This window comes from Sphingomonas montana (genome assembly GCF_001956315.1).
GTDB lineage: Bacteria > Pseudomonadota > Alphaproteobacteria > Sphingomonadales > Sphingomonadaceae > Sphingomonas_R > Sphingomonas_R montana.
This window is the reverse complement of record NZ_KV887141.1, coordinates 1-54,150: the sequence shown is the minus strand read 5'-3', so window position 1 is coordinate 54,150 and position 54,150 is coordinate 1. Positions and strand designations below refer to the sequence as shown.

General features: G+C 66.3%; 60 protein-coding genes (1 of these 60 only partly in view). 28 read left to right on the top strand and 32 right to left on the bottom strand.

From position 1 onward, the window contains the following. From mltG to fabD, 5 genes are all read right to left on the bottom strand, one after another. On the bottom strand, window positions 1–954 hold the 5' portion of the coding sequence (mltG, locus tag BKY59_RS02345; RefSeq protein WP_076068554.1) for an endolytic transglycosylase MltG. Its footprint begins 45 nt before the window's first position; 954 of the gene's 999 nt are visible here — the first part of the coding sequence; its start codon is at window positions 952–954; its stop codon lies off the left edge, out of view. Window positions 955–980: 26 nt separating this feature from the next. Next, complete coding sequence (fabF, locus tag BKY59_RS02340; protein ID WP_076068496.1) at window positions 981–2,246, bottom strand: beta-ketoacyl-ACP synthase II; 1,266 nt, start codon at window positions 2,244–2,246, stop codon at window positions 981–983. A 119-nt stretch (window positions 2,247–2,365) separates the two neighbouring features. Continuing rightward, window positions 2,366–2,602, bottom strand: a complete 237-nt coding sequence (locus tag BKY59_RS02335; RefSeq protein ID WP_076068495.1) for an acyl carrier protein — start codon at window positions 2,600–2,602, stop codon at window positions 2,366–2,368. A 79-nt stretch (window positions 2,603–2,681) separates the two neighbouring features. Continuing rightward, entirely contained in the window at window positions 2,682–3,425 is a 744-nt protein-coding gene (gene fabG / locus BKY59_RS02330; RefSeq protein WP_076068494.1) for a 3-oxoacyl-[acyl-carrier-protein] reductase, read from the bottom strand. Between the two features lie 174 nt (window positions 3,426–3,599). After that, entirely contained in the window at window positions 3,600–4,535 is a 936-nt protein-coding gene (gene fabD / locus BKY59_RS02325) for an ACP S-malonyltransferase (protein ID WP_076068493.1), read from the bottom strand. A gap of 210 nt (window positions 4,536–4,745) precedes the next feature. On the opposite strand from fabD, the gene rpsF reads away from it, so the two are divergent. Genes rpsF through rplI form a run of 3 tightly spaced genes read left to right on the top strand, consistent with a single transcriptional unit; the run spans window position 4,746 to window position 6,058 of the window. Next, the gene (gene rpsF, locus BKY59_RS02320) at window positions 4,746–5,207 is read left to right on the top strand and encodes a 30S ribosomal protein S6 (RefSeq protein WP_076068492.1); all 462 of its coding nucleotides are present in this window, start codon (window positions 4,746–4,748) and stop codon (window positions 5,205–5,207) included. 14 nt (window positions 5,208–5,221) lie between these two features. Then, window positions 5,222–5,446: a 30S ribosomal protein S18 gene (gene rpsR / locus BKY59_RS02315; protein WP_025292255.1), complete on the top strand. Its 225-nt coding sequence runs from the start codon at window positions 5,222–5,224 to the stop codon at window positions 5,444–5,446. 12 nt (window positions 5,447–5,458) lie between these two features. After that, the gene (gene rplI, locus BKY59_RS02310) at window positions 5,459–6,058 is read left to right on the top strand and encodes a 50S ribosomal protein L9 (protein WP_076068491.1); all 600 of its coding nucleotides are present in this window, start codon (window positions 5,459–5,461) and stop codon (window positions 6,056–6,058) included. A 145-nt stretch (window positions 6,059–6,203) separates the two neighbouring features. Here the strand turns inward: rplI and BKY59_RS02305 are convergent, their stop codons facing one another. The 3 genes from BKY59_RS02305 to BKY59_RS02295 form a co-directional block, all read right to left on the bottom strand. Beyond that, on the bottom strand, window positions 6,204–7,334 hold the full coding sequence (locus BKY59_RS02305; protein ID WP_076068490.1) for a tetratricopeptide repeat protein: 1,131 nt from the start codon (window positions 7,332–7,334) through the stop codon (window positions 6,204–6,206). A 26-nt stretch (window positions 7,335–7,360) separates the two neighbouring features. Then, on the bottom strand, window positions 7,361–7,972 hold the full coding sequence (gene folE / locus BKY59_RS02300; RefSeq protein WP_076068489.1) for a GTP cyclohydrolase I FolE: 612 nt from the start codon (window positions 7,970–7,972) through the stop codon (window positions 7,361–7,363). Window positions 7,973–8,069: 97 nt separating this feature from the next. Continuing rightward, window positions 8,070–9,311, bottom strand: coding sequence for a tetratricopeptide repeat protein (locus tag BKY59_RS02295; protein WP_076068553.1), 1,242 nt, complete (start codon window positions 9,309–9,311; stop codon window positions 8,070–8,072). A 149-nt stretch (window positions 9,312–9,460) separates the two neighbouring features. Here BKY59_RS02295 and yaaA point away from each other — a divergent pair, with 149 nt between their 5' ends. From yaaA to gyrA, 3 genes are all read left to right on the top strand, one after another. After that, complete coding sequence (gene yaaA / locus BKY59_RS02290) at window positions 9,461–10,222, top strand: peroxide stress protein YaaA (RefSeq protein WP_076068488.1); 762 nt, start codon at window positions 9,461–9,463, stop codon at window positions 10,220–10,222. Further along, window positions 10,219–10,920: an SDR family oxidoreductase gene (locus BKY59_RS02285; RefSeq protein ID WP_076068487.1), complete on the top strand. Its 702-nt coding sequence runs from the start codon at window positions 10,219–10,221 to the stop codon at window positions 10,918–10,920. Before yaaA ends, BKY59_RS02285 begins: the two co-directional genes overlap by 4 nt. Window positions 10,921–11,052: 132 nt before the next feature. Continuing rightward, window positions 11,053–13,797: a DNA gyrase subunit A gene (gyrA, locus tag BKY59_RS02280; protein ID WP_076068486.1), complete on the top strand. Its 2,745-nt coding sequence runs from the start codon at window positions 11,053–11,055 to the stop codon at window positions 13,795–13,797. Between the two features lie 448 nt (window positions 13,798–14,245). On the opposite strand, the gene BKY59_RS02275 is transcribed toward gyrA, so the two are convergent. Continuing rightward, window positions 14,246–14,599: a DUF952 domain-containing protein gene (locus tag BKY59_RS02275; protein ID WP_076068485.1), complete on the bottom strand. Its 354-nt coding sequence runs from the start codon at window positions 14,597–14,599 to the stop codon at window positions 14,246–14,248. Between the two features lie 78 nt (window positions 14,600–14,677). Between BKY59_RS02275 and trmFO the strand changes: the two genes are divergently transcribed. Then, window positions 14,678–15,988, top strand: a complete 1,311-nt coding sequence (trmFO, locus tag BKY59_RS02270) for a methylenetetrahydrofolate--tRNA-(uracil(54)-C(5))-methyltransferase (FADH(2)-oxidizing) TrmFO (RefSeq protein ID WP_076068484.1) — start codon at window positions 14,678–14,680, stop codon at window positions 15,986–15,988. Window positions 15,989–16,213: 225 nt separating this feature from the next. Here trmFO and BKY59_RS02265 read toward each other — a convergent pair whose 3' ends face one another. Next, entirely contained in the window at window positions 16,214–16,690 is a 477-nt protein-coding gene (locus BKY59_RS02265) for an EF-hand domain-containing protein (RefSeq protein WP_076068483.1), read from the bottom strand. Between the two features lie 51 nt (window positions 16,691–16,741). Next, window positions 16,742–17,422 (bottom strand): squalene/phytoene synthase family protein, encoded by a 681-nt coding sequence (locus tag BKY59_RS02260; protein WP_076068482.1) that lies wholly within the window; start codon window positions 17,420–17,422, stop codon window positions 16,742–16,744. A gap of 139 nt (window positions 17,423–17,561) precedes the next feature. On the opposite strand from BKY59_RS02260, the gene BKY59_RS02255 reads away from it, so the two are divergent. From BKY59_RS02255 to BKY59_RS02245, 3 genes are read left to right on the top strand one after another with little or no spacing between them, the layout of a single operon-like run. Continuing rightward, a complete protein-coding gene (locus BKY59_RS02255) occupies window positions 17,562–19,493 on the top strand; it encodes a TadE/TadG family type IV pilus assembly protein (RefSeq protein WP_076068481.1) in 1,932 nt (643 codons plus the stop codon). Continuing rightward, window positions 19,490–20,098 (top strand): TadE/TadG family type IV pilus assembly protein, encoded by a 609-nt coding sequence (locus tag BKY59_RS02250; RefSeq protein ID WP_076068480.1) that lies wholly within the window; start codon window positions 19,490–19,492, stop codon window positions 20,096–20,098. The genes BKY59_RS02255 and BKY59_RS02250 overlap by 4 nt, the downstream gene beginning before the upstream one ends. Next, a complete protein-coding gene (locus BKY59_RS02245) occupies window positions 20,095–20,799 on the top strand; it encodes a TadE/TadG family type IV pilus assembly protein (RefSeq protein WP_076068479.1) in 705 nt (234 codons plus the stop codon). Before BKY59_RS02250 ends, BKY59_RS02245 begins: the two co-directional genes overlap by 4 nt. A gap of 43 nt (window positions 20,800–20,842) precedes the next feature. Here BKY59_RS02245 and BKY59_RS02240 read toward each other — a convergent pair whose 3' ends face one another. The 4 genes from BKY59_RS02240 to eno form a co-directional block, all read right to left on the bottom strand. Next, complete coding sequence (locus BKY59_RS02240) at window positions 20,843–22,291, bottom strand: pyruvate dehydrogenase complex E1 component subunit beta (RefSeq protein ID WP_076068478.1); 1,449 nt, start codon at window positions 22,289–22,291, stop codon at window positions 20,843–20,845. Continuing rightward, window positions 22,291–23,349 carry a pyruvate dehydrogenase (acetyl-transferring) E1 component subunit alpha gene (gene pdhA / locus BKY59_RS02235; RefSeq protein WP_083671829.1) on the bottom strand — a complete coding sequence of 353 codons (1,059 nt, stop codon included), beginning with the start codon at window positions 23,347–23,349 and terminating at the stop codon, window positions 22,291–22,293. The genes BKY59_RS02240 and pdhA overlap by 1 nt, the downstream gene beginning before the upstream one ends. Before the next feature lie 80 nt (window positions 23,350–23,429). Further along, entirely contained in the window at window positions 23,430–23,759 is a 330-nt protein-coding gene (locus BKY59_RS02230; RefSeq protein WP_076068552.1) for an FtsB family cell division protein, read from the bottom strand. Window positions 23,760–23,784: 25 nt separating this feature from the next. After that, window positions 23,785–25,068 carry a phosphopyruvate hydratase gene (eno, locus tag BKY59_RS02225; protein ID WP_076068476.1) on the bottom strand — a complete coding sequence of 428 codons (1,284 nt, stop codon included), beginning with the start codon at window positions 25,066–25,068 and terminating at the stop codon, window positions 23,785–23,787. A gap of 150 nt (window positions 25,069–25,218) precedes the next feature. Here eno and BKY59_RS02220 point away from each other — a divergent pair, with 150 nt between their 5' ends. The 6 genes from BKY59_RS02220 (at window position 25,219) to BKY59_RS02195 (ending at window position 28,219) form a co-directional block, all read left to right on the top strand. Further along, window positions 25,219–25,869: a hypothetical protein gene (locus BKY59_RS02220; protein WP_076068475.1), complete on the top strand. Its 651-nt coding sequence runs from the start codon at window positions 25,219–25,221 to the stop codon at window positions 25,867–25,869. An 86-nt stretch (window positions 25,870–25,955) separates the two neighbouring features. After that, window positions 25,956–26,219, top strand: a complete 264-nt coding sequence (locus BKY59_RS02215) for a hypothetical protein (protein ID WP_240499922.1) — start codon at window positions 25,956–25,958, stop codon at window positions 26,217–26,219. Then, the gene (locus tag BKY59_RS02210) at window positions 26,216–26,626 is read left to right on the top strand and encodes a DUF3618 domain-containing protein (protein ID WP_076068473.1); all 411 of its coding nucleotides are present in this window, start codon (window positions 26,216–26,218) and stop codon (window positions 26,624–26,626) included. Before BKY59_RS02215 ends, BKY59_RS02210 begins: the two co-directional genes overlap by 4 nt. Then, a complete protein-coding gene (locus tag BKY59_RS02205; protein ID WP_083671828.1) occupies window positions 26,623–27,186 on the top strand; it encodes a hypothetical protein in 564 nt (187 codons plus the stop codon). The genes BKY59_RS02210 and BKY59_RS02205 overlap by 4 nt, the downstream gene beginning before the upstream one ends. Window positions 27,187–27,286: 100 nt before the next feature. After that, window positions 27,287–27,892 (top strand): MlaC/ttg2D family ABC transporter substrate-binding protein, encoded by a 606-nt coding sequence (locus BKY59_RS02200; protein ID WP_076068472.1) that lies wholly within the window; start codon window positions 27,287–27,289, stop codon window positions 27,890–27,892. An 84-nt stretch (window positions 27,893–27,976) separates the two neighbouring features. Then, window positions 27,977–28,219 (top strand): DUF4170 domain-containing protein, encoded by a 243-nt coding sequence (locus BKY59_RS02195; RefSeq protein WP_076068471.1) that lies wholly within the window; start codon window positions 27,977–27,979, stop codon window positions 28,217–28,219. 234 nt (window positions 28,220–28,453) lie between these two features. Here BKY59_RS02195 and glyS read toward each other — a convergent pair whose 3' ends face one another. After that, complete coding sequence (gene glyS / locus BKY59_RS02190; RefSeq protein WP_076068470.1) at window positions 28,454–30,862, bottom strand: glycine--tRNA ligase subunit beta; 2,409 nt, start codon at window positions 30,860–30,862, stop codon at window positions 28,454–28,456. Beyond that, window positions 30,862–31,788, bottom strand: coding sequence for a glycine--tRNA ligase subunit alpha (locus BKY59_RS02185; RefSeq protein WP_076068469.1), 927 nt, complete (start codon window positions 31,786–31,788; stop codon window positions 30,862–30,864). The genes glyS and BKY59_RS02185 overlap by 1 nt, the downstream gene beginning before the upstream one ends. Before the next feature lie 274 nt (window positions 31,789–32,062). Between BKY59_RS02185 and BKY59_RS02180 the strand changes: the two genes are divergently transcribed. After that, window positions 32,063–32,725, top strand: coding sequence for a 50S ribosomal protein L25/general stress protein Ctc (locus BKY59_RS02180; protein ID WP_076068468.1), 663 nt, complete (start codon window positions 32,063–32,065; stop codon window positions 32,723–32,725). 158 nt (window positions 32,726–32,883) lie between these two features. Further along, window positions 32,884–33,450: an aminoacyl-tRNA hydrolase gene (gene pth / locus BKY59_RS02175; protein ID WP_076068467.1), complete on the top strand. Its 567-nt coding sequence runs from the start codon at window positions 32,884–32,886 to the stop codon at window positions 33,448–33,450. Window positions 33,451–33,455: 5 nt separating this feature from the next. On the opposite strand, the gene BKY59_RS02170 is transcribed toward pth, so the two are convergent. Further along, the gene (locus tag BKY59_RS02170) at window positions 33,456–34,253 is read right to left on the bottom strand and encodes a hypothetical protein (protein WP_076068466.1); all 798 of its coding nucleotides are present in this window, start codon (window positions 34,251–34,253) and stop codon (window positions 33,456–33,458) included. 244 nt (window positions 34,254–34,497) lie between these two features. After that, window positions 34,498–35,049, bottom strand: a complete 552-nt coding sequence (locus BKY59_RS02165) for a DUF4142 domain-containing protein (protein ID WP_165374783.1) — start codon at window positions 35,047–35,049, stop codon at window positions 34,498–34,500. Between the two features lie 159 nt (window positions 35,050–35,208). Here BKY59_RS02165 and ychF point away from each other — a divergent pair, with 159 nt between their 5' ends. Then, entirely contained in the window at window positions 35,209–36,309 is a 1,101-nt protein-coding gene (gene ychF / locus BKY59_RS02160; protein ID WP_076068465.1) for a redox-regulated ATPase YchF, read from the top strand. A gap of 114 nt (window positions 36,310–36,423) precedes the next feature. Here ychF and BKY59_RS02155 read toward each other — a convergent pair whose 3' ends face one another. Then, window positions 36,424–36,930 carry a methylated-DNA--[protein]-cysteine S-methyltransferase gene (locus tag BKY59_RS02155; protein ID WP_076068464.1) on the bottom strand — a complete coding sequence of 169 codons (507 nt, stop codon included), beginning with the start codon at window positions 36,928–36,930 and terminating at the stop codon, window positions 36,424–36,426. A 114-nt stretch (window positions 36,931–37,044) separates the two neighbouring features. On the opposite strand from BKY59_RS02155, the gene BKY59_RS02150 reads away from it, so the two are divergent. Together BKY59_RS02150 and BKY59_RS02145 are read left to right on the top strand one after the other, a co-directional pair. Then, on the top strand, window positions 37,045–37,515 hold the full coding sequence (locus BKY59_RS02150; protein ID WP_076068463.1) for a MaoC family dehydratase: 471 nt from the start codon (window positions 37,045–37,047) through the stop codon (window positions 37,513–37,515). Between the two features lie 495 nt (window positions 37,516–38,010). Continuing rightward, window positions 38,011–38,460, top strand: a complete 450-nt coding sequence (locus tag BKY59_RS02145; protein WP_076068462.1) for a hypothetical protein — start codon at window positions 38,011–38,013, stop codon at window positions 38,458–38,460. A gap of 59 nt (window positions 38,461–38,519) precedes the next feature. Here BKY59_RS02145 and BKY59_RS02140 read toward each other — a convergent pair whose 3' ends face one another. Genes BKY59_RS02140 through petA form a run of 3 tightly spaced genes read right to left on the bottom strand, consistent with a single transcriptional unit; the run spans window position 38,520 to window position 41,289 of the window. After that, window positions 38,520–39,356, bottom strand: coding sequence for a cytochrome c1 (locus BKY59_RS02140; protein WP_076068461.1), 837 nt, complete (start codon window positions 39,354–39,356; stop codon window positions 38,520–38,522). A gap of 21 nt (window positions 39,357–39,377) precedes the next feature. Further along, a complete protein-coding gene (locus BKY59_RS02135) occupies window positions 39,378–40,703 on the bottom strand; it encodes a cytochrome b (protein WP_076068460.1) in 1,326 nt (441 codons plus the stop codon). 10 nt (window positions 40,704–40,713) lie between these two features. Further along, on the bottom strand, window positions 40,714–41,289 hold the full coding sequence (gene petA / locus BKY59_RS02130) for a ubiquinol-cytochrome c reductase iron-sulfur subunit (RefSeq protein WP_076068459.1): 576 nt from the start codon (window positions 41,287–41,289) through the stop codon (window positions 40,714–40,716). Between the two features lie 190 nt (window positions 41,290–41,479). Here petA and BKY59_RS02125 point away from each other — a divergent pair, with 190 nt between their 5' ends. The 3 genes from BKY59_RS02125 to BKY59_RS02115 are packed head-to-tail and all read left to right on the top strand — an operon-like array spanning window position 41,480 to window position 43,458. Further along, complete coding sequence (locus BKY59_RS02125) at window positions 41,480–41,971, top strand: tRNA (cytidine(34)-2'-O)-methyltransferase (protein ID WP_076068458.1); 492 nt, start codon at window positions 41,480–41,482, stop codon at window positions 41,969–41,971. A 1-nt stretch (window position 41,972) separates the two neighbouring features. Then, entirely contained in the window at window positions 41,973–42,806 is an 834-nt protein-coding gene (gene hemF, locus BKY59_RS02120) for an oxygen-dependent coproporphyrinogen oxidase (RefSeq protein ID WP_076068457.1), read from the top strand. Between the two features lie 52 nt (window positions 42,807–42,858). Continuing rightward, window positions 42,859–43,458 carry a GNAT family N-acetyltransferase gene (locus BKY59_RS02115; protein WP_076068456.1) on the top strand — a complete coding sequence of 200 codons (600 nt, stop codon included), beginning with the start codon at window positions 42,859–42,861 and terminating at the stop codon, window positions 43,456–43,458. On the opposite strand, the gene BKY59_RS02110 is transcribed toward BKY59_RS02115, so the two are convergent. Further along, window positions 43,422–44,243 (bottom strand): hypothetical protein, encoded by an 822-nt coding sequence (locus BKY59_RS02110; protein WP_076068455.1) that lies wholly within the window; start codon window positions 44,241–44,243, stop codon window positions 43,422–43,424. The two genes, BKY59_RS02115 and BKY59_RS02110, sit on opposite strands and share 37 nt — an antisense overlap. A 141-nt stretch (window positions 44,244–44,384) precedes the next feature. Here BKY59_RS02110 and lipB point away from each other — a divergent pair, with 141 nt between their 5' ends. The 3 genes from lipB to BKY59_RS02095 all read left to right on the top strand — a co-directional run bounded on the left by lipB (window position 44,385) and on the right by BKY59_RS02095 (window position 46,456). Continuing rightward, on the top strand, window positions 44,385–45,086 hold the full coding sequence (gene lipB, locus BKY59_RS02105; protein WP_076068454.1) for a lipoyl(octanoyl) transferase LipB: 702 nt from the start codon (window positions 44,385–44,387) through the stop codon (window positions 45,084–45,086). Window positions 45,087–45,175: 89 nt separating this feature from the next. Further along, a complete protein-coding gene (locus BKY59_RS02100; protein ID WP_076068453.1) occupies window positions 45,176–45,472 on the top strand; it encodes a hypothetical protein in 297 nt (98 codons plus the stop codon). A 240-nt stretch (window positions 45,473–45,712) separates the two neighbouring features. Continuing rightward, a complete protein-coding gene (locus BKY59_RS02095) occupies window positions 45,713–46,456 on the top strand; it encodes a hypothetical protein (protein ID WP_076068452.1) in 744 nt (247 codons plus the stop codon). Between the two features lie 257 nt (window positions 46,457–46,713). On the opposite strand, the gene queE is transcribed toward BKY59_RS02095, so the two are convergent. The 8 genes from queE to BKY59_RS02055 form a co-directional block, all read right to left on the bottom strand. Then, window positions 46,714–47,361, bottom strand: coding sequence for a 7-carboxy-7-deazaguanine synthase (queE, locus tag BKY59_RS02090; protein WP_076068451.1), 648 nt, complete (start codon window positions 47,359–47,361; stop codon window positions 46,714–46,716). Further along, entirely contained in the window at window positions 47,358–48,047 is a 690-nt protein-coding gene (gene queC / locus BKY59_RS02085) for a 7-cyano-7-deazaguanine synthase QueC (RefSeq protein ID WP_129586161.1), read from the bottom strand. Before queC ends, queE begins: the two co-directional genes overlap by 4 nt. Before the next feature lie 293 nt (window positions 48,048–48,340). Next, entirely contained in the window at window positions 48,341–49,294 is a 954-nt protein-coding gene (gene hslO / locus BKY59_RS02080; protein ID WP_076068449.1) for an Hsp33 family molecular chaperone HslO, read from the bottom strand. A gap of 255 nt (window positions 49,295–49,549) precedes the next feature. Further along, window positions 49,550–50,479 (bottom strand): ornithine carbamoyltransferase, encoded by a 930-nt coding sequence (gene argF / locus BKY59_RS02075; protein ID WP_076068448.1) that lies wholly within the window; start codon window positions 50,477–50,479, stop codon window positions 49,550–49,552. Between the two features lie 108 nt (window positions 50,480–50,587). Beyond that, window positions 50,588–51,778: an aspartate aminotransferase family protein gene (locus BKY59_RS02070; RefSeq protein WP_076068447.1), complete on the bottom strand. Its 1,191-nt coding sequence runs from the start codon at window positions 51,776–51,778 to the stop codon at window positions 50,588–50,590. A gap of 165 nt (window positions 51,779–51,943) precedes the next feature. Further along, entirely contained in the window at window positions 51,944–52,306 is a 363-nt protein-coding gene (locus tag BKY59_RS02065; protein ID WP_129586160.1) for a hypothetical protein, read from the bottom strand. Between the two features lie 50 nt (window positions 52,307–52,356). After that, window positions 52,357–53,022 (bottom strand): hypothetical protein, encoded by a 666-nt coding sequence (locus BKY59_RS02060; protein ID WP_076068445.1) that lies wholly within the window; start codon window positions 53,020–53,022, stop codon window positions 52,357–52,359. Next, window positions 53,004–53,840: an ABC transporter permease gene (locus BKY59_RS02055; protein ID WP_076068444.1), complete on the bottom strand. Its 837-nt coding sequence runs from the start codon at window positions 53,838–53,840 to the stop codon at window positions 53,004–53,006. The genes BKY59_RS02060 and BKY59_RS02055 overlap by 19 nt, the downstream gene beginning before the upstream one ends. Before the next feature lie 50 nt (window positions 53,841–53,890). Here BKY59_RS02055 and BKY59_RS02050 point away from each other — a divergent pair. After that, window positions 53,891–54,150, top strand: a 260-nt coding sequence (locus tag BKY59_RS02050; RefSeq protein WP_240499921.1) for a GcrA family cell cycle regulator, incomplete at its 3' end; no start/stop codon positions are given.

Below are 54,150 nucleotides of genomic sequence, written 5' to 3'. Positions count from 1 at the left end.
ATTGGCGTTGTGCTCGGCCAGCGTCCGGGCGAACACATGCCCGCCCTTGCCGCTAGCGACGAAATACACGGCGTCGGACTCCGCCGGGTTCAGGACCGCCGCGATTGCGCCCTTGCCGGGGTTCGCGATCGGCCCAGCCGGCAGCCCCGCCATCGCATAGGTGTTGTACGCGTTGACCGCGGCCAGTTCGGACTTCCGGATCCGCCGCCCCAGCGCGCGGCCGCGCGTGATCGGGTAGATGACGGTCGGATCCGCCTGCAAACGCATCCCCGTCCGCAGCCGGTTGGAATAGACGGCGGCGACCGTGCGCCGCTCGCTGGCCAGCGCGGTTTCCTTCTCCACGATCGACGCCAGCGTCACCGCGTCCTGCTTCGTCGTCACCACCGTTCCCGGCTTCCGCGTTCGCCACAACTGGTCGACCGTCCGGGTCATCGCGTCCTGCATCCGTTTCAACACGGCGGCGCGGCTTTCCCCCCGTTCGAAACTGTAACTGTCGGGCAGGACCGATCCCTCCGCCGGCACCGGCACGTCGCCGGTCAGCAGGTCGCGTGCCATCAGCCGGTCGCGCACCAGCACCGACGGCATGCCTTCCGGAATGGTGATCAGCCGCTGCAACGTCTTGCCCGATTGCAGCATCGCCAGGATGTCGGCCGCGCTGGCCCCCGCCTCGATACCATATTCGCCTGCCTTGATCGGCGCGTCGTCACCGAACAGCCGCACCTTGCGCAGGAACCCGGTGGTCGATTCGATCGCCCCGGCCTTCTCCAGCACACGCGCCGCCGCGGCCAGCGTCGCCCCTTCCGGGATCGTCACATCCGTTGCGACAGCAAGCGGCCCGGCGGCGCGCCATTCGCGCGTCGTCCACAGCCACCCGCCGCCGACTACCAGCAACCCGGCGACGACCAGGATCAGCAGCAGCCTGCCGACCGGGAACGTCTTGCGCGCACGTGCCATGCCGTTCCCCCCGCCGCCGCCGCCGATCAATCGCGGACCGGCACCATCACCAGCGACGCGTTCGTGCCGCCGAACCCAAACGAATTGTTCAGCACCGCACGCACTTCGCGCTTCTTGGCGACATGCGGAACGAGATCGACCCCCATCACGCCGTCGGACGGATTGTCCAGGTTCAGCGTCGGCGGCACGATCTGGTCGCGCATCGCCAGGATGCAGAAGATCGCCTCGACAGCACCTGCCCCGCCCAGCAGATGCCCGATCGCCGACTTTGTCGACGACATCGACACATTCTCGATCGCGTCGCCGAACAGCCGGCGGACCGCACCCAGCTCCAGCTCGTCGCCCATCGGCGTCGATGTGCCGTGCGCGTTGATATAGTCGATGTCCTCGGGCTTCAGCCCGGCCTTCTTCAGCGCCATCTCCATCGCGCGATACGCGCCCGACCCTTCCGGATGCGGTGCCGTGACGTGATAGGCGTCGCCCGACAGGCCGTATCCGATCACTTCGGCATAGATCTTGGCACCGCGCGCCCTGGCATGCTCATATTCCTCGAGCACCACCACGCCCGCGCCCTCGCCCATCACGAAGCCGTCGCGGTCCTTGTCATAGGGGCGCGACCCCTTCTCGGGCGTATCGTTGAAATGCGTCGACAGCGCCTTGGCCTGCGAAAAGCCGGCGATGCCGAGCGGGCAGATCGCGCCCTCGGCACCGCCCGCCAGCATCACGTCGGCATCGTCCATCGCGATCATCCGCGCGGCATCGCCGATCGCATGCGCGCCGGTCGAACAGGCCGTCACCACCGCATGGTTCGGCCCGCGCAGCCCGTATTTGATCGACACCTGGCCCGAGATCAGGTTGATAAGACGGCCGTGCACGAAGTGCGGCGACACGCGGCGCGGCCCCTTGGCGGCGAGCACCAGCGACTCGCTCTCGATGCCGGGCAGCCCGCCGATGCCCGATCCGATCGACAGGCCCGCGCGGTAGCTCTGCTCTTCGGTCATTTCGGTCAGGCCGGCGTCTTCCAGCGCCTGCCCGGCGGCATCGATGCCGTAGATGATGAACGGATCGACCTGGCGCTGCACCTTGTGGTCCACGCGCTTGTTCGGATCGAACCCATATTCGTGATCCGCGGGCTTCACCTCGCACGCGATCTGGCAGACATAGTCCGTCGCGTCGAACCGCGTGATCCGCGCAGCGCCGGACTTGCCGGCCAGGATGTTGGCCCAGACGAGTTCGACCTCGGCACCCAGCGGCGTCACGAGGCCCAATCCGGTTACGACGACGCGACGCATGCCTTGTTCTCCAAACCCATTATCTTTTTGCCAAACGCAAAACGGCCCCCCGGCCCATAGTCACCCGGGGCGGGAGGCCGTTCGGCATCATCTTGCCGGGCCATGAAGCCCGCGCAGGATCAGGCCTTGTTGCTGTCGATATACGTGATCGCATCCTTGACGGTGCCGATCTTCTCAGCCGCATCGTCGGGGATCTCGACGCCGAATTCCTCTTCGAACGCCATCACCAGCTCGACGATGTCGAGGCTGTCCGCGCCCAGATCGTCGATGAAGCTGGCTTCCTCGGTCACCTTCTCGGCTTCCACGCCCAGATGCTCGACGACAATCTTCTTCACGCGTTCGGCGGTGTCGCTCATGATCTTATACCTTCCTTACGAACTCGGGATTTGCACTCGCCCTAACCGCGCCGTGATACGCTTGCAAGCGTCCGGTGGGTCAGATCATCGCCATGCCGCCATTCACGTGCAACGTCTGCCCGGTGACATAGCCGGCCTCCCGACTGGCCAGATAGACGACGGCCGCGCCGATGTCGTCCCCCGCACCCAGCTTGCCCGCCGGGATACGGCCGGTCAGCGCCGCCTTCTGCGCGTCGGGCAACGCATCCGTCATCGCGCTGGCGATGAACCCCGGTGCCACGCAGTTCACGGTGATGTTGCGGCTCGCCAGCTCCTGCGCCAACGCCTTGGACATGCCGGTCAGCCCGGCCTTGGACGCGGCATAGTTCGCCTGCCCCGGGTTGCCCGTCGTGCCGACGATCGACGTGATCGACACGACCCGCCCGAACCGCTGCTTCATCATCGGCTTCGCCGCCGCGCGGATCAGCCGGAACGCCGCCTCCAGGTTCACCGACAGGACGGTGCTCCACTCCTCGTCCTTCATCCGCATCGCCAGGTTGTCGCGCGTCACGCCGGCATTGTTGACCAGGATGTCGAGCCGCCCGCCCAGCGCCTCCAGCGCGCGCGGCACCAGCGCATCGACCGCGGCGGCATCGGACAGGTCGCACGCGACCGCCACATGACCCTCGCCCGGCAATCCGGCCAGGAACGCGTCCAGCTTCGCGACATTGGACCCCGACACCGCCAGCCGCGCGCCCTGCCCGGCCAGCGCGGTCGTGATCGCCGACCCGATCCCCCCGGATGCGCCGGTGACGAGTGCAGTCATTCCGGTCAGATCGAACATGTCTTCTTCCTTCTAACAATTTGGCTTGGGGCAACGGGCCGCGGACGCACTCCCCTCGATCCGTCATTCCTGCGGACGCCGGAATCCATTATCACTGCGCCTCGGGCAGCCAAGACCGTAGTGATAATGGAACCCAGCTTTCGCCGGGATGGCGGCCGGGGGGTCCGGTTACTTCTACAATGTCCCCGCCAGCGCCTCGATATCGGCCATCGTCACGACGCTCGTCGCCTTCGCTTCCGGCGCAATCCGCTTGACCATCGGGGTCAGCACCTTGCCGCCGAACTCCACGAACTCGGTCACCCCGGCCGCGAACATGGCCGCCACGCTCTCCCGCCAGCGCACCGTGCCCGTCACCTGCTCCACCAGCAGCCGCCGGATCGTGTCGGCATCCGCCACCGGCGCGGCCGTCACATTGGCATAGACCGGAACCAGCGGCGCGCGCAGCGGTGCCGTCGCCAGCGCCGCCTCCATCGCCTCGGCCGCCGGCGCCATCAACGCGCAGTGGAACGGCGCGGACACCGGCAGCAGCAGCGCCCGCTTGGCCCCACGCGTCTTGGCGATCTCCATCGCGCGCTCCACCGCGGCGACATGGCCGGACACGACCACCTGCCCGCCGCCATTATCGTTCGCCGCCTCGCACACTTCACCCTGCGCGGCCTCCGCCACGATCGCCTGCGCCGTCTCGAAGTCGATGCCCAGCAACGCCGCCATGGCGCCGACGCCCACCGGCACGGCGGCTTGCATCGCGCGGCCCCGCAGCTTCAGCAGGCGCGCCGTCGTCGCCAGGTCAAAGCCTTCGGCCGCACACAGCGCGCTATATTCGCCCAGCGAGTGCCCGGCGACATAGTCGACCTTGTCCGCCAGCCGCACGCCGCCCTCGCGCTCCAGTACGCGCAACGTTGCGATCGCATTCGCCATGATCGCCGGCTGGGCATTCTCGGTCAGCGTCAGGTCGCGCTCCGGCCCCTCGGCCATCAGCTTGGATAGCCGCTGCTCCAGCGCATCGTCCATCTCCTGCAACGTCTCGCGCGCCGCGGTGCTGGCGGCGGCCAGCGCGGCGCCCATGCCGACTGCCTGGCTGCCCTGTCCGGGGAATAGGAATGCACGCACGGGCTCTCTCCACCAAATCCGTCTGGGCAGCGCGTTATGGCCGCACGACCGTCAGTGCAACCCGCTTGCTTTCCGCCGCCCTTTCCGCCATTGCCCCCGCTTCGTCAGGCGACGGGCCCGTCCCGCCGCCCCATCGATATTTGAAGAAAGCCGGAGGGGCGTTCGCATGGGGCGGCGTCAGCGATCGGCCAAATGTAAGGACGTGAAGACATGGCTCTCTATGAGCACGTGTTCCTCGCGCGTCAGGATCTGGCACAAGCCCAGGTCGACGTGCTTGCGGAAACCGCTACGAAGATCGTCGAAGAAGGCAAGGGCCGGGTCGTAAAGACCGAGAGCTGGGGCCTTCGCGGTCTCGCCTATCGCATCCAGAAGAACCGCAAGGCGCATTACGTCATGCTCGAAATCGACGCGCCGACCGGCGTGATCGCCGAGCTGGAGCGCCAGACCGGGATCAACGAGGACATCGTCCGCTACATGACCGTCCGTGTCGACGCGCATGAAGCCGGCCCGTCCGCGATGATGCGCCGCAACGAGCGCAGCGAGCGCGACCGTGGTGGCCGTGGCGGCGACCGTGGTGACCGCGGCGATCGTGGTCCCCGTCAGGATCGTGGCGACCGCCCGGATCGTGGCCCCCGCGAAGATCGTCCCCGCGACGACCGCGACGCAGGCTGAGGAGCTAGAAACAGATGGCACGCCCATTTTTCCGTCGTCGCAAGAGCTGCCCCTTCTCCGCGAAGGACGCGCCCCGGATCGACTATAAGGACGTCCGGTTGCTGCAGGGCTTCGTGTCCGAACGCGGCAAGATCGTCCCCAGCCGCATCACCGCGGTTTCCGCAAAGAAGCAGCGCGAACTCGCCCAGGCGATCAAGCGTGCCCGTCACATCGGGCTGCTTCCGTACATCGTCAAGTAAGGAGCTGCCGACATGGATGTGATCCTGCTCGAACGTGTTGAAAAGCTGGGCCAGATCGGTGACGTCGTCACCGTGAAGAACGGTTTCGCGCGTAACTTCCTCCTGCCCCGCAAGAAGGCGCTCCGCGCCAACTCGGCGAACAAGAAGGTCTTCGAGGCCAACCGCGCCAACATCGAAGCCGAAAACGCCAAGCGTCGTGACGTCGCCACCGAAGATGCCAAGGGCATCGACGGCAAGACCATCACGCTGATCCGCCAGGCGTCCAACACCGGTCAGCTCTACGGTTCGGTTTCGACCCGCGATCTGGTCGAAGCGTTGGAAACCGACGGCGACAAGGTGACGAAGAACCAGATCGTCCTGAACAAGCCGATCAAGACGATCGGCCTGTCCACGGTCCGCATCGCGCTCCATCCGGAAGTGTCGATCACGATCAAGGTCAACGTCGCCCGTTCGCCGGAAGAGGCCGAACTCCAGGCGCAGGGCGTCGACGTCATGTCGTCGATGTTCGAGCGTGACGAAGCCGGCTTCACCGAGGACTATGATCCGAACGCGGAACCCGGCGAGATCGCCGTGGAAGAAGCGCCGGAAGGCGAGACCCCGACCGAAGGCTGAGGCTTTCGATCAGTGGCCGCAGAACAGGCCGTCCGGAGCGATCCGGGCGGCCTTTTCATGTGCCGGCAAGGCAGGAGGCCCGACTTGCAGCCGGCAGGCCTGGGGCGCCCGCCGATCCGAGTAGCGCGCCGCACGGCGCCTGATCTCAGACCAGTATCCGCGCCAGTCGGAACCAGGCCCGCCAATAGACCCCGTTCGTCGGATCACCGGACAATGCGGACCTGAGACAGGTCGTGGCGGCCGTCGTTTGACGCAGGGCAAGATGCGCGCGGAAGCAGAGATAATGATAGTCGGCCCGCTCCGGCGCGCCCTCGACGAGTTCGCGGCCCACGGCGAGCGCCTCGCCTGCTCGTCCGGCCTCCAGTAGGATCGTGGCAGCCATGAAGAGATAGGCGGGCGACCGGTCGAGTGCCAGAACGTCGCGATAGACCCTGACAGCCTCCTCGCTGCGGCCGGCCGCGCGCAGTTGCATCGCCAGGAAATGGAGACCGGCCGGATTGCCGGGCGCGATCGCCACGGCCCGCTGCGCGAGCGCGAGCGCGGTCCGTGGTCGCGCCGCCGGCTGCGCATCGGCCAGCGCGCACAGATAGTTCATCGAACCGCTGCGGGCCGCGCGGCAGGCGGCATGGAGCGTATCGTGGTCGACCGATCCGTCGATAGCATCGATCACCAGCGGGGCCAGGCAGCCGATCTCCGACAGGAACGATCCGACCGGATGGCCGCCATGCCGCACGGCGACGGCACGGACCGCCGTTTCCGCCATGATGCGCCGCGTATGGGCTTGGTCCGGCCCGCAGGGATCATGGACGAGCACAACGTCTGCCGAACAGCGGATCGGACCGTTCAATGCCGGGATGAAACGCAGCCTGCTTGCCTGCCTGCTCCAGCGCCGTTCGCCCCGCATCACGCGCGGATCGATCGAATATTGCGGCGACAGGGCAAGCACCCGCGTGGCACCCACGGCGTCTGCAAAACGGATCGCCGCATAGCCACCCATGCTGGAACCATAGGCCAGGATGTCCGTCGCCCCGGACGTGGTCCTGCGCACCGCCGACCACGCCCTGTCCAGTCCGCGATACTGATACCAGGCGCTGGTCCGCGTCAACACGTGGGTGGCACTGATCCCGCGGTCCGCCAGGAACGCTTCGGCAAAGGCCAGACGGTCGAAAGTCGGATGATCGTGATGATGATCGAATGTCACGACGTGCCGCCGCGTGTCGGCGGCGGGTCTATGCCGGACCTGCACGTCCCCGTCGCAATATAGCACCCCGTTCATTGCCCCGCCCCCCAGCGTTCACCCGTCTAGCATCCCATCAGCGCCAGCACCTCGCGGCGGCTGCGCTCGTCTTCCCGGAATACGCCCATCATCCGGCTGGTGACCATGCCGACGCCCGGCGTCCGCACGCCGCGCGCGGTCATGCACGCATGGCTCGCCTCGATCACAACCGCTACGCCGTGCGGTTTCAGCGCGTCCCAGATACAGTCCGCCACCTCCGCGGTCAGCCGTTCCTGGATCTGCAACCGACGCGCAAAGCCGTGCAGCACGCGCGCCAGCTTGGAAATGCCCACGACATGGTCGCGCGGCAGATAGGCGATGTGCGCCTTGCCGATGATCGGTGCCATATGATGTTCGCAATGCGACTGGAACGGTATGTCCTTCAGCAGCACGATCTCGTCATAGCCGCCGACCTCCTCGAACACCCGGGACAGATGAATGCGGGGGTCCTCGGCATAGCCCTGGCAATATTCCCGCCATGCGCGCGCCACCCGCGCCGGCGTGTCGAGCAGGCCCTCGCGCGTCGGATCATCACCCGCCCAGCGGATCAGCGTACGAATCGCCTCCTGCACCGGTTCCGGCACATGGGCCTTTGCCGGCAGCGTGGCGGGCGCACTTTCATCGCGATCGTCGGTCATCGTCCGTTCCCCCTTTCCCGCGGGCGCGGCGGCCCGAAAACAAAGGGGCGACGCAGCCTGCGCCGCGCCGCCCCCGGATCGTGCCGTTCGCGACCGATCAGGCCTGCTGGTCGAGCCAGATCAGCCAGTATTTCGCCAGGCCGGCGCGCGGACCGGTCGTGATCTGACCGAATGCCTGCCGCGCGGCGTCCTTCTGCCCCGCCTTGGCAAGCGCCATGCCGAGCCGCGTGTTCACCAGGCCCGCATCGACGCCGCCCTTGGTCGCGGCCAGCTTGTACATCTCCGCCGCGTTGGTCCAGTCACCATAGCCCAGATACGCATCGCCGGTGGACAGCGCGGTCTTGCCGGTGCCCTTCGGCCCGCGCGCCGCCGTCGCGGCCGCGCCGAGCGATGCCTTGTCGGCCGCGACCTTGGGGCTGATGATCCCGTTGATCTCGGCCGCGTTGCCGCCCTTGCTCAGGTTGATGACGCCGGCGCGGCTGCCCTCGTCCAGCACCGCCTTGGCCTCACCCGGGTAACGGAGATAGGTCGCCAGGACATATTCCATATAGTCGCCCTGGCCCTTCATCGCGCCGGCCGTGCGCTGCAGGCGCATCAGGTCCAGCTGCCCGTCGGCATCCATCGGATTGAGTTCGCGATAGGTGACCAGCGAATCGCGCCAGTTGGATGCCGTCGGGTAATCCTTCACCCATGCCTGGGTCAGTGCCGCGGTCTGCTGCGGCAGCTTGGCGGTGTAGGCCAGGTTGATGCCGCGCCCGTACCAGTCGGCCGGCGCCTTCGTCCCTGCCGCCCGCTGCGTATCGATCGCGGTCTGCAGCGTCTGCAACGCCTGCGGCGTCTTGTTCTGCTTGGCCTGCGCTTCGACCAGCAACGCATAGGCGTTCGTATCGGTCGTCTTCAACTCGATCGCCTTGGCCAGCATCTGCTCGGCCTTGGCATAGTTTGCGGCGCGGTACGCCGTCTGCCCGCTGACCAGATACAGCGTCGGCAGCTGGTCGGCCGGCGCGCGGTTGCTGGCGATCAGCGCGTCTACGGCCGCTGCCTGCGTGGCCGGGTTATTGTCGATCTTGCCCAGCTCGATCATCACCGCGGCCACGAAATACTTCTCTTCGTCGGTCTTCGCGGCAGCATTGGCCTCGGCCAGCTTGGCGGCACCGGTGGTCGCGTCGCCGCCCCGGATTGCGGTCTGCGCGGCGGCCAGCGGCTCGCGCACTTCCTTGCTCAGCTTCGGACCGGCCGGGGCCGCTTCCTTCTTTGCGGCAATTGCCGGCTGCCCGAGGATCGCGGCCCCGCCGAACGCCAGCGCGACACCCAATGCGGTGGTGGAAAGATACTTCATCGCCGTACAGCCTCCGTCTGACGGCACCATCGGCGCCGTCTTGATCCCCGGCATAGCTAATGCCACCTATGCGCCCGCACAAGGCGTCTGCGCAGCCGCCCGCCGGTGCCGCCTTGGACGGACGCAGCACATGCGCTACCCCATGCCGCATGATCGCCGTCCTTTCGCCTGCCAAATCGCTCGACTACGAGTCGGCGTTTCCCTCCGTCGACCCGACCGAACCGCGGTTCGCGCACGAGGCGGAACAGCTCGCCGCCGCGGCTGCCAAGCTGACCAAGCCGAAGCTGGCCAAGCTCATGCATATCTCCGACACGCTGGCCGCGCTGAACGTTTCGCGCTTTCGCGGGTTCATGGATCAGCCGGAACGCCCGGCGATCTACGCGTTCGATGGCGACGTCTATACGGGGTTCGAGGCCCGCTCGCTGGAACCGGAGGCGATCGGTTATGCGCAGGATCATGTCCGCATCCTGTCCGGGCTTTACGGCCTGCTCCGCCCGCTCGACCTGATCCGCCCCTACCGACTGGAAATGGGCGTGAAATGGGCACCCGGCCGGACGAAGGACGTCTACGCCCACTGGGGGGCGCGTATCGCTGACCTGCTGGCCCGCGATCTGCACGCCGACGGGTCGGGTATCATCGTGAACCTGGCCAGCCAGGAATATTGGGGTGCGGTGGCACCCACCCCGCCCGCCGGCGCGCGCATCCTGACGATCGACTTTCGCGAAGACGGTCCCAAGGGGCTGCGCTTCAACAGCTTCGGTGCGAAGCGGGCACGTGGCATGATGGCGCGCTATATCTGCGAACATCGGATCGCTGACGTTGCCGGCCTCAAGACGTTCGACAGCGACGGCTATGCCTACACCGCGGACGGGTCGGACGACGCAGTGCTCCGGTTCGTGCGCACGCGATGACCGCCCCGCAGGTATCCGGCACCGCCATCGTCATCGGCTCCACCGGCGGGATCGGTGCGGCACTCGTCGCGGCACTGGAGGCGGCAGGCACATCCGTCGACGCGCTGTCCCGGACGGGCAAACACCATATCGACATCCTCGACGAACCCTCGGTCGCCGCGGCCGCCGCGCGCGTCGCGGAAGGCCCCGCCCCCCGGCTCGTCATCGTGGCGACGGGCATGCTGCACGAACCCGGCATCATGCCCGAACGGTCGCTGCGCGATCTGGACGCCGACCGCCTGTTGCGCAGCTACGCGCTGAACGCGGTCGGCCCGGCGATCGTCGCCAAGCACTTCCTGCCGCTGCTGCCGCGCGACGGCCGCTCCGTCTTCGCGGTCCTCGGCGCGCGGGTCGGCAGCATCGGCGACAACCGGCTTGGCGGCTGGACCGGTTACCGCATGGCCAAGGCGGCGCTCGCCATGCTCGTCCGCAACATCGCGATCGAAACCACCCGGCGCGCGCCGGATGCGATCTGCGTCGGGCTGCACCCCGGCACCGTCGCGACCAACCTCAGCCTGCCGTTCCGCCGCAATCTGGCCGACGGACAGCTTGTGACGCCGGACGATGCCGCCGCCAACCTCCTGCGCGTCATCGCCGGGCTGACCCTGGCCGACAGCGGGAACATGCTGGCGTGGGACGGGCAGACGATCGCCCCCTGACACCGGCGATTTCATCCACCGTTTCGGCACGCCGTGCGCCCTGCCGGGGTGGCGTTACGGCTGCGTTTCGTCTAGGTTGACGGATCGTCGGGGCGTTCCCGACCATCCCATCCACAACCCACGGAAACACACTTGGCCAGCACGCCGCCGATCGCCCAGAACAGCGACATTTCCCCGGTTTCCATCGTCGATGAAATGAAGTCGAGCTATCTCGACTACGCGATGTCGGTGATCGTCAGCCGCGCACTGCCCGATGTCCGCGACGGACTGAAGCCCGTTCACCGCCGCGTCCTCTACGCCTGCCAGGAAGGCGGCTTTGTCCCCGGCAAGCCGTACCGCAAATCCGCCAAGATCGTTGGCGACGTGATGGGCAACTACCATCCGCACGGCGACAGTTCGATCTACGACGCGCTCGCCCGCCTGGCGCAGGACTGGTCGATGCGCGTGCCGCTGATCGACGGTCAGGGCAATTTTGGGTCGATGGATCCCGATCCGCCCGCCTCGATGCGCTATACCGAGGCGCGCCTGGCCAAGGTCGCGATGACCCTGCTCGAAGATATCGAGAAGGACACGGTCGACTTCCAGCCCAACTATGACGGCTCGCGCGACGAACCGACCGTGCTCCCCGCGCGCTTCCCCAACCTGCTCGTCAACGGCGCGGGCGGCATCGCAGTCGGCATGGCGACCAACATCCCGCCGCACAACCTCGGCGAGGTCATCGCCGCCTGCAAGGCGTACATCGCCGACGGCAGCATCACGTCCGAGCAACTGCACGAAATCGTCCCCGGCCCGGATTTCCCGACCGGCGCCACGATCCTCGGCACCGGCGGCGCGCGCAACGCCTACACCACCGGCCGCGGGTCGATCATCATGCGGTCCGCCTGGACCGTCGAGGAAGGCCGCGGCGAAAAGCGCGCCATCATCCTCACCGCCATCCCCTACCAGGTCGGCAAGAACCGCCTGGTCGAAGCGATCGCCGATGCCGCCAAGGAAAAGCGGATCGAGGGCGTCAGCGACATTCGCGATGAATCCAACCGCGAAGGCGTCCGGATCGTCATCGAGCTGAAGCGTGACGCGACGCCCGACGTCGTGCTCAACCAGCTCTGGCGCCACACTCCGGCGCAGTCGTCCTTCCCGGCCAACATGCTCGCGATCCGCGGCGGCCGGCCCGAACTGCTGAACCTGCGCGATATCATCGAAGCATTCGTGAAGTTCCGCGAGGAGGTCATCACCCGCCGCTCGAAGTACGAACTGCTGAAGGCCCGCGAACGCGCGCACATCTTGCTCGGCCTGGTCGTCGCGGTCACCAACCTCGACGAGGTCGTGCGCATCATCCGCGGGTCGTCCAGCCCGGCGGAGGCGCGCGTCAAGCTCAGCCAGCGCGAATGGCCGATCGCGGAAATTTCGAGCTACATCCGGCTGGTCGAGGCGGTCGAGGCGGAGATCGAAGGCGACACCTATCGCCTGTCCGATATCCAGGTCCGCGCGATCCTCGACCTGCGGCTTCATCGTCTCACCGCGCTCGGCCGCGACGAGATAGGCGATGAGTTGCAGAAGCTGGCGGACTCGATCGGCGAACTGCTCGCGATCCTGGGCGACCGGGCGAAGCTGTACGACGTGCTGGAAACCGAACTCGACCAGATCAGCGCCGCCTTCGCCACCCCGCGTCGCACGCTGATCGCGCCGGCCGGCGACGACATCGACGACGAGGATCTGATCGAGCGCGAGGACATGGTCGTCACCGTGACACTTGGCGGCTACATCAAGCGCACCCCGCTTGACGCGTTCCGCACGCAAGCCCGCGGCGGCAAGGGCCGATCCGGCATGGCGACCAAGGAGGAAGACGCCGTCACCCGGCTGTTCGTCACCTCCACGCACACGCCGGTCCTGTTCTTCTCCAGCCACGGCAAGGTGTATCGCAAGAAGGTCTGGCGCCTGCCCGAGGGGGCACCGCAGGCGCGCGGCCGCCCGATGATAAACCTGCTGCCACTGGCGACGGGCGAGACGATCACCAGCGTCCTGCCCTTGCCGGAGGACGAGGCGGAATGGGCGAAGCTGCACGTCGTGTTCGCTACCGCGCATGGCGGGGTCCGCCGCAACGCGATGGACGCGTTCGCCAACGTGCCGACCAACGGCAAGTTCGCGATGCGGTTCGATGAGGATGCGACCGATCACCTGATCGGCGTGGCGCTGCTGTCCGCGGACGAGGACGTCCTGCTCGCCACCCGCGCCGGCCGCGCGATCCGTTTCGCCGGCACCGACGTCCGGGAATTCCAGAGCCGCACCTCCACCGGCGTCCGCGGCATCGCGCTGAAGGAAGGTGACGAGGTCATCTCGCTGTCGATCCTGCGCGGCTTCGACGCCGATACGGAGGAACGCGACGCCTATCTCCGCGCCGCGCCGTGGAAGGAGAACAGCGCCGAACCGACGCTCGATCCGGCGCGCATGGCGGAATTCATCGAAAGCGAGGAATTCATCCTTACCGTCTGCGCCAACGGCTACGGCAAGCGCAGTTCCGCCTATGAATATCGCCGCACCAACCGCGGCGGGCAGGGCATCACCAACATCGACAACCTCGCCCGCAACGGCCCGGTCGTCGCCAGCTTCCCCGCGCACAAGGGTGAACAGCTGATGCTGGTGACCGACCAGGCGAAGCTCATCCGCATGACTGTCGGCGACACCCGCGTCATCGGCCGCAATTCGGCCGGCGTAAAGCTGTTCGACGTGTCGTCCGGCGAACATGTCGTCGCCGCCGCCCGCATCGAGGAAAGCGAAGGCGATGCCGAAGTGACACCCGGCGTGGAAGCCGACCTGACGACGGGTTCGCCCGTGGTCAACGAAGTTTCGCAAGAAACCCCGGACGGCGAAGACGCATGACGCACCCAGCGTACCCCCGCGCAGGCGGGGGTCCAGTTTCAAGCTCCGATCTGGATCCCCGCCTCCACGGGGATACGCTGCCTAACTTGTCCCCCCGCGCAGTCGGGGGTCCAGTTCGGGGCGCGAACCTGCACTCCGCCCCAGAACCTTTCCCCGGCGAAGGCCGGGGCCTGGATGAAACCGCTTCGCCAAGGCCCCGGCCCTCGCCGGGACACAACAGGCGGACGATCCGCTACGCAGTTCCCTTCGCCCTGCTGCTCCTCGCCGCCTGCGACCCCTTCCAGCCCGACGATCCCAAATCGGTCATCGTAACCCCCGTCGGCCAATGCCAGAACCTCGGCGGCACCCCCGCAACCCGCAAGGCCAGGGACGGCACGCCTTGGAAGGTCTGCACCTTCCCCGACACCCGCGTCTGCGACCTCGGCAAGCTGCGCATCGACAACCGCTGCTACACGACCGTCCCGGACACCGCCCCCGGCAACTGATGCACTCCGTCCGCGCCCAACGGCAGCGGATCGACCGCGGTCACCGCCGACCAGGGCAGCGCCGCATAAAGATGCGGAAACAACTGCCCGCCCCGCGCAGGCTCCCATTTGAGCGGCGTCGGCAGCGCATCCTCGTCCACCGACACCAGCACCAGCCCGTCGCGCCCCGCAAAATGCCGCGCCAGCGTGTCGGCCGCTTGGGGGCCGGTCGAGAAATGAATATAGCCGTCGGCGATGTCGATCTCCGCCCCCGCAAAACTGCCGGCCCGGCGAAACGCATCGGCGGCATCCGCCGTCATGATCTTGTAGATTGTCATGCCGCCCGGATACTGCCGCGGTGGCCCCAAGGAAACCGGGGACTTCACCAACCGCGCCGCAACGCCTAGAGCCGATCCATGTCCCATCAGATCCACATCATCGGCGGCGGCCTCGCCGGGTCCGAAGCCGCCTGGCAACTGGCCCAGGCCGGCATCCGCGTCCGCCTTTCCGAAATGCGCGGCGTCGAAGGCACGCCCGCGCACCACAGCGACGATCTCGCCGAACTCGTCTGCTCGAACAGCTTCCGGTCGGACGACCCGGAACGCAACGCGGTCGGCGTCCTCCACGCCGAACTGCGCACGCTCGGCTCGCTCATCATGGCGCAGGCCGACATCCACCGCGTCCCCGCCGGCTCGGCACTTGCGGTCGATCGTGACGCGTTCGCGGCAGGCGTCACCGCCGCGATCGAGGCCCACCCGCTGATCGATCTCGTCCGCGAACGCGTCGACGCACTACCGGAAGGCCCCGCGATCATCGCCACCGGCCCGCTCACCGCCGCGCCGCTGGCGGCTGCGATCGGTCAGGCGACCGGCGAGGACGCACTCGCCTTCTTCGACGCCATCGCGCCGATCGTCCATTTCGACAGCATCGACATGGATACCTGCTGGTTCCAGTCGCGCTGGAACAAGGGCGACGGCAAGGACTACATCAACTGCCCCATGAACCGCGAGGAATATGCCGCCTTCCACGCCGGGCTGATCGCCGGTGAGAAGGGCGAGTTCAAGGAATGGGAGAAGAACACCCCCTATTTCGACGGCTGCATGCCGATCGAGGTCATGGCCGAACGCGGGTTCGACACGCTGCGCTACGGCCCGATGAAGCCCGTCGGGCTCGACGATCCACGCACCGGCCGCTGGCCGCACGCCGTCGTCCAGCTGCGCCAGGATAACGCGCTCGGCACGCTCTGGAACATCGTGGGATTCCAGACCAAGTTGAAGCATGCCGAACAGGTCCGGCTGTTCCGCACGATCCCCGGCCTCGCCAATGCCGAATTCGCGCGGCTCGGTGGCCTGCACCGCAACACCTTCCTCCAGGCACCCAAGCTGCTCGACGGTACGCTGCGGTTGAAGAACGCGCCCAACATCCGCTTCGCCGGGCAGATCACCGGCTGCGAAGGCTATATTGAATCGGCCGCGGTCGGTCTGTTGGCGGGCCGTTTTGCCGCGGCGGAACTGGCCGGCACCGAGGCACCGCCCCCGCCGCCCACCACAGCACTCGGCGCGCTGCTCGGTCACATCACCGGCGGCGCGAAGGCGGACACCTACCAGCCGATGAACGTCAATTTCGGCCTCTTCCCGCCGCTCGAAGGCGTCGCCAAAAAGGTCGACCGCAAACCCCTGATGGCCGCCCGCGCCCGCGCGGATCTGAACGAATGGATCGCCGCCTGAACGGGGCGACGCCCGGAGCGTTCCTATCAAGGCAACTCCCGCCCGCCCATCCCGGGCGAAGTCGAGGGACCCTTCGAGCGAAGCCGAGAAGCCGACAGCGCCGATAGCGCGAAACAGATGTCGGTGCGACGCACCCAACCCGTTTGGTTCGGGCCTGTCGAAAACCCCGCACTAGGTTCTCGACAGGCTCGAACCAAACGGGGTCAAAGGCGGCAACCGTACCGCTCAACTGTCCTGGTCACGCTCCGCCACGGCCACCACCGGCGGACATTTCGCCCGCGCTGCCGCCTTGCGCACCACGCGCGTCGTCGCGAACTCGGCAGGTGTCAGCGCCCCGGTCCGGTCGGCATCCGCGCCGGCGAACTTCGCGATCGCCTTGACCGAATATTCGTCGAACGACAGCCGGCCATCCCGGTCCACATCCAGCTTCGCGAACGCCTTCTGCCGGCTCGCCAGATATTCGCTGCGCGCCACGGCACCGTTCTTGTCCTTGTCGTACCGCCCGAACCGCTTCTCCTCGCGCGTCCGCACGCTTGCGGCCGGCGGCACCGTAATCGGCGCGTCCTCGCCCGCGGCGGTCACGACCTGCGCGGTCGGCGCGGGCGGGATGGCATCGGCCGCGCGCCCGGCCCCCTTCCACCAGAACATCACCCCCGTCATCAGCAGCATCGCCGCTGCCGCCCCCATCAAGAACCGCCCCATCCTTAGCCCCCCTCGTCGTCACCGCGACACTGCCGACGGCGGATTAACAGGTCAACGACCGAACATCCGGTGGCGCAGCATCATCGCGATGCGCCCTGCACTCCCCACACGCCGGTCCGCATCCGGCCCCGCCGCCACGTCGCGCCGCGCCAGCACGGCCAGCATCCCGAGCGGCCGCAGGCCACGTGGCGTCCGTCCGTCCCACTCCGCCAGCGCACGCTCCGCCGCATCGAGCGCCGCCGCCCGGAACGCCGCATCCCGCTGCCCCCAGCCCAGATCGACCAGCGCCCACCCCGCCCCCATCGCCGCGGCCCCGCCCACATCGCCGCCCAGCACCCGCGCCGCCAGCCCGAACAGCACACCGCCCCGCCCGCGGCCATACTCGTCCAGCATGTCCGGATCGCCCTCGACGATCGCGCCCCACCCCTCCGCCAGCGCGGCCAGCTCCGCTCCGCGCACATGCGGCAGCAGTTGTGCCGCAACGTCCTGCAGCAACGGTTCGGCCGGGGCCGCGGCATCGTCCAGCCGGGTCAGCGCGTCGCGCCACCACGCCAGCCGGATCGCGCCGATCGACGGATCGGTCGTGGTCGCCACCACCGCCCCCAGTCGTGCATCCAGCCGCCACAGCGTCGCGATCGCCCCACGTCGGGCGGCCGGCACATGCAGCAACGCCAGCGTGCGTTCGGGGTCGATCGCGGGTTCCGCGGCACCGGCGGGGGTCGGATCATGCATGGGTCGGCCCTCGCGTAAATGCTGACGGTAATGGCAAACAGCCTGTTAACCCTATCGCTTGACGGGAAATAGGGGGTCCGGGTGGCAGGGCGGTGGCCGTAGGGCCTCGCGTCGGGGTCCGTTATCGATCGGGTGTCGCATGTTCGCCAGTCCTCGGAAACCCAGCGCCGCGCCGTGCGGCCGGCCGTTCCTGACGCGACTGCTGCACGACCGGCGCGGCAACGCCCTTGCGATCATGGCCGCCGCCATGGTCCCGCTGATCGGCCTGACCGGTAGCGCGATCGACATGACGCGACTGTACGTGGTGAAGGTCCGGCTCCAGCAGGCCTGCGACGCCGGCGTGCTGGCGGGTCGCAAATTCATGATCAACGACGGCAGGCCCGCGCTCGACACGAATGCGACGAACCGGGCGAAGGAGTTCTTCACGAACAACTTCCGCACCGGTCTGTTCGGTTCGTCCAACCCGACCTTCGTCCCCGTCAAGACATCCAACCAGCGCGTCGGCGGCACGGCCAGCGCGGTCGTCCCGATGACGCTGATGCGGTACTTCACCTCCCCCGACCAGACGCTGTCGGTCACCTGTGAAGCACAGTTCGACATAGCCGACATCGACACGGTGTTCGTCCTCGATACCACCGGTTCGATGTCCTGCGCTGCGAGCGCTGCACCGGGCTGTTCAGGCGACCCAGCATCATATGTACGGTCGGACGGCTCCACCGGCTACTATGCTCAGGAGAAGTACGACTCCAAGATCGACGCCCTTCGTGACTCTGTCATGTTGTTCGACACCACCGTCCGTGAAGTCGCCGACAGGAACACACAGATCCGCTACGGCTTCGTGAACTACGCCTCGTCCGTCAATGTCGGCAAGATCATTCCGGCAGAATACTTGCTGTCGACCAGTTGGCAGTATCAGACGCGCCGATCGATCGGGGACAAGAACCGGGAAAATAATCCGACTCCTGTCGGCTTCGCCGGCGGCCCGTCCGCCGCAGATTGCGTTCCGGGACGGTATCCGAAAGCCACGAAATGGCCGGACGGAACGCCGCGCTACGGCTATTTCTACAGCGCTGCGCTTTTGGACTTTTCCTATGACCTGAGCAACACGCGCTTCTCGAACGGTTTATGTACCGGCTCGTACGTCATGAAGGCGCCGATCTGGCGCCTGCAGCAATATGACCATGACATCAGCGACTATGTAAGAAGCCTCGTTTCGGTTCCGGTCCTAAACCCGACCCGCAACGACGGATCGACCAACCGCTGGGCTGGCTGCATCGAAGAAGCGGAGACGCGCAAGGACGCGACTTTTACATATACCGATCTGCCCGACGACCTTGATCCAGACCTCAAGCCGACCGCAGATGCTGCAAAATGGAAACCCGCTTGGCCAGAGGTCGTCTGGGGTCGTGCAGGCCAAGCTACCGAAACGTACGATGGTCCGTATAGTCCCGAAACTGGCAGATCGACGCCCTACGATGATAACGAGGTAGATGAGGACCGTAACCGGAATTACGGTAGCCCGAACAAGCGGTTCAAAGCTTACACTTCATGCGGCATGCCGGCCCGAATGCTTAATACCATGACCAGTGCGGAAGTCTCGGCTTACGTCAACGACAATGACTTTCGCGCAAGTGGCGGCACCTATCATGACGTCGGCATGATCTGGGGCGCTCGCCTGCTGTCCCGGAACGGAATCTTTGCGTCCAAAAACGAAGTACAGACTGGCCGACTGCCACCTTCACGGTCGATCGTCTTCATGACGGATGGAGACATGGCTCCGAACGAGCTTGTCTACGGACTCTATGGCCTCGAGAAACTCGATCGGCGGGTCACATCCAGTAGCGATCAGCTTCTGGCTCGCCACAACGCGCGCTTCCGTGCCGAGTGCGATTATATCAAGAACCGGATGAACGTCACGATCTTCGTCGTGGCGTTCGGCACGGCGCTCAACAGCGACCTCACCTACTGCTCGTCGCCGGGCCTCGCCTACAAGGCCAGCAGCACGGCCGAGTTGAAGGCCGCGTTCAAGGCGATTGCCGGCAAGGTCGCGATGCTGCGGATCTCCAAATGATCCCCCGCCCGGCCCCGCCACGGTCGATCGCGGCCGACGCGCGCGGCGCGACGATCGTCGAATTCGCGATCGTGCTGCCCGTCATGCTGATGTTCATCATGGGCCTGTCGGACATCGCCTACCAGGCCTATGTCCGCGCAATCCTGGAAGGTGCGGTACAGAAGGCCGCGCGCGATGCCGCGATCGAGGATTTCAAGGAGGACACCGACGACATCGACGAACGCGTGATGACCATGGTCCGCCGGATCGCCAAGAATGCCACCAAGATCTCGGCCCGGACCAACTACGCCTCGTTCAGCGAGATCGACAATCTGCCCCCGGAACGCTTTACAGATTCCAACAGGAACGGCGTCTACGACCCCAAGGAATGCTTCGACGACGTCAACGGCAACCTTGCATGGGATGCCAATCCGACGACCGAGGGCCAAGGCGGCGCGGACGACGTCACCGTCTATCAAATGACGATCCGCTACCCGCGTCTGTTTCCCCTGCCGAACATGACAGGGTGGTCCTACACGCAGACCGCAACGTCCCGCACCTATTTGAAGAACCAACCCTATGCCACGCAGAGAGGTCGCGGATCGGTGGCGATATGTCCGAAATGAACCGCCTGTTGTTCTTATGCCGCCGGTCCCGCCGCATTCTCGCCGATCGCGCGGGGGTTGCGCTCATCGAATTCGGGCTGTCGCTGCCGATCATCATGGCGCTCGGCATCTACGGCGCGGAACTTGCCAATTTTGCTCTGATCAACATGAAGATCAGCCAGATCGCTCTGAACCTGTCCGACAACGCCTCGCGCGTGGGGCTGTCCAGCGGCCTCGCGCAGCAGCAATTGCGGGAGTATGACATCAACGATGTGTTTCAGGCGTCACGCCTGCAAGGCAAGTCGTTCGACCTGATCGACAATGGACGGATCACGCTGTCGAGCCTGGAGACCGACGAATATAACGTCCAGCGTATTCACTGGCAGCGATGCCTGGGAAACAAGACCGGTACGGGCTTCGACTCGACCTATGGCACGACGTCGGCCACCGCCGGCTCGGATGCCTCAATCGGCAACGCCGGGACTCTCGCACCGCTTGGCATGGGGCCCGTGAATGCGAAGGTTTCTGCACCGCCGCAGTCGGGCGTAATGTTCGTCGAAATCAACTACGCCTATGAACCGCTGTTCGCCAAGATCCTGCTTGGCAATCAGGTCATCCGCTACACCGCGAGCTATATCGTCCGCGACCGTCGGGACTTCTCTCAGATCTTCAACCCTGCACCCAAGGTCACGGCCATGACCTGCACGCAGGCGCGGAGCTGAACGATCGGGCGGGGCCGGCCAACGCCGCCCCCGCCGTCATCGATCAGCGGTAACAGACCTTCTTCACCGCCGTCACCACGTCGTCCGCCTTCAGCAGCGCCGCCTTTTCCAGGTTGGCGGCGTACGGCATCGGCACGTCGACGTTGGTCACGCGCAGGACCGGCGCGTCCAGGTCGTCGAAGCCTTCCTCCATCGCGATCGCCGCGATTTCGGCGCTGATCGAACAGGTCGGCCAGCCTTCCTCGACACAGACGATGCGGTTGGTCTTGGCGAGGCTCGCCAGCACCGTTTCCTTGTCGAGCGGGCGCAGCGTGCGCAGGTCGATGACCTCCGCCTCGATCCCCTCGCCCGCCAGCTTGGCCGCAGCATCCATCGCCACCGCCACGCCGATCGAGTAGGTCACGATCGTGACGTCCTTGCCCTCGCGCACGATCCGCGCCTTGCCGATCGGCAGGACATAGTCGTCCAGCGCCGGCACGTCGAAGCTCTGCCCGTAGAGCAGCTCGTTTTCCAGGAACACGACCGGATCCTGCGACCGGATCGCCGCCTTCAGCAGCCCCTTGGCATCCGCCGCGCTATAGGGCGCGATCACGATCAGGCCGGGGACGCTCGCGTACCACGGCGCATAATTCTGCGAATGCTGCGCGCCGACGCGGGCCGCCGCACCATTGGGGCCGCGGAACACGATCGGGCAGCGCATCTGCCCGCCCGACATATAGTTGGTCTTGGCCGCCGAATTGATGATGTGGTCGATCGCCTGCATGGCAAAGTTGAACGTCATGAATTCGATGATCGGCTTCAACCCGCCCATCGCCGCGCCGGTGCCGACGCCGGCAAAGCCATATTCGGTGATCGGCGTGTCGATCACGCGCTTGTCGCCGAATTCGTCGAGCAGGCCCTGCGTCACCTTGTATGCGCCCTGATATTGCGCGACCTCCTCGCCCATCACGAAGATGCGATCGTCGGCGCGCATTTCCTCGGCCATCGCATCGCGCAGGGCTTCGCGAACGGTGGTCTTGACCATTTCCGTGCCCGCAGGAACTTCCGGATCGGCAATCTTGGTCTTCTCCGCCGAAGCGACGAGCATGTGCGTCCCGCTATCGGCGCTTTCCGGCGCACCCGTTTCGGGGCTCGGCGCGCGACCGGTGTCGGCCGGCGTCTCGTCGACCGACGGAGATTGATCCGGCGTAGCCTGCCCGGCGGCGGGCGCAGCGGTCCCGCCGGAGGCCGAGACGGTTGCGGCATCCTCGCCCTCTTCGGCGATGATCGCGATCACCGTGCCGACCTTCACGCCGTCCGAACCTTCCGGCACCAGGATCTTGGCGATCACGCCTTCGTCCACCGCTTCGAATTCCATCGTCGCCTTGTCGGTTTCGATTTCGGCCATGATGTCGCCGGACGCGACCGTGTCGCCTTCCTTGACCAGCCATTTGGCCAGCGTGCCCTCCTCCATCGTGGGGGAAAGCGCGGGCATCTTCAGTTCGATCGCCATCAGTAGGTTTCCACCAGCACGTCGGTATGGAGTTCGGACAGGTCCGGTTCGGGCGACTGTTCGGCGAAGTCCGCCGCATTCGCCACGATCATCTTGATGTCCTTGTCGATCGTCTTCAGCTCGTCCTCGGTCACGCCGATCGCCTCGAGCTCGCGCTTCACGGCGTCGATCGGGTCGGACTTGTCGCGCATCGACTGCACCTCGTCGCGCGACCGGTACTTGGCCGGATCGGACATCGAATGGCCGCGATAGCGATAGGTCTTCAGTTCGAGCAGGATCGGACCCTTGCCGGACCGCGTCCATTCGATCGCCGTCTCGGCCGCACCGCGCACCGCGAGCACGTCCATGCCGTCGACCTGGATGCCCGGAATGCGGAAGCTTTCACCGCGCAGGTACAGCTGGTCCTCGGCGGACGCGCGGTTCACGCTCGTGCCCATCGCATATTGGTTGTTCTCGATGACGAAGATGACCGGCAGCTTCCACAGCTCGGCCATGTTGAACGCTTCGTACACCTGGCCCTGGTTGGCGGCGCCGTCGCCGAAATAGGCGAGGCACAGCCCGCCGTCGCCCTTGTACTTGTGCCCGAAGCCAAGGCCCGCGCCCAGCGAGACCTGCGCGCCGACGATACCGTGCCCGCCGTAGAACTTATGTTCCACGGAGAACATGTGCATCGACCCGCCCTTGCCCTTGGAGATGCCGGCCGCGCGGCCGGTCAGCTCGGCCATGATGATCTTCGGATCGATGCCATAGGCAAGCATGTGGCCATGGTCGCGATATCCGGTGATGACCGAATCCTTGCCCACTTCCAGCGCGGACTGCAGCCCGACGGCCACCGCTTCCTGGCCGATATACAGGTGGCAGAACCCACCGATCAGCCCCAGCCCGTAAAGCTGCCCGGCCTTTTCCTCGAACCGGCGGATGAGCACCATCTGGCGGTAGAATTCGAGCAACTGTTCCTTAGTCGCCGCAAACCGTACCGGTTCCCCCGGGCGTTCGCGGTTCGGGGTCGCGGGAGGGGCTTCTACCTCTCCATCGCGGGGCTGCACTGCCTTTGCCAAGCGTCCGGCTCCTGTCGTTTGAAACGTCTGGCCGGGGTCTAGGCCCTCGTCGGGCGTTCCGCAACGCTCCGACAAGCATTTTACCGGTTCTGCAGGATCACCTCGTCCTCGCGAACCTGTTCGGTTCGTAATCGGACCAGTTCGTCGGCCAGGTCCGGGTCCACCCCCCGCCGCGGGTCGAGCAGGTCGGACCGGTGCTGCAACCGTGCCCGTTCGGCGTCGACCTTCGCCAGCTCCGCCTCCCGCGTCACGCGCGCGGACTTATAGTCGCCCCACGCCAGCAGGCCGTTCTGGCCCATCACCGCGGCCAGCACGAAATAAACGATGATGAGGACGGCGGCCGCGGGGGCCGCCGCCGCCAGGATCAGGGCGATCGTCAACCGCCGCGGCGCTCCGCTCTGCCTGCTCATCGCCCGCCCCTCCTTGCGTCCGCGCTCAGGCCGTCCGGCGCAGGATCGACCGGCCGGCATAGTGCGCCACGACGCCCAGCTCCTCCTCGATCCGGATCAGCTGATTGTACTTCGCCAACCGATCGGACCGCGCCAGCGACCCCGTCTTGATCTGGCCGCAGTTGGTGGCGACCGCGAGGTCGGCGATCGTCGCATCCTCCGTCTCGCCCGACCGGTGCGACATTACCGCGGTATAGCCCGCCCGCTGCGCCATCGACACCGCCTGCAACGTCTCGGTCAGCGTCCCGATCTGGTTGACCTTCACCAGCAGCGAATTGGCCAGGCCATCGCGGATCCCCTGTTCCAGCCGCGCCGGGTTGGTCACGAACAGGTCGTCGCCCACCAGTTGGGTCTTGTGCCCGATCTTGTCGGTCAGCAGCTTCCAGCCTTCGAAATCATCCTCGCCCATCCCGTCCTCGATCGAGAAGATCGGGTAGCGCGCGGCCAGGTCCGCCAGATAATCCACCATCTCGGCCGGCGACAGGACACGCCCCTCGCCGTCCAGATGATAGGCCCCGTCGCGGAAGAACTCGGTCGCCGCGCAATCCAGCGCCAGCATCACGTCGTCGCCGGGGCGATATCCCGCCTTCTCGATCGACTGCATGATAAAATCCAGTGCCTCGACCGGGCTGCCGATGTTGGGCGCGAACCCGCCCTCATCGCCGACCGAGGTCGACAGGCCCTTGTCGTGCAGGCCCTTCTTCAGCGTATGGAAGATCTCGGCGCCGCACCGCACCGCCTCGACCATGTTTTCCGCGCCCACCGGCACGATCATGAATTCCTGGAAATCGATCGGGTTGTCGGCATGCATCCCCCCATTGATGATGTTCATCATCGGTACGGGCAGGACATGTGCCGACACGCCGCCGACGTAGCGATAGAGCGGCAGGCCGCGCGCCTCGGCCGCGGCCTTCGCACTGGCCAGGCTCGCACCCAGGATCGCGTTCGCGCCGATCCGCGCCTTGTTCGGCGTGCCGTCCAGTTCGATCATGGTCGTATCGATCGCGGCCTGGTCCTCCGCATCGATGCCGATGATGGCGTCGGCCAGTTCGCCGTTCACCGCGTCGATCGCCTTGTCGACGCCCTTGCCCAGCCAGCGCGTCTTGTCCCCGTCGCGCAGCTCGACCGCCTCGTGCGCGCCGGTCGATGCGCCGGACGGCACCGCGGCCCGGCCGAAGCTGCCGTCCTCCAGCGTGACATCGACCTCGACGGTCGGGTTGCCCCGGCTGTCGACGATCATGCGGGCGTGGACGTCGACGATTGCGGTCATGGATTCGGCCTTTCGCGGGGGGACGGACTGGTCTTGCGGGCGTCCTACCGGCCTCCTCCGCCGCTGGCAAATAAGCGATGCACGGCATGGAACGGCGCGGCACCATGTCTGTTGTCGTCTCGATACCGCAACAATCGATCGGAGAACGACATGGCTACCGGCGACACCCGCCTTCCCGAGGGAACGGACCACATCATCGGTGGATCCTCCGTCGGCAACGACCTGTCTTCGACGGGCGGCCTGAGTTCGACCGCACCCGGGTTCGACAATGTCCCGCCGGCGGCGACGACTGCCGCCGCAACGGCCCGCGATACGCTCGACGAAGCCCGCGCCACAGTCAGCGACAAGACTGCCGAGCTGCGTACGCAGGCGGCGGACAAGGCCCGCGAATATGCGATCATGGGCAAGGACCGCGCCGTCGAAGGACTCGAAAGCGTTCAGCAGCTGATCGAGGACACCGCCGCCACAATCGATTCCAAGGTGGGCGCACAATATGGCGACTATATTCGCCAGGCCGGATCCAGTGTCACGACGCTGGCGGATGCAATCCGTGACAAGGATGTCGAGGAACTGCTCGCCGACGCACGTGACCTCGTGCGTCGCAGCCCCGGCATCGCCATCGGCGCGGCGGCCGCGATCGGCTTCGCCGTGGCACGTGTTGCCAAGGCCGGGCTCGGCGCACCGAGCGCGTCTGCAACACCGACCACGGGCGGCGTGACGCCGGCTCCGATGGTTCCGGTCACGCCGGTGACCCCCGTCAACACCGGCAGCAGCCTTGCCGGTACGCGTCCTTCGGTATGATCCGGCAGGACGATCCGGCAGGCGTCACGGTCACCGGCCTGCTTCAGCGATTGGTTGATGACGGTCGCGACTATGTCCGGGCCGAAGTGGATGTCGTGCGCGAAACCGCACGCGCCCGCTTTGCTTCCGCAAAGGTCGCGATCGCCGTACTGATCGCGGCGATCTTTGTGGTTCAGGCTGGCCTGACCGTTCTGTTCCTAGCGATCGGGTCGGGTTTGGCGCATTGGTTGGGCGTCGGTGGCGGTCAGGCCGTCGCCGCCGTGATCGCCTTCGCGATTGCCGGCATCATGGTCAAATATGCGCTGTCGCATTTTTCACCCGCCGAGACCACGACCGGAGACCGGTCATGATCGCCGCGCCGGCCGTCCTGGCCGCCAAGGGCCGCGCAGAGGCCGCACGCGCACGGCTGGACGGAACCGTCGCGGAACTTCAGGTCCGCCTGAACCCGTCGACCGTTGTTCATACGGCGTGGGCCAATACCGTCGATCGCGGCGCGGACGCCTGGGATGCCACTGTGGAACGCGGCACCGAAGGGTTGGCGGTCGCCGTAGATCAGGCGACGCGGGCTTATGAGGATGCTGCCACCTTCGCCCGGAATCGTCCTGGGGTCGTGGCCGCCGCTCTTGCATCCGCTGTCGCCCTGCTGGCTGGTCCGTCGCTCGTGCGTCGTGCCCTTCGCACTCCGCCCCCCAAACCTGTCGAAACCGATCCGCCGCGTCTGACCGGCCCGATCCCTCATCTGGAGATACGCCCATGACCACCCCAGCCAATGACGACCGCAACGAAGGCGTGTTCGCGAGCGCGGCCCACAAGGTTGGCGACGCGGCATCGAATGCCAGCCACGCGGTGACGGAGGCCGCCGCCGCCGCCAGCGAGAAGGTGACCGACGCCGCCCATGCCGCGAAGATCAAGGCCGCCGATACCGCCGCCGTGATCCGCGACAAGGCGGCCGACGCCTATGACGCCGCTCGCGACAAGGCATCGTCCGCGCGCGACACCGCCGCGACCGGTTTCGACTCGGCACCGCTAGCGGTCCTGGCCGGGGGCATTGCGCTTGGCGCGATCCTCGGGGCGCTGCTGCCCCGCACGGAGCGCGAGACCGAGCTGCTCGGTCCGGTCGCCAGCAAGGCGACCGACGCCGCGCGTTCCGCCTTCGTCGCCGCAAAGTCGGCCGGGCAGGACAAGCTCGACGAACTTGGCATCAACAAGGAAGCGGCCCGCGCCAAGGTCGATCAGCTGGTCGATACCGCCAGTCAGGCGGCCACGTCGGCCGGTGCTGCGGCCAAGGATGCCGTCCGGACGCGCAGCGACGTCTGAGCATCCCGCGGAACCGGCCGGTTAAACGGTGGTTCAGGGCAAGTCTTCTACGGCGTCCTCCATGCGGGGGCGCCGTAGTCATGTTTTCAGGAGTTCGTTCATGCGTATCACCATTCGCGCGGCCTTTGCCGCCGCCATCCTGTCCGCCGGTGCCGTCGTGCCGCTCCTGCCCGCGACCGCGCAGGTCCGGATCGACAACAGCGATCCCGGCCGCTTTGTCGATACACTGGCCGATGCCGGTCTCGGTGCGCTCCGTACCGGCAGCCGCACCGCCGCCCGGTCGCAGTTCCGCACGCTGCTGGCCCAGCATTTCGCGGTCGATCAGATTGGTGACCGTCTGATCCGTGCCCATGTCGCGCGGATCACGCCGCAGCAACGCGCCGCTTACAAGGCCGCGTTCCCCAGCTTCCTCATCAACACCTATGCCGATCGGCTTCAGCAATATGCCCGTGCCGACGTGCGGATCGTCCGCGTCGTACCTGCCGGTAACAGCGCACAAGTGCTGACGCAGGTCGTCCAGCCGGGTGGCGCCAGCCCGATCAATGCCACTTGGACCGTCGAGCGCACCGGTGGCGCGTGGAAGGTCAGCAACCTGACCGTCGCGGGCATTAACCTCGGCATCACGCAGGCGAACGACTTCAACTCGGTCATCCAGCGTCAGGGCTTCGACGGCCTGGTCAAGCTCATGCAGTCGCGCGCTGGCTAAGGCTGGGCTAAGAGGGTTGTCTGGATCGCGGATCGTCGATAGTCGGTCCGCGATCCCCGGACCCTACGGCATCGGACATATTTCATGAGCAAACTGCACCTCGTTTTCGGCGGCCGCGTGGCCGACCCTCGGACGCTCGATTTCGCCGATCTCGATGCGATCGATTTCGTCGGCGTCTTCCCCGACTATAAAAGTGCGGAAAGCGCCTGGCGCGCTGCTGCACAGCGGACCGTCGACGACGCCGAGATGAAATATGTCGTCGTCCACCTCCACCGCATGCTCGAACCCGCCGTCAAACCCGGCGAGCCGCCCCGCGAAATCCTCTGAACCCGGCCCGCCGCTTGGCTGGGCCGGAACTGGTTCAGTCATGCGGCAGACGGTCGCCGGTGACGTGACCAAACATTTTCTCCGGTGAAGTTGGTGTGTTGGCCGGCCCTTCGGCCACGGTTGGCCGCTTCCTTCACCAGGCGCGGTACGGGCGTCCTGCGTTAAGTCGTGGCGCTCCAGACAGTGTCGCCGGCCTCGCATCCTTCCGGACGCAGCGGGCCGGCGACCGCCCGCCTACCCCTCGATCCGCGAGAAATCGGCCACGCGGTGCACCGCCGCCCGGATCCGGCCCAGCAGCGCCAACCGCGCCGCGCGCTTTGCCGGATCGGGGTCGTTCACCGTAACGTCCTCGAAAAACGCATCGATCGGCCCGCGCAGCTGGCTCAGTGCCGCCATCGCACTGCCAAAGTCTTCCGCCGCAACCGCAGCCTCCGCCGCCGGCTCCGCCTCATCCAGCGCGGCCACCAGCTCTGCCTCCGCCGGCTCCATCACATGGTCGCTGCCCCCGGCCTCCGCCGGCGCTTCCTTCTTCAGGATATTGGCCGCCCGCTTATACCCCGCCAACAGGTCGATCCCATCCGGCGTCTCGACAAACGCCTGCAAGGCACGCACCCGCGCCAGCAACCGAACGAGGTCGTCCTCGCCACCAAGCGCGAACACAGCATCGATCAGGTCATGCCGAACGCCTGCTTCCTTCTGCTGCACCTTCAAACGGTCCGCGAAGAAGTCCAGCAGCTCGGACGCGGCCTTCGACATCGGGTCGAATTGGACGGCCTGTTTGATCTGAACATGACCCTGCGCGATCATCAGCTTCTGATCGTCGCTCAGTGTCGCGCCTGCCATATGCTCCAGCTGGATTTGCCGCGCTAGAACGGCACCCGCGCCCAACGACGCACTCGATCCGATTTCCGAAAGATAGCGTTCGGCTAACGCATCGTCGTGCTTGAGATCGGACCAGACCGCAGCGACGGCCGCCTCGAAGTCGTTACTCTCCCGGGGCAGTTGCCCCTGCAAGAAAACGTCCATCATTGCGGGACGCAACCCATGATCCAGCACGGTGCGGATGACGCCCAACGCGGCACGTCGGAGAGCAAACGGGTCTTTCGAGCCCGTCGGTTTCTCACCGATCGCGAAGAAGGATATGATCGTATCCAGCTTGTCCGCCAACGAAACCGCCACAGTCACCGGTGCAGTCGGCACGTCGTCGCCCTGCCCGACCGGCTTGTAATGGTCGCGGATCGCGTCGGCGACCGCGTCGGGATAGCCTTCCGCGCGGGCATAATAGCCGCCCATGATGCCCTGCAATTCGGGGAACTCGCCGACCATGCCAGTGACGAGGTCCGCCTTGCACAGTCGCGCCGCGGTTTCGGCCATCTGCGCAAGCTCGTCGCGGGCAAAGCCCTCCCCCCCCCGGGGAGAGGGTTGGGAGAGGGGTGCGACCTCTTCCTCGGGCGTAACGCCGGCGGCGAGGTTGCTCCCCTCTCCCCGCAGGAGAGAGGGGGAAGAAGAAGCGATCCCCTCCTCCACCAACCACCGCGCCAGCTTCGCCACGCGGTCGACCTTGTCCGCTACCGTGCCCAGCTTCTCGTGAAACACGATCTGGTCCAGCTTCTTGGCGCTCTCCGCCAACTTTACCTTCAGATCCTGTTCCCAGAAGAACTTCGCATCCGACAACCGCGCCGCCAGCACCTTGGCATTGCCCGCCACGACCCCGACACCGTCATCGCGCGCCATGATGTTCGCCGTGCAGACGAAGTTCGGCGCCAGCGCCCCCGCGGCATCGACCAGCGCGAAATATTTCTGGTTGGTCCGCATGGTCAGCTGGATCACCTCGCGCGGCACCGCCAGATACGCCGGGTCGAACGCGCCCAGCAACGGCACCGGCCACTCGGTCAGCCCGGCATTTTCCGCGACCAGCCCCTCGTCCGGCACCACCGTCAGCCCGGCCGCCGCCGCAACCGCAGCAGCCCCGTCGCGAATGATCGCCCGCCGTTCGGCCGGGTCCAGGATGACGTGCGCGGTGCGCAGCTTGAACGCATAGTCGTCCGCAGACCCGATCGTGATCGGTTCGGGATGATGGAACCGGTGGCCGACCGTGGCGGCGCCAGACACGATGCCCGCGATCTCGATCGGCACGACCATCTCGTCGAGCAGCGCCACGATCCCCTTCAGCGGCCGCACCCAGCGCAGCGACGCGGTGCTGGCGGACTCCGCCCCCCAGCGCATCGATTTCGGCCACGGGAAGCCGCGAATGATGGCCGGCACCGCTTCGGCCAAGACGGCAGCCGTCGCCCGCCCCGGCTTCTCGGTCACCGCGAACAGAATGACGTTGCCCTTGGCATCGGCCCGCTCGACCAGCTGCTCGCGCGTCAGCCCGGTCTTGCCCAGGAACCCGGCCAGCGCCTGCGGCGGCGCATCGGCACGCGGCCCCTTCACCTCCTCCGCCACCGGCTCGGTCGCCAGCGGCAGACCTCGCGCGATCAGTGCCAGCCGCCGCGGCGTCGCAAAGGTCTCCACCGCGTCCGCCGCCAACCCGGCCTTCGCCAGCTCGGCCGCGAACAGCCGCGCCAGGTCCGCGCACGCCTTCTCCTGCATCCGCGCAGGGATTTCCTCGGACAGGAGTTCGAGCAGGAAATCAGCCATCAGTTCGCATCCTGACCGGTCATGCCTGGCGCCGTAGCGGCCAACTTCACGCCCTCGTCGTCCCAGCCATTATGCGCCATCCACGCCTGGCAACTGCCCTTCGCCAGATCGCGCACCCGGCCCATATAGGCCGCGCGCTCCGCTACCGAGATGACGCCGCGCGCCTGCAACGTGTTGAAGATATGGCTCGCCTTGATCGCCTGATCGTACGCCGGCAACGGCAACTTTGCGTCGATCAGCGCGCGCGCCTCGTCCGCCGCCAAGGTGAACTGCTTGAAGAGCGTCTCGGTATTGGCCGCCTCGAAATTATACTTCGAAAACTGCTTCTCGTTCTCCAGGAACACATCACCATAGGTCACGCCGTCGTCGTTGAACGCCAGATCGTACACATTGTCGACACCCTGGATATACATCGCCAGCCGCTCGAGCCCGTAGGTCAGCTCGCCCGCCACCGGCTTGCAGTCGTAACCGCCGACCTGCTGGAAATAGGTGAACTGCGTCACCTCCATCCCGTCGCACCAGACTTCCCAGCCCAGCCCCCAGGCGCCCAGCGTCGGGCTCTCCCAATCGTCCTCGACGAACCGGATGTCGTGCGCGGTGAAATCGATCCCGATCTTCGCCAGCGACCCGAGATACAGGTCCTGCAGGTCGTCCGGGCTCGGCTTCAGGATCACCTGATACTGATAATAATGCCCCAACCGGTTCGGGTTTTCCCCGTACCGCCCGTCCGTCGGCCGCCGCGACGGCTGGACATAGGCGGCCTTCCAGGGCTTCGGCCCCAGCGCGCGCAACGTCGTCGCCGGGTGGAACGTCCCCGCCCCCATCTCCATGTCGTAGGGTTGCAGAATGACGCAGCCGTGACGGCTCCAATAGTCGTGGAGTGTCAGGATCAGGCCCTGAAAACTGAGCGGCTTGAGGTCGGGCATGGGAGGCCTTCGGACTTTAAATAATGTGCCGAAACCCTTGCGTCACCGACAGGCAAAGCGTCAAGGCAGCGCAAGACCAAGCCCCCTCGCCCCTCCGGGGAGAGGGTTGGGGAGAGGGGCTTAGGCTGGACAGACCCGCTACCCCGAGCGAAGCCCCCTCCCAGTCCGCACCCGCATTGCAAAATCCGCAAATTCCCGCTACGCGCGCCAATCCCCGCCATGGTCATCCCTGGAGGCGCGGCGTGGGGTCAACATCAATGTCTGGAGACATAATATGAGCGATCAGCTCACACTGTCGGCCGAGACGCGCGATCGGGCTGGCAAGGGAGCCTCCCGAGCCATGCGTCGTGAAGGCCGCGTACCCGCCGTGATCTACGGCAACAAGCAGGAAGCCCTCTCGATCCACGTCGAGGAAAAGGCCCTGGTCAAGATGCTCAGCACCGGGCATTTCATGAATTCGGTCATCATGGTTGACGGCGTTGCCGGCGCCGCTATCCGCACGATCCCCAAGGATGTGCATTTCCACCCGGTCACCGACCGGCCGATGCACGTCGATTTCCTGCGTATTTCCGAACATGCCACGATCACCGTCTCGGTGCCCGTCGTGTTCGTCGATCAGGAAGAGTCGAAGGGCATCAAGCGCGGCGGCGTGCTGAACATCGTCCAGCATGAAATCGACCTGGTCTGCGACGCGTCCGAGATTCCGGGCGAGATCACGATCTCGCTGGCCGGCGTCGAAGTCGGCGACTCGATCCACATCAGCAACGTCACGCTGCCCAACGGCGTTACCCCGGCGATCACCGACCGCGATTTCACGATCGCGACGATGGCTGCCCCGACGATCCCGAACGCCGAAGACGAAGCTGCTGACGAGGCGCTCGCTGCCGAGCAGTCGGCCGCTGCCGAGGCGGAAGCCGCAGCAGAGAAGGAAGACTGAGGCTCTTCCCGCTCCCTTCGCGGGGGCGGGACGGCTTCGGCCCGCCGCCACCGACGTCCCAGGGGGGCGTCGGTGGCGGCGATCCTTTCAAAGACGAGCCGTGCAAAGCGGCTACGCGACACCCAAACGATTAGCCCACCCGAACAGGACGCCAGCACATGCAGATCTGGGTCGGCCTGGGTAATCCCGGCGCGGAATATGCGCTCCACCGTCACAATGTCGGCTTCATGGCGGTCGATGCGATCGCCGAGGTCCACGGCTTCGGCCCGTGGAAAAAACAGTTCCAGGGCTGGCTCGCCCCCGGCCGGATCGGCCCGGACAAGGTCCTGCTGCTCAAACCCGCCACCTTCATGAACGATAGCGGCCGCGCGATCGGCGAGGCGCTGCGCTTCTACAAGCTCGGCGAGGATGCGCTCACCATCTTCCACGACGAACTCGATCTCGCCGCGTTCAAGGTGAAGGTGAAGACCGGCGGCGGCAATGCGGGCCACAATGGCCTGCGCTCCGCCGACGCGCACATCGGCAACGCCTTCCGCCGCGTCCGGATCGGCATCGACCATCCCGGCCACAAGGACCGCGTCACCGGCCACGTGCTCGGCAACTACGCCAAGGCGGAGATGGACCCACTCGCCGCCATGCTCGGCGCGATCGCCGCCGAAGCCCCGCTCCTCGCCGCCCGCGACGACGTCCGTTTCCTGAACGAAGTCTCGCGCCGGCTGGCCTGACGGGTTCAGCCCGGCGTCTTCACCCGCTCGATTGCCGTCCCCGTGACCTTCCACGTCGCGTCCGGCCCGGTCGCAACATAGAGCGGCAGCCCCGTCGCAAGCGACACGAACACATGGATCTCGGTCGGCACCGGGTCCAGGATATGGCTGACCACCAAAGCAGCGGGCTTGGCGCCATCCGGCGCCCGGCCGCCCAGCGTGATGCAACTCTTCGTGAACGACCGCTGCGACACGACCTCGCCGGTCCGCGAAACCTCGACCCGGTAATGCCCGCCGGCCGGATAGCCAGTATCATCGGTCTGCGGCGACAGCAGGTAACCGATATACGGCCCGCCGTTCGTCTCCGGCGGCAGGATAACGCTGTTGAACCGCGCCGGCGTGCATGGCCGCAGGTTCACTCGCATCATCCGGTCGCGCACCTGGCTCTGCGCGATGAGCTCGGGCGTCAGATCGCGCGCGTCGTTCGCAGCCCACATCCGCTTGTTGCCGACCGTGCGCCCATCGGTGTCAGCCGTGAAGATCGCATAGGGCTTCGCGCCCGTCAGCCCGTAATAGGTCACGGTCAACCGGTCCCCTGGAGCGGGTGCCACCACCCAGCCACGTATCTCTCGCTTCTGTGCGTCCGAAATTGCCGCCATCAGCGCATCCGTCGTCACCCATGCTGCCCGGTCATAGGCATAGATGTTGTTCCCACGCGCCAGCGCGCGCGCGATCGCCGCCCGCTCGCCGACATCCGCCGCAACGGCCGGTACCGCCAGACACGCGACCGCCGCCACGCCGCCCCAGATTCGCAAGCCTGCCATGTTCCCCCCCTTCGGATTTCGCCCGAACATGAGCCACTTGGTGCCTGCCGGTCCACCAGTTTCCCGGCGGCACTATGGCGCGGCCCCACGACGTCCATTGCGCACCGTGATCGACCGTCCGGCTTCGACGATCCGGACAAGAAAAAGCCGGCTCACGGTTTCCCGCGGCCGGCCTTTCCCGTCTCGACAAAGCTGAAACATCTAACCCGCCGGTGGCAGGACCCAAGGCCCCACCGCCGTTGGATCACATGCCCGACATCGCCGTCGTGGTCATCTGCTTCACATGCATCAGGTGACGTTCGATCACCGGAACCGCGGTGCTGGCAACCTGCTTCAACGCCGGGTCGGTGCCGTCGGTCGCGTACCCGCCGTGCAGCGCCCAGGCCGTCTGATGCGCCTGCATCTGCTGCTGCAGGTACAGGTCGTCGAAGCTCGCCTTCGGCGCCTTCTTCAGCAGTGCGATCTTCGCTTCGTTGCCGGTCGACATGCGCGTGCCGGGCTTTGCGATCGTACGGTCCGGGTTCTTGAGTGCCGCCATCAGCGTCTTGGTCGTCGCCTGATGATCGCTCACCATCTCGCGCGCGAATTTTTTCACGTCGGGGCGCTGCGCCTTCGACATTGCCAGCTTGCTCGATGCGATCTCGTACATGTCGCCGTCTGCGGCCAGCTTGACATAGTCGGTGGCCGACGTGCCGGCCATCGGCTGCACGCCGACGTCGGTCGCCGCCATCGTCTGCGCCATCGCCGGACCGGTCGTCGCCAGCATCAGCGCCGCAATCATCATCATGCGCTTCATAATATTCACCTTGATTCCGTATCGAATGATTGCCCAACACCGCGCGGACGTGCGCGGTTCCGCCCGGCACGGCTGGCGTCCGCGCGCAGGGCCGGCTATTCGCCCCGCAAACCCCGGTGTCACGCCGGCGGATCCGACCGGGTACAGGACGAACATCATATGGGTTTCCGCTGCGGCATCGTGGGGCTTCCGAACGTCGGCAAGTCCACCCTCTTCAACGCGCTGACCGAAACCGCGGCGGCGCAGGCGGCGAACTATCCGTTCTGCACGATCGAACCGAATGTCGGCCAGGTTGCGGTGCCCGATCCGCGGCTCGATACGATCGCCAGAATCGGCGGATCGGCCAAGATCATCGAAACGCAGCTCGGTTTCGTCGATATCGCGGGGCTCGTCCGCGGCGCGTCGAAGGGCGAAGGGCTCGGCAACCAGTTCCTCGCCAACATCCGCGAGGTCGACGCGATCGTCCACGTCCTGCGCTGTTTCGAGGATGGCGACGTGACGCATGTCGAGGGCAAGGTCGATCCGATCGCCGACGCCGAGACGGTCGAGACCGAACTGATGCTGTCCGACCTCGACAGCCTGGAAAAGCGCGTGCCCGCCGCCCAGAAGAAAGCGATGCAGGGCGACAAGGAGGCCAAGATCGCCGCCTCCGTCCTGGGCCAGGCGCTCGACCTGCTGCGCGAAGGCAAGCCCGCCCGGCTGACGGTGCCCAAGGACGAGGACGAGGCTCGCATCTTTGCTCAGGCGCAGCTGCTGACGTCGAAGCCCGTCCTGTACGTCTGCAACGTGGACGAAAGCGCCGCGGCGGACGGCAACGCGCTCAGCGCCCGCGTCGCTGCGAAGGCGGTGGCCGAAGGCGCGAAGTCCGTCGTCGTCTCCGCCGCGATCGAGGCGGAGATCGCGACGATGGCCCCGGCCGACCGGGTCGATTTCCTGTCGGACCTCGGCCTCACCGAAACCGGTCTCGCCCGCGTGATCCGGGCGGGCTACGACCTGCTCCAGCTTCTCACCTTCTTCACTGTCGGCCCCAAGGAAGCACGCGCCTGGACGATCGAGCGCGGTTCCAGGGCCCCGCAGGCCGCCGGCGCGATCCACACCGATTTCGAACGCGGCTTCATCCGCGCCGAAACGATCGCCTATGACGATTATGTCGCCTGCAACGGCGAAGCGGGCGCGCGCGACGCTGGCAAGTTCCGGTCGGAAGGCAAGGACTATGTCGTGGCGGACGGGGACATTCTGCTGTTCCGGTTCAACGTCTGAACCGCCAGACGCACCTTTTCTTCCCGACAGTCATCCCGGCGAAAGCCGGGATATCCCTTCGGTCGAACACCACCCCAAACCAGAACCAGACCTTGGTTTAGGGCAACGACCCGATCACTCCATATCGAACAGGTCCCGCCGTCCCTGCTCCAGCCTGAGCAGCCGCGCCTTGGCGGCCATCCCGCCTGCGAACCCGGTCAGCGCCCCGCCCGACCCGACGACGCGGTGGCACGGCACGATGATCGACACCGGGTTCCGGCCGTTGGCGGCCCCCACCGCCCGCGACGCCTCTGGCCGGTCGATCTGCCGCGCGATCGCCGCGTAGCTGCGCGTTTCGCCATAGGGGATCGTCCGCAACGCATCCCACACCGCACGCTGGAACTCCGTACCGCGCAGATCGACCGGCACGTCGAACCCGGTCCGGTCGCCGTTGAAATAGGCCGCCAACTGCGCTGCCGCGTCGCGCAGCACGGGATGCACCCCCGCCGCTACGGTCATGGTCGGCAACCGCACGCGCAGCGGATCGTCGTCGGGCCACAGCACGGCCACCAGCCCCACGCCACTCGCGACCAGGGTCAACATCCCGACCGGCGACGGCATTGTCCGATACACCAGTTCCATGCCCTGTTCTCCCGGACCGTCCTACCATATCCGCCAGGCACAGGAAGCACCCACCGCCGCTTGCGGACCGGGCCGTTGCCGCTAGCTTGGGCGTAAACCCGGGAGGAGCGCGGCATGGCATGGTTCGAGGATTTCACGGTCGGTCAGAAATCCGGTTTCGGCCGCTACGTCGTCGACCGCGAGGAAGTCCTCGACTTCGCGCGGAAATATGATCCACAACCCTTCCATCTGTCCGACGCGGCCGCCGCCAGCACCCATTTCGGCCGGCTCGCGGCCAGCGGATGGCACAGCACCGCGATGACGATGGCGATGGTCGTCGCCAATATGGGCGAGGACGGCGATGTCGGCGGCAGCCTGGGTGCCGCCGGGATCGACGAACTGCGCTGGCTCCGCCCGGTCCACCCGGGTGACGTCCTGCGCTGCGAGACCGAAGTCATCGACGTCATCCCTTCGCGCAGCCGGCCGGACCGCGGCGTCGTCCGCACCCGCATGACCGTCTTCAACCAGGACGACGTACCCGTCATGACCTTCATTCCGATCGCCCTGTTCCAGCGGAGGCCTGCGACGGATCGGACCGCCAAGTGATTGGAAGGGACGGCAGGCGGGGGTTGAACCAGCCCCGATCGCTGAACGTATCCCTACCGTCCACCAGGTCCCCGCCTCTCGACCGTCATTCCAGCGTCCGCTGGTATCCCTTATGACTGCGTCATGGTCTGATCTCGGCGTCGTCTGAACAATGCGTCATCCCCGGACCGGTCGCGCGCTTCAGAGCCGCACCCGCCATGCGTGAACTACCTGCCCGGATGGGGTCCGGGAAGACGAGAGCGGTAGCCGAATCTGACAAAGCCCGCCTGGGTTGGCCCGCCCGCTTCATGTAACGAGAGCAGGTTAGCAATATGTCCTAAACATAGGATCAACACACCTCGACTTAGGACGCCGCACTTGGAAGACGCGTGTGACGCAGATTAAATCCCGCGAATTCTGTAGCGAACACCATTTGGCACGCTCCCTGCAAATTCCCCTGCGTTGCCGCGATCGACGTGGCACCGGCCACCGGCCGACAGCCAAGGGACCAACGCCATGCTTATTTTCGACCGTATCGCCGCGCACCGCATCGCCGTTTCCGCCGCCGGCGCACTCGTCTTCTCCGGTCTGTGCATCGGCGGTGCCGCCGCCCCGGCACACGCCGCCACAACCGCACCGACCACCCTGTCGGCGTGGCAGGTCGATGCCGCGAACCGCCTCGACAGGGTCATGACGACGCTGCCGGTGAACGCGCGTCGGTCGGCAAAGGCGAACGCCCGGATCGGCGCGGAAGTCGCCGCGGACGGCACGCTCTCCGCTCCCTATATCGTCCAGAGCAGCGGCAATCGAATCGCCGACGCAGCGTTGCTGAACAAGGCAAGGACGCTCCGGCTGGCCCCGCTGCCGGCCGCCGCGACGAACCGCAGCGTGATCCTGAACGTCGCCTTCGTCGAAGGTGACTGGGCGCCTCTGCCCCGGACCGCCGTCCGCTACGCCGCCCGCTGACACGAAAAAGGGGCGGCCCGTTACCGGACCGCCCCCTCCTGCCTGTGTCGGACCGTCGATCAGGTCTGCGGCAGGTGCTTGCCCTTCTTCTCCGCCCAGATATTCTGGTACGCGAAATAGGCCAGCGTCGTCGCCAGCAGCAGGAACAGCAGGACCGCCACGCCGGTCCGCTTGCGGTTCTCCAGCTTCGGTTCGGCGGTCCAGATCAGGAATGCCGACACGTCCTGCGCCATCTGGTCCACCGTCGGCTTCGTACCGTCGGAATAGCTGACCTGACCATCGGCCACCAGCGGCGGCGGCATGGCGATGTTCAGGTTCGCATAGACCGGGTTGTAGTACAGACCGGGGCCGGGCCGCGCCTCGACAGGCAGGTTCGCGGGGGCCGGACGATAGCCAGTCAACAGACCATGGACATATTCCGCATGGCCCTCACGCGCCTTGGTCATCAGCGACAGGTCCGGCGGCAGCGCATTGTTGTTGGCCGCACGAGCGGCGACCTCGTTGGCATAGGGGCTCGGGAACATGTCGGACGGGATCGCCTTGCGCGTTGCGGGCTCGCCCGTGTCGGGGTTGACCGACGGCACTTCGGTGGCCCAGCCCTTGGCGATCGCCTTTACCTCGGGTGCGCTGAAACCCAGGTCGGTCAGGTCGCGGAACGCGACGTGGCGCAGCGAATGACAGGCGGCGCACACTTCCTTGTACACCTGGAATCCGCGCTGTAGCTGCTGCCGGTCGAACCGACCGAACGCGCCGTCGCTGGCGAATGCCACCTGTTTCGGCTCGACGTGGAAATGATGCGCGGTGTTCTCCACCGCCGGCTGGCGCGGAATAAGCATGGCGACGACCAGCGCCGCCACGAAGACGAGCCCTGCAAGGAAGGCGATTATGCGAACCATCTGGTTACGACTCCCTGGGGTTCAGTGCGCGCGGGCAGGCGCGGCGGCGACCAGCGGCGCTTCGCCACCGGCACCGTAAGGCGCGGATTCCTGCGCTTCGCCATGCAGCACGGAGGACGAGATCGACATCGGCAAGGGCTTTGGCCGCTCGATCTTCGACACGATCGGCAGGATGATCAGGAAATGCGCGAAATAATAAGCGGCGCAGAACTGGCTCAACCGGACGAAAGGCTCTTCCGCCGGGGCCTGCCCCAGCCAGCCGAGCACCAGCACGTCGACCACCAGCGCCCAGAAGAACCACTTGTACAGCGGGCGGTAGTTGGACGACCGAACCGGCGACCGGTCCAGCCACGGCAGCACGAACAGCAGCAAGATGGACCCGAACATGGCCATCACGCCCCACAGCTTCGCGGGGATCCACAGGAAATTGACGGTGAACGACTTCAGGATCGCGTAGAATGGCAGGAAATACCATTCGGGCACGATGTGCGCCGGCGTCGACAGCGGGTTGGCCGGAATATAATTGTCCGGATGGCCCAGCGCGTTGGGCATGAAGAACACGAACAGCGAGAAGGCGATCAGGAACACGCCCAGCCCGAACCCGTCCTTGGCGGTGTAGTAGGGGTGGAAAGGCACCGTGTCCTGCGGACCCTTCACGTCCACGCCGGTCGGGTTGTTCGACCCCGGAATATGCAGCGCCCAGATGTGCAGGATGATGACGCCCGCGATCACGAACGGCAGCAGGTAATGGAGCGAGAAGAAGCGGTTGAGCGCCGCGTTGTCCGGCGCATAGCCGCCGAGCAGCCATTCGCGGATCGGCTCGCCCACCAGCGGGATCGCCGAGAAGAAGCCGGTGATGACCTGCGCCCCCCAGAACGACATCTGCCCCCAGGGCAGGACGTAGCCCATGAACGCCGTCGCCATCATCAGCAGGAAGATGACGACGCCCAGCAGCCAGATCATCTCGCGCGGCGCCTTGTACGACCCGTAATAGAGCCCCCGGCCGATATGCATGTAGACGACGATGAAGAAGAAGGACGCACCGTTGGCATGCGCATAGCGCAGCAGCCAGCCAGAATTGACGTCGCGCATGATATGTTCGACCGAATCGAACGCGATCGCGCCGTTCGCCGCATAATGCATCGCCAGGATGATCCCGGTAATGATCTGCAGGCCCAGCGCCGCGCCCGCCAGCACGCCGAAATTCCAGAAATAGTTGAGGTTGCGCGGCACCGGATAACCGGCACCGACCGCGTTGTAGACCAGACGGGGCAAGGGCAGCCGCTCGTCGATCCACTGCGTGAACGCGCTCTTCGGCGCGTAATGCGTAGCCCAGGGAAAGCTCATCTGTGTGTCCTCAACCGATCTGGACGACGGTGTCGGAGTTGAATTTATACTCCGGCACGTTCAGGTTCAGCGGTGCCGGACCCGACCGGATCCGCGCGGCGGTGTCGTAGGACGACCCGTGGCAGGGGCAGAAATACCCGCCATAGGCGCCGCGATTCTCCCCCTCGGTCACGCCCAGCGGCACGCATCCCAGATGGGTGCAGACCGCCAGCGTGATCAGCCAGTTCTCCTTGCCGGGCTTGGTCCGTTCGGCCAGCGTGGCGGGATCGCGCAGCGACGACACGTCTACCGCATTCGCCTCCGCCATCTCCTTGGGCGTCAGGTTGCGGATGAACACCGGCTGCTTGCGCCACGATGTCTTGATGCCCATGCCGGGCGTGATCTTTGAGATATCGACCTCGATCGAGGCCAGCGCCAGCACGTCGGCGGACGGGTTCATCTGGTTGATGAGCGGGATCAGCACGGCCACGCCGCCCACGCCCGCCACGCTGACGGCCGCGATGTTCAGCCAGTCGCGCCGGCGGACACCGACCCCCTCGACCTTTTCGGTCACTCCGGCCTGATCGACCACTTCGACATTCGCCATCCGCTGGAACCCTCGACCCTTCGCCCTGTCTACGCCGTCTCCGCCGCACCCTGGCCGGGTGCCGCACGCGTCGCTTCGTCGCGCGGACACGGCCTGCGACCGTCGGTTGATAGCCGTGCGCCGTGGGCGTTGCCAAGTGCGTATCGCGCACAGGTGACAGTTGCGACACGTTCGCATAGGCACCGCACCCATGCGTATCTGTCTGCATCAACCCGATATCGCCGGCAATGTCGGCACCATCCTGCGGCTGGCGGCGTGCCTGGGCGTCGGCGTCGATATCGTCGAACCCTGCGGCTTCCCGTTCAGCGACCGGGCGCTGCGCCGCGCCGGCATGGACTATGCCGACCGCACGGAAATCCGCCGGCATGCCGACTGGGACGCGTTCCGCCATGCCACGCCGGGCAGGATCGTGCTGCTGACCACCGCCGGCGGCACGCGGCTGGACGAAACCCGGTTCGCCGCGAACGACATCGTCCTGATGGGCGCGGAAGGATCGGGCGTGCCGCCGCATGTCCATGATGCCGCAGCCCTGCGCGTGCGCATTCCCATGCGCGCCGGATACCGGTCCTTGAATGTCGCCGTCGCGGCTGGCATCGCGCTGGCCGAAGCGTTGCGGCAGACCGCGGGCTGGCCGGCGGACCCGGCATTAGCATCGGCATCCGCCCCAGGGATGAAGGCATGACATGATCCATCTCGACCCGGAACAGCAGGCGGCGCGCGACTGGTTCGAGGCGCTCCGCACCCGCATCTGCACCGCGTTCGAAGCGATCGAGCGGGAGGCGGGCAGCGATGCGGTGTTCGATTTCGCGCCGTGGGACCGCGAACCGGCCGGCGGTGGCGGCGGCATGCGCGGGTTGATGAAGGGCCGCGTATTCGAAAAGGTCGGCGTCAACGTATCGACCGTCGGCGGCGCGTTCGCGCCGGAATTCGCCCGATCGATCCACGGCGCGGGGGAGGATCCGAACTTCTTTGCCACCGGCATCAGCCTGGTCGCGCACATGGCCAACCCGCACGTGCCCGCCGTCCACATGAACTGCCGCTTCCTGGTGACCACGCGCCGCTGGTTCGGCGGCGGTGCGGACCTCAACCCCGCCTTGCCCCGCGACGACGATACCGCTGCCTTCCATGCCCGGATGCGGGCGGCGTGCGATGCCCACGACCCGACCTACTATCCGCGCTTCCGGCAATGGGCGGACGAATATTTCTACATCCCGCATCGCCAGGTCCACCGCGGCGTCGGGGGCATCTTCTTCGATCATCTCGAAGGTGATTTCGCCACCGACTTCGCCTTCGTCCGCGACGTGGGCGATGCGTTTCTCGACATCTTCCCGCGCATCGTGCGCGCCCGGATGGACCAGCCCTGGACGGAGGCGGACTATGCCGAACTGCTCGCATTCCGCGGGCGCTATGCCGAATTCAACCTGGTCCATGATCGCGGCACGCTGTTCGGCCTGAAGACCGGCGGCAATATCGACGCGATCCTCATGAGCCTGCCGCCGACCGCGACCTGGGCATGACCATGCCGGTCCCCCCGCCCCGGTTCGCGCGGTGCGCGTCGGCCCGCCCACGATGAGTCTCACCTCCGTCGCGGACACCGATGTCGCTACCGTGGTGACCACGCTGGCCATGACGCGGCGGCCCGCGGCCCGGCCGCTACCGCCCGGGCCGCTGCGCCTCGTCCGGTGGCGGACCCCGGCGATCACCGCCTACCGCACGCTGTTCGCGCGGGTCGGGACGCCGTGGCTCTGGTATTCGCGGCTCGCGATGGACGATGCCCGGCTGGCCGCGATCCTCGCCGACCGCCAAGTCGCCGTCCATGCGGTCATCGACCCGGCAGGGATCGAGGTCGGCATGCTCGAACTCGACCACAGCCTGACGGGCACCTGCCGCATCGCCTATTTCGGGTTCATCCCCGAACTGGCCGGGCGCGGCCATGGGCGCTGGCTGATGGCGCACGCACTGACGCTCGGCTGGCGGCCGGACACACAACGCATGCTGGTCCACACCTGCACGCTGGATCATCCGCGCGCGCTCGGCTTCTACCGTGCGCAGGGGTTTCGGGCCATCGCCCGCACGCTCGAAACCTTTCCCGATCCGCGCGTCTCCGGGCTGCTGCCGGCCGACGCCGCGCCTCAGGTCCCGCTGCTGTCCGCCGTGACGCTCAGGTAGAGGAACGCCGCGAACACGCCCCAGACCGCCTGGACCGCCGCACCGGCCATCGCGCCGACCACGGACAGCAGCACGCCCATCGCGGCCGCCTGGCCGGTCGCGCGGCCCACCAGCAGCAGGACCGATCCCAGCCCGAATTCGATCGCTCCTAGGATCAGCATGTAGGCGAGCGCGTAGAGTATCGTCACCGCCACCAGCCGCGAGAACAGCCCGCGCGTCGTGGCAAAGGCATCGCGCACCGCCTGCACCGGGGCCGGCCGCGGCGCGCGCGCGGCGATCGCCGGCCACAATGTCAGCAGCCGGATCGCCGCCACCAGTACGGCCGGCAGGATCAGCAACAGCGCCAGGCTGGTCGCCTGCTGCGCCGGCCAGCCGATGCCGCGACCGATCAGGATCGCGATCACACTGACCACCGCGGTCAGCACCAGCGCCGCACCGAGGAACAGGAGCAGGACGAGCAGCGCGTTGCCCAGCCGGTCGACCGCGACCCGCAACGCATCGCGCACGCTGACGCCGCCCGCCGCACCACCGGTCACGACCAGCGCCGCAACCGCCATGTTTCCGATCAGGAACAGCAATGTCACCGGAAACAGCACGAGCAACCACGGGCCCGGCGCCGCCCGTTGCCCCACCGACACCGTAGGTGCGGCCAGATCCCACAGCAACGTGGCCAGACCGGTGGTGGCAAACGCCAGCGGCAGCAGCAGCCCGGCTTCCCGCCGGACGAAGCCGCGGGTCCGGTCGGCGACATCCGCAAGCGAGAGACGGGGCGGAATGTGTGGCATCGATGTCCTCTGGCGCGCCGGAAGTTCGGCCCGCCGCCTATCCCACCGCAGCCGCCGCCGCGCAATGCGGCTTGGGGGCTCGCGCGGCGGCTTCGCGGCACGCCGGTTGCAACCGCGACGCGGAACGATCAGACCGGCGGCATGACGGACCCGACCAATGCCTCGCCAGACCAGGCGACCACATCGCCCGATACCGCGCTCGAATGGCGGGTCTCGCCGGAGCCGGTCCCCTACCCGGAAGCACTTGCGGAGATGGAGGCGCGGGCCGCGGCGATCCACGCGGGCACCGCGCCGGAACTCATCTGGCTGCTCGAACATCCCTCGCTCTACACCGCGGGCACCAGCGCGGTGCGTGACGAACTGCTCAGCCCGAACCGCTTCCCGGTCTATCCCGCCGGGCGTGGCGGCAAATATACCTACCACGGCCCGGGCCAGCGGATCGGCTATGTCATGCTCGATCTGGGGGCGCGGGGGCGCGACGTGCGCGCCTTCGTCCACGCGCTGGAAGGCTGGGTGATCAATACGCTGGCGGTACTCGGCGTCGCGGCCCGCCGCGAACCGGGGCGGATCGGCATCTGGACCGACGCGCACGGACGCGAGGCCAAGGTCGGCGCGATCGGTGTGCGCGTCCGGCGCTGGGTCAGCTTCCACGGATTCGCCGTCAACATCGCGCCGGACCTGTCGCATTTCGCCGGCATCGTGCCGTGCGGCCTGCCAGACTTCGCGGTGACGAGCCTGCACGATCTGGGGAAACCTTTTCCGATGCACGCGTTTGATACAGCGTTGAAAGCCAATCTGCCGGAATTCCTCGGGTGCCTGCGAAGTCGTTCGCACGGCCCTTGAGCAGTTCTTGCAGAAAGGCTAATGACGGAAGCGATTTGGGTATGAAGGGCTAGACCCAAACCAGATCGGATTATCTAGGGAGTCCCGACATGCGTAATTTTTCCAAGCTGATGACCGGTTCGATGATCATGGGTGCAGCACTGCTCGTCTCCGCTTGCGGCGGCAGCGAGACTGCAAACACCGCCGACACGAACATGACCGAAATGAACTCCATGGAGCCGATGGACGGCACCATGAACGACGTCACCGCCGTTGATGGCGCCATGACCGGCGACAACATGGCGATGGACAACGGCATGATGGGCGGCAACATGTCGAACGACATGGGCATGTCCAACGACATGGGCGGCAACATGGCGATGGGCAACATGTCCAACGGCATGTAAATCGTTCATCCGAACGATTTCTGGGAAAGGCCGTCCGGGCAACCGGGCGGCCTTTTCCTTTGCGTCCTAGGCATGGGGATTGGTGCCCGGACTGCCGGTCGTCCACGATCGTGGACCGTCGCCGGCGTTGCCCGGCCGGGCGACCATCCCGGTCCCGCTTGCGACGAACCCCGCGTCAAAATCCTTTGTGGGCCAGCTGAAATGTGCTTAATCCACGCAGGTTAGCGTTGGGATTCAGTCATGATCTTGCCTTTGGTTCGCCGGCCTGTATTCGCCGGTTTCGTCGCCCTCTCGGGCCTGGCCATGGTGCCCGGCCCGGCTGCGGCATCCTATCTGTTCTGGACACCGCCCAATTTCACCGGGACGCCCGTCCGCGGCGACGAACCCGGTCTCGGCCTGCCGATGCCCGGTGCCACGCCGAAGGAATATAGTGCCCATCTGCTATGGAACATGCGCGCCGGTCTCAACGTGGCCGCGCTGCAATGCCAGTTCGCGCCGCCGCTCGCTGCGGTCAAGAACTACAATACCCTGCTGAAGCAGCATGATGGCGAACTGAACAGCGCCTACGAAACGGTCACCGGCTATTTCAAACGCACGATGCCGAAGGGCTGGCAGGTCGCGCTCGATCAGTACACGACCAAGACCTATAACGGCTTCTCCACCCTCCATGCCCAGCTCGGTTTCTGCGAAACCGCGGCGGCCATCGGACGCGACGCGATCGGGCGAGAACGCGGCAAGCTGCACGAGACCGCCGAACTGCGGATGCGCGAATTCCGCAACAGTCTGGTCCCGATGGGTGATGGCATGTTTCTGATCCGCCGGACGACCTTCGCCAGCCTGCCCACCCCGCCGCTCGACACCAAATGTTGGAACAAGCGGGATGAACTGGTGAAGAAGTGCATCGTGACCTGGAACATGACCCAGGCCGCCGCCGGTCGCCCCGTCGCACTCGTCGAAGGCGCTGCCAACCCGAACGGCGTCTGATACAGGGCGGGACCTGCCGGTCCCGCATAGCAGTGCGAAACCGTGCGCCCGCTACCCCATGCCGTCACCCCAACCGGCATCCCGGCGAGAGCCGGAATCTCACCCCGCCGGGCATAATGTCGGTAAGAAGCTGGACGATCCTTGAATCGGTTCCGATCAATTCCGCCAATGCACCCGTCATTCCGGACTCGATGACGAATGATAATTATCTGGGATTACAATAGGTTGAGGCCGGTTCCGACCTTAACCCCCAGCCTTTACCGCAGTCCCAAACTCTTGTGGACCTGTGTCGACAACCGCCATTTCGGGTGGAGAATCACGAACTTGATCGCGGCCGCGACGTTGTCCTGCCGCGACGGGCCGTCCATCGGCTGGATCAGCCGATGCGCGAAGTCCCATGACTCCATGTCCGCATAATCGGTGCCCGGCTGCGGCCACACCAGCTTCAGCTCGTCCCCGCTCCGCTGGACGATGGTCGTCCCGGCCTTCGGACTGATGCACAGCCAGTCGATCCCCGGCACCGCCGGCAGCGTGCCGTTGCTTTCGACGGCGATCTGGAACTGCTGGGCATGCAACGCGTCGATCAGCGGCGCGTCGAGTTGCAACATCGGCTCGCCGCCGGTGATCACGACGAACGCCTGATCGACCGGATCCTCCATCCACGTATCCCAGAATTTCCGCGCCGCGGCGGCCAGCGTCGCGGCATCCGGAAACTTGCCCCCGCCGTCGCCGTCCGTGCCGACGAAATCGGTATCGCAGAACTGGCATTCCGCCTTGTGCCGATCCTGTTCGCGGCCCGTCCACAGGTTGCAGCCCGCAAAGCGCAGGAATACCGCACGACGGCCCGCCTGCATCCCCTCACCCTGCAACGTCAGGAACATCTCCTTGACGGCATAGCCGCTCATGCCGGCGATCCGGCGTAGCGGGTCGGATCGGGCAGGCCGGCGTCGGCAAACCCCTTCGATCGCAGACGGCAGCTGTCGCACGCCCCGCAATGCCGCCCGTCCGCCGTGGGATCGTAACAGGACCAGCTCATCCCGGCGTCCAGCCCCAGCCGGTCGGCCTCGCGCGCGATATCCGCCTTGCCCAGCGCCAGCAGCGGGGCGTGGACGTGGAACCGGTCGCCCTCGACACCCGCCTTGGTCGCGACATTGGCCATCGCCTCGAACGCATCGACGAATTCCGGCCGGCAATCGGGATAGCCCGAATAGTCCAGCGCGTTGATCCCGACGAACAGGTCGCGTGCCCCCACCGCCTCCGCCCAGCCGAGCGCCAGCGACAGGAAGATCGTGTTGCGCGCGGGCACATAGGTGACCGGAATGCCCGGTTGCACGCCATCCTTGGGCACAGCAATATCGGCGGTCAGCGCGGATCCACCGAACTGCGTCAGGTCGATCGACAGCACGACATGCCGTTCCGCCCCCAGCGCCGCCGCCACCCGCGCCGCCGCGTCCAACTCGATCCGATGCCGCTGATTATAGTCGATCGTCAGTGCGAAGAGCCGGTGCCCGCGTTCACGGACCAGGCCGGCCACCACCATCGAATCGAGTCCGCCGGACAGCAGCACCACGGCCGCGCCTGTTTCAGTCATGCTGTTTTCCATGCGCGCCGCGCTATTACCGTGCGCCGGCCGGCGCAATAAGAAAGGGCCGCCCCGGTTGGGAGGCGGCCCAGGCCGGCCAGATCTGACCGTCTTAGGGAGTCGTGCCCGACACGACACGCACTACCTATGACGTCACCGCTTTACGTGCGGTGAACGGCAACCCGGTCGATCGTAAAATAGACCAGATCAGTCCCGTCACCCGTCATGCCGGACCCGATCCGGGATCATGGAGGCAATGTCCGTCGTCACAAGCCGCCTGTACGACGAACCGCGCGAGTAGATCACGCCGCGGTGTCGCCCTCGACCGCCGCCAGGCTTGCCAGCGTGATCCCGTACTTGCTGGAACAGAATTCGCACGCCACCTCGATCACGCCGTCCGCGTCGGCCATTCCGATGCGGTCGTCCTCCGGAAAACGGGCCAGCACTTCCCGGAAATGTTCTGGGTTGCAGCGGCAACCCCGCGTCAGCGTCGCGGGTGGCAGGACGCGGACCTCCTCTTCCTCGTGGAACAGCCGCCAGATGATGTCGGACAGCGGCAGCGCTGGGTCGGACAGTTCCTCCGGCTTCAGCGTCGCGGCCAGTGTGGCGATATGGTCCCATTCCGGATGGTCCAGTCGGGTGTGAATGCGGTCGCGGCCTTCCTCCCCTTCGGGCAGATGCTGGATCATCAGCCCGCCCGCGACATGCCCGTCGCGCGCATTGCCGACGATGCCCAGCCGCACGAGACTCGGTATCTGCTCGGACTGCGCGAAATAGCGTTCCGCCGCCTCCGCGATCGACGCCCCTTCCAGCGGCACGATCCCCTGGTAGCGTTCGCCCGACGTCACCTGATCGAACGTGATCGCCAGATAGCCCGGGCCGAACAGCGCGAACAGCGACGGATCGACCGGCATCTCGGCCAGCCGTTCGCCGTCGTGGCGGACATAGCCGCGCATCACGCCCGCCCGGTAATCGCAGACCAGCAGGTCGATGACCCCGCCCTCCGTCTGCGCCTGCACGGTCAGCTGCCCCTCGGCATCCTTCAACAACGATCCCAGCAGCGCCGTCAGCGTCAGCGCCTCCGCCAGCACCCGCTCGATCGCCGGCGGATAGGCGTGGCGGCTCAGGATGGAGTCGAGCGCCGGCCCCAGCCGCACGACGCGCCCGCGCGCATGCCGCCCGGGGATCATGAACCCGAGCGCCTCGTCGAGATGCTCGGTCGGCGGCGGCGTCGGGCCGTCATAGGTGCTGGCCAAAATATGCGTTCCTGTCTGCTGTTTGCGCCGAGATAGGAAACCGCGCGGTTCTTCTAAAGCCCCGCCTCTCTGTCCAGCCCCGTCCACCCCCACGCCCAGGCCGTCAGAAGAGACCGAGCGCCCTTGGTTCCTCCGTAGCCCCTCTCCTTCAGGGGAGGGCTGGAATGAAGCTGACCGCTTCAAGCCGGTAAAGCTGCAGGCAAGACGCTGTTGCCCACACGCCACCCCCTTTGAAATAGAGAGGCTCAGAATGAATCAGAGGCGCCCGAAACACCACAGCAGGACCGACTTCTGCGCATGCAGCCGGTTCTCCGCCTCGTCCCAAATCGCCGATTGCGGCCCGTCGATCACCGCGTCGACAACTTCTTCCCCGCGATGCGCGGGCAGGCAGTGCAGGAACACCGCATCCTTCGCCGCCGCGGCCATCAGGTCCTGCGTGACCTGATACGGCATCATCGCCGCCAGCTTCTCGTCGGCATGTTCCTGGCCCATCGAAATCCAGGTGTCGGTGACGATCACGTCCGCACCGGCCACGGCCTCGCGAGCGTCGCGGGTCACCGCGAACCGGCTGCCCCGCGCCCAGGCGTCCGCGACGACGACGGGCGACGGATCATACCCCTCGGGACAGGCGGCCCGGACCTCGAACTTCATGAGGCTGCCCGCCTCCACGATCGAATGGAGCACGTTGTTGCCGTCGCCCAACCATGCCCAGACCGTCCCCGCCAGCCGCCCGGTCCGGTCAAGCACGGTCAGCATGTCGGCCATGATCTGGCACGGATGGCTGAAATCGGTCAGCCCGTTGATGACCGGCACAGTCGCATGCTTCGCCATTTCGCGCAGCTTTTCATGATCGTCGGTGCGGATCATGATCGCGTCGACATAGCGGCTCAGCACCCGTGCGGTATCGGCCACGCTTTCCCCGCGGCCCAGCTGCATCGTGCCGGCGTCCATCACGATCGTCGTGCCGCCCAGCTGACGCATCGCCATGTCGAACGACACCCGCGTCCGCGTCGAATTCTTCTCGAATATCATCGCCAGCGTAAAGCCGGCGAGCGGCGCGTCCGCATCCACCCGTCCCTTCGACCAGCCGGCGCGCGCCGTCTTGCGGTCCAGCGCATCGCCCAGCATCGCGGCGACTCCGTGCGCGCCGGCATCGGCCAGGTCGATGAAGTTACGGTCGGTCATATGTCACTCCACGCAGCGCCCGTTCGGTTCGATCCTGTCGAAAACGGGTGGCGGGTTCCGGATGGGAACGGTTCGGGGCACGCCCGAACCGAACGGATCAGCCACCGATCATTCGTCGGCGGGCGGCACGTACAGCCGCGCCGCCTCCGATACGCTCGTGACGAACGCGTCGATATGGCTCTGGTCGATGATGAGCGGCGGCAGCACGCGGACCACATTCTCGCCCGCCGCCACGGTCAGCACATTATGGTGGTCGCGCAGATACGCCACGAACCGCCGGCTGTCGGTCTTCATCTTCAGGCCCAGCATCAGCCCCGTACCGCGCACGCTGTCGAACAGCGCGTCATGGTTGGGAATCATCTGCTCCAGCGCCTGCCGCAACCGGTCGCCGCTGGCCTGCACCTGTTCCAGGAAACCGGGTTCCAGGATCACGTCCAGCACCGCATTGCCCGCCGCCATCGCCAGCGGATTGCCGCCATAGGTCGATCCGTGCGTGCCCGCGACCATGCCCCTGGCGGCCTCTTCGGTTGCCAGGCAAGCGCCGAGCGGGAAGCCGCCACCGATGCCCTTGGCGGTCGCCACGATGTCCGGCTTCACGTCGTACAGCTCGTGCGCGTACATCGCGCCCGTCCGCGCGACGCCGCACTGCACCTCGTCCAGCACCAGCATCAGCCCGCGCTCGTCGCAGATCCGGCGCAGGCCGTGCAGGAAGGCGCGCGACGCCGGGCGGATACCGCCCTCGCCCTGAATCGGCTCGACCAGGAAACCCGCGGTCGTGTCGTCCACCAGCGCCTCGGCTGCCGCCAGATCGTCGAACGGCGCATAGGCGAAGCCCGGCAGCAGCGGCTCGAACCCGCCGCGCATCTTGTCCTGGTCGGTGGCCGAAATCGTCCCCAGCGTCCGCCCATGGAACGCGTTCTTGAACGTGATGAGCGTCGTGCGCTCCGGGTTGCCGTTGACGAAGTGATACCGCCGCGCGGTCTTGATTGCGCACTCCACCGCCTCGGCGCCGGAATTGGTGAAGAACACCGTGTCCGCGAACGTCACGTCGATCAGCCGCTGCGCCAGTTGCTCGCCCTGCGGGCTGCCGTACAGGTTGGACACGTGCATCAGCGTCGCGACCTGCTCCTGCAGCTTGGCGGTCAGATGCGGGTGGCCATGCCCGAGCAGGTTGACGGCGATGCCGCTGGCGAAATCGAGATAGCGCTGGCCGTCCTCGCCGATCAGGTAGCAGCCTTCGCCGCGCACCGGTCGCACGCCGCACCGCGGGTAAACGGGCATCAGCGGGGTGATCGGCATGACGGCAACTCCTGTCGGTACTGGAAACGGCTCCGGAAACGCAAAAAGGCGGCCGATGACGCGGCCGCCTGCGAATCGCTATAGCGTCGTGCCGGCGTAGGTGGAAGCGGGTTCGAGCGGGCGTGCTTTCGTAACCAATGTCCGGGAAAGGTAGTTAGCTGCCGTTCAGAAGACGGTGAAATCACCTTTGCACATGATGATGTGGCCGCTCTCATATGGGCCAAGCTCGGACACGATCACTAAGGTTGAGCCGTCTTCCATCCGAAAGGTTAGGCTAAGTTCTTCGCGCCCAACGATAACGATCCGCTTATATAGCAGGCGATGAAAGACGACCGGCGCTCCGGCTTGAGCAGCACACTCGAATGGCCACTCAGTTCCATTTGGCTCGATGTGCAGCACGCTGGATTCCGCGTATATCTGCTTCCCGCTCTCGAAAATGAACCTAACGCCGTAGGGATCAAGCCACACCTGAGAAACGGCATCTTCGTGAAACGCGTTCATCGTCGATGCTGGCGGGAACGGGTGCATGGGCGATCATAGTCCGACGGCGCGGAGCCGCCAATGCCCGCAGTTGGGCGTTAGCTGTCACTTCCGCCCGGCCGTCGCTGCATCATGATGGCAATATCGGGGTTTGCCGTGAGCGCACTCGCGACCATGCGCTGCCAATAGTCTTCGGCGCTCGAGACGATACCCCGCCGTTCCGCCAGTTCGAGGAAGGCGCGGGTGGTCAGCACATCGGTGTCCAGATCTAGGCCGGTTTCCCGGACGAAGCGCGGGATCTTGCCGTTCTCGTAAACGATCAGGACGCTTTGGCCGGCGTGCTCGCTATGAGCGACGTAGCTGCCGAGCCATTCGAGGATCGCCAATTCGCCGGCGTTTCTCGGCCTGATGTCGGGATCGGACTTGCGGGCCTTCAGGAACAGTTCGCCGATCCCCGTCGGCGCGACGAGGACGGGCGCATTGGAACCCCGCTGCTGACCGACATCGATCCACGCAGTGATCGCGCGGGCACCCGGTTTCGACAGATCCTGAGTGGCTTCCAGCGCCACCATATCGGCCACCACGACCCGCCCGCCGATCTGGTGAAGAAGATGGAGCGCATCCGCCCAAGCCAGATGGAACAGCGGGCCGGTGTCAGGCACGATCAGGTCCGGACGCGCGATTTGCGAAAGGGCGGGCATGATATCCGCCTGTAGTTCGCGAAAGGCGGCGAACGTCGCCTTGTTCAGCTCTTCAGCCGCCATCCCTTGCGGATCAGCGTGTAGCACAGCGCGCCCAGCGCCACGTTCACGCCCAGCAGCACGAGTCCGCCGAGCAGCACCGGCGAATCGGTCGTCCCGATGAAGCCGTAGCGGAAGCCGGAGATGACATAGAAGAACGGGTTCAGATGGCTCAGCGTCTGGAACACGCCGTGCAGGCTCTCGATCGAATAGAATGTCCCCGACAGCAGCGACAGCGGCGCCACCACGAAATTGGTCACCGCCGCGGCATGATCGAACTTGTCCGCCCAGATCGACGTCAGCAGCCCGAGGAACCCCAGCATCGACGCGCCAAGCAGCCCGAACCAGATCACCGCCAGCGGATGATGCGGCACGATCTGCACCCCCGGCCAGAACGCCATCGCCAGCCACACCGCGAACCCGACGAACACAGCGCGCGTCACCGCGGCCCCCACTAGTCCGGCGACCAGTTCGCCCGTCGACAGCGGCGGCATCAGATAATCGACGATCGTCCCCTGCATCTTGCCGACCAGCAGCGAGAAGCTGGCATTGGCAAACGCATTCTGCATCATGCCCATCACGATCAGGCCCGGCGCCACGAACGTCGCGAACGGACGGCCCAGCACGGTGCGCTCCCCCCCGCCCAGCGCGACCGTGAAGATCACCAGGAACAGCAGCGTCGTGATCGCCGGTGCCCAGATGGTCTGCAGTTGCACCTTGAAGAAACGGCGCACCTCCTTCACATAGAGGGCTGTCATTCCCCCCCAGTTGACGAACGGGATCACGGGCACGCCCGGTGGGGACAAAGTCATCTTGGGCGGCTGTTCGGTCGTCGGTGTCATGGGCTACGGCCTAGCGCCGGACCCGGCCCCCCGCAAGGAGCGTAAAGACCATGGGCTGGACCGACGAGCGCATCGAGCAGCTCCGAAAGCTGTGGGAAGCCGGCAATACCGCCAGCCAGATTGCCGAGGAACTGGGCGGCGTCAGCCGCAACGCCGTGATTGGCAAGGCGCACCGGCTGGGCCTGCAGGCGCGGCCATCGCCGGTCCGCTCGGCCGCGGCACCCAAGGCTGAACCCGTCGCCGCCGCACCGACCCCGACCCCCGCACCGGTCGCCGCGCCCGTCGTCGATACGCCCGCGCCGGCCCCGAC

What these genes read in the sequence shown, in the direction of transcription:
- fabF (WP_076068496.1), bottom strand. Translation starts at nt 2,246, where the DNA reads ATGCGTCGCGTCGTCGTAACCGGATTGGGCCTCGTGACGCCGCTGGGT.
- BKY59_RS02335 (WP_076068495.1), bottom strand. Translation starts at nt 2,602, where the DNA reads ATGAGCGACACCGCCGAACGCGTGAAGAAGATTGTCGTCGAGCATCTG.
- fabG (WP_076068494.1), bottom strand. Translation starts at nt 3,425, where the DNA reads ATGTTCGATCTGACCGGAATGACTGCACTCGTCACCGGCGCATCCGGG.
- rpsF (WP_076068492.1), top strand. Translation starts at nt 4,746, where the DNA reads ATGGCTCTCTATGAGCACGTGTTCCTCGCGCGTCAGGATCTGGCACAA.
- rpsR (WP_025292255.1), top strand. Translation starts at nt 5,222, where the DNA reads ATGGCACGCCCATTTTTCCGTCGTCGCAAGAGCTGCCCCTTCTCCGCG.
- rplI (WP_076068491.1), top strand. Translation starts at nt 5,459, where the DNA reads ATGGATGTGATCCTGCTCGAACGTGTTGAAAAGCTGGGCCAGATCGGT.
- BKY59_RS02305 (WP_076068490.1), bottom strand. Translation starts at nt 7,334, where the DNA reads ATGAACGGGGTGCTATATTGCGACGGGGACGTGCAGGTCCGGCATAGA.
- folE (WP_076068489.1), bottom strand. Translation starts at nt 7,972, where the DNA reads ATGACCGACGATCGCGATGAAAGTGCGCCCGCCACGCTGCCGGCAAAG.
- BKY59_RS02295 (WP_076068553.1), bottom strand. Translation starts at nt 9,311, where the DNA reads ATGAAGTATCTTTCCACCACCGCATTGGGTGTCGCGCTGGCGTTCGGC.
- yaaA (WP_076068488.1), top strand. Translation starts at nt 9,461, where the DNA reads ATGATCGCCGTCCTTTCGCCTGCCAAATCGCTCGACTACGAGTCGGCG.
- BKY59_RS02285 (WP_076068487.1), top strand. Translation starts at nt 10,219, where the DNA reads ATGACCGCCCCGCAGGTATCCGGCACCGCCATCGTCATCGGCTCCACC.
- BKY59_RS02275 (WP_076068485.1), bottom strand. Translation starts at nt 14,599, where the DNA reads ATGACAATCTACAAGATCATGACGGCGGATGCCGCCGATGCGTTTCGC.
- trmFO (WP_076068484.1), top strand. Translation starts at nt 14,678, where the DNA reads ATGTCCCATCAGATCCACATCATCGGCGGCGGCCTCGCCGGGTCCGAA.
- BKY59_RS02265 (WP_076068483.1), bottom strand. Translation starts at nt 16,690, where the DNA reads ATGGGGCGGTTCTTGATGGGGGCGGCAGCGGCGATGCTGCTGATGACG.
- BKY59_RS02260 (WP_076068482.1), bottom strand. Translation starts at nt 17,422, where the DNA reads ATGCATGATCCGACCCCCGCCGGTGCCGCGGAACCCGCGATCGACCCC.
- BKY59_RS02255 (WP_076068481.1), top strand. Translation starts at nt 17,562, where the DNA reads ATGTTCGCCAGTCCTCGGAAACCCAGCGCCGCGCCGTGCGGCCGGCCG.
- BKY59_RS02250 (WP_076068480.1), top strand. Translation starts at nt 19,490, where the DNA reads ATGATCCCCCGCCCGGCCCCGCCACGGTCGATCGCGGCCGACGCGCGC.
- BKY59_RS02245 (WP_076068479.1), top strand. Translation starts at nt 20,095, where the DNA reads ATGAACCGCCTGTTGTTCTTATGCCGCCGGTCCCGCCGCATTCTCGCC.
- BKY59_RS02240 (WP_076068478.1), bottom strand. Translation starts at nt 22,291, where the DNA reads ATGGCGATCGAACTGAAGATGCCCGCGCTTTCCCCCACGATGGAGGAG.
- BKY59_RS02230 (WP_076068552.1), bottom strand. Translation starts at nt 23,759, where the DNA reads ATGAGCAGGCAGAGCGGAGCGCCGCGGCGGTTGACGATCGCCCTGATC.
- eno (WP_076068476.1), bottom strand. Translation starts at nt 25,068, where the DNA reads ATGACCGCAATCGTCGACGTCCACGCCCGCATGATCGTCGACAGCCGG.
- BKY59_RS02220 (WP_076068475.1), top strand. Translation starts at nt 25,219, where the DNA reads ATGGCTACCGGCGACACCCGCCTTCCCGAGGGAACGGACCACATCATC.
- BKY59_RS02210 (WP_076068473.1), top strand. Translation starts at nt 26,216, where the DNA reads ATGATCGCCGCGCCGGCCGTCCTGGCCGCCAAGGGCCGCGCAGAGGCC.
- BKY59_RS02205 (WP_083671828.1), top strand. Translation starts at nt 26,623, where the DNA reads ATGACCACCCCAGCCAATGACGACCGCAACGAAGGCGTGTTCGCGAGC.
- BKY59_RS02200 (WP_076068472.1), top strand. Translation starts at nt 27,287, where the DNA reads ATGCGTATCACCATTCGCGCGGCCTTTGCCGCCGCCATCCTGTCCGCC.
- BKY59_RS02195 (WP_076068471.1), top strand. Translation starts at nt 27,977, where the DNA reads ATGAGCAAACTGCACCTCGTTTTCGGCGGCCGCGTGGCCGACCCTCGG.
- glyS (WP_076068470.1), bottom strand. Translation starts at nt 30,862, where the DNA reads ATGGCTGATTTCCTGCTCGAACTCCTGTCCGAGGAAATCCCTGCGCGG.
- BKY59_RS02185 (WP_076068469.1), bottom strand. Translation starts at nt 31,788, where the DNA reads ATGCCCGACCTCAAGCCGCTCAGTTTTCAGGGCCTGATCCTGACACTC.
- BKY59_RS02180 (WP_076068468.1), top strand. Translation starts at nt 32,063, where the DNA reads ATGAGCGATCAGCTCACACTGTCGGCCGAGACGCGCGATCGGGCTGGC.
- pth (WP_076068467.1), top strand. Translation starts at nt 32,884, where the DNA reads ATGCAGATCTGGGTCGGCCTGGGTAATCCCGGCGCGGAATATGCGCTC.
- BKY59_RS02170 (WP_076068466.1), bottom strand. Translation starts at nt 34,253, where the DNA reads ATGGCAGGCTTGCGAATCTGGGGCGGCGTGGCGGCGGTCGCGTGTCTG.
- BKY59_RS02165 (WP_165374783.1), bottom strand. Translation starts at nt 35,049, where the DNA reads ATGAAGCGCATGATGATGATTGCGGCGCTGATGCTGGCGACGACCGGT.
- ychF (WP_076068465.1), top strand. Translation starts at nt 35,209, where the DNA reads ATGGGTTTCCGCTGCGGCATCGTGGGGCTTCCGAACGTCGGCAAGTCC.
- BKY59_RS02155 (WP_076068464.1), bottom strand. Translation starts at nt 36,930, where the DNA reads ATGGAACTGGTGTATCGGACAATGCCGTCGCCGGTCGGGATGTTGACC.
- BKY59_RS02150 (WP_076068463.1), top strand. Translation starts at nt 37,045, where the DNA reads ATGGCATGGTTCGAGGATTTCACGGTCGGTCAGAAATCCGGTTTCGGC.
- BKY59_RS02145 (WP_076068462.1), top strand. Translation starts at nt 38,011, where the DNA reads ATGCTTATTTTCGACCGTATCGCCGCGCACCGCATCGCCGTTTCCGCC.
- BKY59_RS02140 (WP_076068461.1), bottom strand. Translation starts at nt 39,356, where the DNA reads ATGGTTCGCATAATCGCCTTCCTTGCAGGGCTCGTCTTCGTGGCGGCG.
- BKY59_RS02135 (WP_076068460.1), bottom strand. Translation starts at nt 40,703, where the DNA reads ATGAGCTTTCCCTGGGCTACGCATTACGCGCCGAAGAGCGCGTTCACG.
- petA (WP_076068459.1), bottom strand. Translation starts at nt 41,289, where the DNA reads ATGGCGAATGTCGAAGTGGTCGATCAGGCCGGAGTGACCGAAAAGGTC.
- BKY59_RS02125 (WP_076068458.1), top strand. Translation starts at nt 41,480, where the DNA reads ATGCGTATCTGTCTGCATCAACCCGATATCGCCGGCAATGTCGGCACC.
- hemF (WP_076068457.1), top strand. Translation starts at nt 41,973, where the DNA reads ATGATCCATCTCGACCCGGAACAGCAGGCGGCGCGCGACTGGTTCGAG.
- BKY59_RS02115 (WP_076068456.1), top strand. Translation starts at nt 42,859, where the DNA reads ATGAGTCTCACCTCCGTCGCGGACACCGATGTCGCTACCGTGGTGACC.
- BKY59_RS02110 (WP_076068455.1), bottom strand. Translation starts at nt 44,243, where the DNA reads ATGCCACACATTCCGCCCCGTCTCTCGCTTGCGGATGTCGCCGACCGG.
- lipB (WP_076068454.1), top strand. Translation starts at nt 44,385, where the DNA reads ATGACGGACCCGACCAATGCCTCGCCAGACCAGGCGACCACATCGCCC.
- BKY59_RS02100 (WP_076068453.1), top strand. Translation starts at nt 45,176, where the DNA reads ATGCGTAATTTTTCCAAGCTGATGACCGGTTCGATGATCATGGGTGCA.
- BKY59_RS02095 (WP_076068452.1), top strand. Translation starts at nt 45,713, where the DNA reads ATGATCTTGCCTTTGGTTCGCCGGCCTGTATTCGCCGGTTTCGTCGCC.
- queE (WP_076068451.1), bottom strand. Translation starts at nt 47,361, where the DNA reads ATGAGCGGCTATGCCGTCAAGGAGATGTTCCTGACGTTGCAGGGTGAG.
- queC (WP_129586161.1), bottom strand. Translation starts at nt 48,047, where the DNA reads ATGACTGAAACAGGCGCGGCCGTGGTGCTGCTGTCCGGCGGACTCGAT.
- argF (WP_076068448.1), bottom strand. Translation starts at nt 50,479, where the DNA reads ATGACCGACCGTAACTTCATCGACCTGGCCGATGCCGGCGCGCACGGA.
- BKY59_RS02070 (WP_076068447.1), bottom strand. Translation starts at nt 51,778, where the DNA reads ATGCCGATCACCCCGCTGATGCCCGTTTACCCGCGGTGCGGCGTGCGA.
- BKY59_RS02065 (WP_129586160.1), bottom strand. Translation starts at nt 52,306, where the DNA reads ATGCACCCGTTCCCGCCAGCATCGACGATGAACGCGTTTCACGAAGAT.
- BKY59_RS02060 (WP_076068445.1), bottom strand. Translation starts at nt 53,022, where the DNA reads ATGGCGGCTGAAGAGCTGAACAAGGCGACGTTCGCCGCCTTTCGCGAA.
- BKY59_RS02055 (WP_076068444.1), bottom strand. Translation starts at nt 53,840, where the DNA reads ATGACACCGACGACCGAACAGCCGCCCAAGATGACTTTGTCCCCACCG.